The organism is Colwellia sp. BRX8-7 (assembly GCF_014077275.1).
Lineage (GTDB): Bacteria > Pseudomonadota > Gammaproteobacteria > Enterobacterales > Alteromonadaceae > Colwellia_A.
The window spans coordinates 115343-173013 of record NZ_JACGVP010000008.1 but is presented as its reverse complement, the minus strand read 5'-3'; the positions used below and the strand labels follow the sequence as shown (position 1 = coordinate 173013).

Here is a 57671-nt window from a genome sequence, read left to right as displayed (position 1 = left end):
TGCCGGTATTTACTTTAGAAGCACAAGAAGGACGAATGTTTGCTCCACTCGCTTTTACTAAAACCTATGCTATGGCGGCTTCTGCGGCGTTAGCTATTACCTTAGTTCCGGTACTTATGGGCTATTTTATTCGCGGTAAAGTGTTAGCAGAGCATAAAAATCCGGTTAATAGATTTCTGACCTTTATTTATATGCCAGCCTTGAAGAAGGTTTTACATTTTCCAAAAATCACTTTAGTTGCGGCATTAGCTGTGTTGGCTATTGGCATATATCCATTGGATAAAATTGGTAGCGAATTTATTCCACCACTTGATGAAGGTGACTTGATGTATATGCCGACAACCTATCCAGGGATTTCTATTGGTCAAGCTCGTCAACTTCTTCAACAAACCGACAAATTGATTAAAACCGTCCCCGAAGTACAAACCGTGTTTGGTAAAGTTGGTCGAGCTGAAACCGCAACAGATCCTGCGCCACTGACTATGATAGAGACTTTTATTCAGTTAAAACCTCATGACCAATGGCGAGAGGGCGTAACCACAGAGAGCTTAAAGAAAGAACTTGATGCGTTAGTCAAACTACCCGGAGTAACCAACGCTTGGGTTATGCCTATTAAAACGCGTATTGATATGTTGGCAACCGGTATTAAGACACCGGTAGGCATAAAAATAGCGGGGCCACAACTGGACGTTATTCAAGAAATAGGTCAGCAAATAGAAGTCATTTTAGCCGATGTTCCCGGCACAGCGTCCGTTTATTCAGAGCGAGTTGCCGGTGGCCGTTATATTAAAATAGATATCCAGCGAGAAAAAGCTGCTCGTTATGGCCTAAATATCGCAGAAATTCAACAAGTGGTGGCAACGGCTATTGGTGGAATGAATGTTACTAAAACGGTAGAAGGTTTAGAGCGATATCCCGTTAATTTACGCTATCCACAAGATTATCGTGATTCGCCTGAACAATTATCTTCACTGCCCATAGTGACGCCAAACGGACAACGTATTTCGTTAGGTGATGTTGCCAATATCATCGTAGAAAATGGACCTCCGGGCATTAAATCTGAAAATGCCCGACTCAATGGCTGGGCTTTTGTTGATATTGATGGCGTTGATGTCGGAACCTACGTTGAAGCGGCGCAACAAGTGATTGCTGATAAATTAATCTTGCCTGCTGGCTACTCTATTACTTGGGCTGGACAATATGAATATATGCAACGTGCTAAAGCTAAGCTGACTTATGTGGTGCCATTAACTTTATTTATTATTATTATTTTACTCTATCTGAATTTTAGGAACGTTATTGAAGTGGCGATGATTATGGGAACTTTACCCTTTGCGATGGTAGGAAGCATTTGGTTAATGTACTTAGAAGGCTTTAACTTCTCAGTTGCTGTTGGCGTTGGTTTTATTGCGTTAGCCGGTGTTGCTGTAGAGATTGGGGTTATTATGTTGGTGTACCTCAATCAGGCTTACCAATCTATGCTAAGTGAACACCGCTTAGAAGGTATCATCACTAAAAAAGAAGATGTACTACAGGCTGTTTTACATGGCGCTGGGATGCGTGTTCGTCCTGTTATGATGACTGCTGCTGCTATTATTGTTGGTTTACTCCCTATTTTATATGGCACAGGCACGGGCTCTGAAGTGATGAGTCGTATTGCCGCACCTATGGTTGGCGGTATGTTGAGCGCGGTTATTTTAACATTACTGGTTTTACCAACGCTGTTTTATTTATGGCGGTCGTCATCGATAAAATAGTGGCGATAAAAATAGATTAGCAATCACCCTAATATTCATCGAGGTTATGGCGTTTTAAAATAGCGCACGTACTTTTAAGTCTCTTTGATGGTAGGGTAGTTGGGTAAAGTTTTATAAAGCATTGTGTACAAACTAATGAGGGAAAACTATGAACGAAAATGACAAAATAAAAGCATCCGATTTATTTGTGCAAGCATTAGAAGCCGAAGGGGTCGATCATATCTTTGCTGTTCCCGGCGAAGAAAACCTCGATATGCTCGAGTCCCTTCGCAAGTCGTCGATAAAATTAGTGTTAACTCGCCATGAACAAGGCGCAGGATTTATGGCGGCAACTTATGGACGCTTGACTAATAAAGCGGGCGTTTGTTTGGCAACATTAGGCCCAGGAGCAACAAATTTAGCTACACCTGCGGCCTATGCTCACTTAGGTGGCATGCCCTTAATTATGATCACCGGACAAAAACCAATTAAGAAATCTAAGCAGGGCCAGTTCCAAATTATTGATGTAGTTGGCTTGTTTGACCCCATTTGCAAAATGTCTAAACAAATTGTCCATGGCAATACGATTCCGTCATTAGTGCGTGAAGCTTTCCGTCTCAGTGAAGAAGAGCGCCCCGGTGCTGTATTATTAGAGTTGCCTGAAGACATTGCTGCTGAAGATTGTACGGCAGGGATTATGACACCCCATAAACGTCATTATGCAGGTCCTAATGAGGTGGCACTCGAGGAAGCGGTTACGTTAATAAAGGCCGCTAAAATGCCGTTAATACTTATTGGAGCGGGCGCGAATCGTCAAAATGTTCGAGAGGCAATGTGTGACCTTGTTCACACAACACGTATTCCCTTTTTTGACACTCAAATGGGAAAAGGCGTTGTTGATGAACGCTCAAGTCTCTTTTTAGGCACTGCAGCGTTATCATCGGGTGATTATTTACATTGTGCGATTGAACGTGCAGATTTAATTATTAATATTGGACATGATGTTATTGAAAAACCGCCGTTTTTTATGGAGCAAGGGGGTAAAAAAGTTATTCATGTTAACTATAAATCTGCGAAAGTTGATCAAGTATATTTTCCTCAATCAGAAATTATTGGTGATCTCGCGGCGTCTGTGACTGCTTTAAAAGATAAGTTAGCAGGAGAAGTAAAGTTTGATAGAAGTTATTTTGATAAGGTAAAACTCGCCATAGATGAGCATCTTGAAGAAGGAGCTGACGATAATCGCTTTCCTATTATTCCTCAGCGCTTTGTTGCAGACATTCGAAAAGTCATGGGTGAAAAAGATATCATCGCCTTAGATAACGGTATGTACAAACTTTGGTTTGCCCGTAATTATAAAGCATATCAACCTAATACGGTATTACTCGATAATGCCCTCGCTACAATGGGCGCTGGTTTGCCATCAGGTATGATGGCAGCAATGTTAAACCCTGACCGACGTGTGATGGCAATATGCGGGGATGGCGGTTTTATGATGAATTCACAAGAATTAGAAACAGCAATTCGTTTAGGCTTGAACCTAGTGATCACCGTGTTAAATGATAACTCTTATGGAATGATCCGTTGGAAGCAAGCCAGCTCTGGCTTTGCAGATTGGGGCTTGGAATTTAATAACCCTGATTTTGTTAAATACGCAGAAAGTTACGGGGCAACCGGGCACAGAGTTACCTCTGCTGAAGATATCATTGCTACCTATGAAAAAGCATTCTCAGCGGGAGGTGTTCATCTAGTTGAACTTCCCGTTGATTACTCTGAGAATCAAAGGGTATTGATTGATGAATTGGCAGCAAAGGTTTGTTTAATATAAACCTTTTATTATAATATCGCTTGTCAGCAAGCATTTTTTAACTTAATAAAGAGCAGATTATGGCCGACTTAGACAAAAATAGTACCGCTGAAACACTCGATGTGGTTAACCCTTATGACCAAACTTATGTAGGATCAGTTCCAACGGTAACGTGGGATAAAATTGATGAATATTTAGAGACTGCCCAGCAACTCTTCAAAGATCGTAAGCAATGGCTACCTGCCTTTAAGCGGATAAGTATTCTTAAAAAAGCGGCGGTGCTAATCTCACAACGAGCTGATGAATTAGCGTTACTCATCGCAAGTGAAGGCGGAAAGCCGCTGGTCGATGCTCGTGTAGAAGTTACTCGAGCTATCGATGGTGTAGAGCTTTGCGCAAAAGAAATATCGGCATTAACAGGTAAGCAAATACCGATGGATTTAACTGAAGCTGGAGCGGGGCGAATTGCTTTCACCAGCAAAGAGCCTATCGGAGTTGTGGTTGCTGTTTCAGCCTTTAATCACCCATTAAATTTAATTGTTCATCAAGTGGCTCCTGCGATAGCTGCAGGTTGTCCGGTGTTAGTTAAACCGGCTCGAGATACACCATTATCTTGTCAGGCATTCGTTGATATTATGCACGAAGCGGGATTACCACCTCAGTGGTGTCGCTTTATTACGTGCGAGACATCAACGTCTGAAAGAATGATCACCGACCCTCGCGTCGCCTTTTTTAGTTTTATTGGATCAGCCAAAATTGGTTGGATGTTACGTTCTAAATTAGCGCCAGGAACACGCTGTGCATTAGAGCATGGTGGCGTTGCCCCGGTTATTATCGAAGAAAGTGCCGATATTGCAGCAATGATCCCGAGCTTGCTTAAAGGTGGTTTTTATCATTCAGGGCAAGTATGTGTTTCTGTACAACGTATTTTTGCGCCTCGAAATAAAGCTCAAGCCATTGCAAAAATGCTAGCTGATGGCGCTGAAAAGCTCGTTGTCGGTAACGCTATTGATGAAACAACCGAATGTGGGCCATTAATTCGTCCCAAAGAAGTCGATCGTGTTGAAGAGTGGGTTAATGAAGCCGTGGCTGGTGGCGCAACACTTGTTACCGGCGGTAAACGCTTGGGTGATACTACTTATGCGCCAACAGTACTGCTTGAACCGCCAGTCGATGCAAAAGTTTCTAACATGGAAGTTTTTGGTCCAGTCATTTGTGTTTATGGCTATGATGACATTGACCAGGCTATTGATCAGGCTAATTCACTAGACTATGCTTTTCAGGCATCGGTGTTTACCAAAAATCTTGATGTTGCGATGAAGGCGATACAGGAATTAGACGCTACAGCTGTAATGGTCAACGACCATACTGCATTTAGGGTTGATTGGATGCCTTTCGCTGGGCGAAAAAGTTCAGGATATAATACCGGAGGCATAGCTTACACTATGCATGATATGTCTCAGGATAAGATGGCCGTTATTAAGCTCTAATACAGTGAGCTTTAATATAGTGAAATAAATAGTCTTTATAAAATAAAAGCGTCTTTAGTTGTTACCAAAGACGCTTTTTTATTCGCTCTATACGCACTTTCATTCGGCGCCTAGTCATCAAATACCTTACATCGATAAATCTTCACGTAATATGTAAATGTTATAAGAAATTTCATCAAAGTGTGATGACCATCTTTGCAGTACTTTTTTAGCTTTTTTTGGGCTATCTAAATGTTTAGCTAGTAATTTACTAAACTTAATATCTGGTGGCGCCATAGCTCCATAAGTCATGTAAGGAATAGCCAGACTCATTTCAAGTGTGCCATTGACTCTGTCATACCATAACCAATTATATGGCCAATTTTCTTTTTTAGCCGCATCACTGATTATTTTCTTATCTTTTTCTAAAGCTTCGCTGTGTCCTAACTTCAGCTGATAGGTATTAACACCGATATATTTATAAGTAACATCTGCTGGCCAATGACTGTTGTTTAGATCATTTTCAGCGCGGTGGTGTTCATAATGAGAAATATATTTGCTGACATTTTTACGCCAGTTTTCAGAGGCTTTCGCTTGAATGTTCCACTGACGGTAATCATCAAGCTCTGACCAAGTATTGCAACAAGACCGAACGATGTAAGCATCCATATTTGCCCCCATATCAGCTTGATAAACAGACCAGCTTCGTGGGTCTTTCATTAATTTTCGATAGGCAATGTGGTCTATAAACGCTTGTTCAAAATTAGCTATTTGTCCTGGTTTTGGTACAAATAACCACACATTAGCAATGTTTTTTACTGATTTTTCTTCTGCACTTACCGGTACTGACACCCAACCTAACATTAAGAACAAGGTTAATAGTACAAAATAAAATAATATTACTTTTAGATTTTTAGTCATGTTGGCTTCCTTTATATGATTGTTCATCCATGACAACCGCCAACAACTAAATGGAATATGGAAGAGTAATAATAATACAAAGTAGTCGTATTATTATTTGAGTTGGTTCATCAAAAGTGTAGGTGAAAAATTAAATAAAAGCCATTTATTGAGGCATGTTCATGCAATAATTTTGTGCTTTAACCGTTTGAGTTACTGTTACTTGGCTTGTCGGTAAAGCCAGAAAATTTTCTGCTATTTATTACCTCACCGTTTTATCCAAGCAAGCGTTAGGGATGCTTAATAAAAACTCATTTTATTATAATAAGTTAGCTATAAAGGCTATGGTAAAACTGTCGAATAAATATTGCCCTTTATTAAAACGCAAGGATATAATAAACAGAAATATAATAATAAAAGGATGTTCTGTGTATCCCCAAACAAAAAAAATACTGACCTTAGTTTTCATGTTTTTCAGTTACTGTTCCATGGCTATCGCGTTGGAAAATAACAATATAGAAAACAAACTAGCGGTAAAAAACCTCGATATTAATACACTCTTTGAGGAAGACGATTACCGTGATGTTAGTTTATCTCCTGATGGTAAACATCTTGCTTTGATCCAAGATCAAAAAGGGACGCCTGTTCTTATCATCGTTGCTGTTGATACGATGAAAGCGATTAATCAAATTTCCTTTGCCAATAAAGACAGTGTCGGTCAATACCGATGGGCAAATAATGAAAGATTACTGGTTTTTCTTGCCAGTAAAAAAAGAAATCAAGAGAGGAAGGGCTACTATGGTGAAATTTATAGCATCAATATAGATGAAGATGAAGGTGACTTTATTTTTGGTGTCCGTTCACTTGTTCGTCGAGGAAAAATAAAAAAAGGCACTAAAGACCACGATTACGAAAAACATTTGGCGCATCCTGAAATAATCAGCATGTTAAAGGATGACCCCGAACATATCATTATTTCAACGTCACAATATAATGATAAAGGTATGTGGGTTTTTAAGTTAAATATATATGAGGGTCAAATAGAAACGTTAGCAAAAATTGAAGACAGCAAGGCAAACCATCAAACGACTCAGCTAGATTACTTCGATGAAAGCCAAGAGTTATGGCTTAGCAGCAACACGGAAGATGATGATATTACTATCGCGCGTTATGATTTTGATGATGAGTCTTGGTTGTACTATAAACCTAAAAATGCAAGCGCTAGCTTATCTATTATCAGTACTTATAAAGATCAAAAGCAACTAGTGGTAAGTGATTATTGTGGTAACGATACTATTTCTATTTGTTTATTTAATCCAAAAACTGAGCAATTATCGACGTTATATACCGTGGATGGTTATGATACCAAATGGCTTTACTTAGATAATCAAGGTAGACCTTTTGCCGTCTCTTACTTTGACGAGTACCCGCAATATAAAATTTTAGATAAAAAGCATCCTATGGCTGAAAAACTTTCGGACTTCTTAGGACAATTTGCCGGTTATCACATTAACGTTAGCTGGGATAAGACATTTGAGACCAAAGCCTTAATCTCTCTTTCGAGCGACATTCAACCGACCTTATGGTATTTATTTGACCGTGAAACAAATAAGTTGAGTTACGTTGCACATAGCAAGAAGGGTATTGATACTAAAAAATTACATCCGCAATACTCGTTTAAATTTAACGCGAGAGATAACACCCCCATCCAAGGATATATAACCTTACCAACAAAAACGACTACTGCCGCAGTACCTGCTGTTGTTTTAGTTCACGGTGGCCCACATGCTCGAGATTATTGGGGATTTAATCCAGAAGTTCAATTATTAGCTTCGAGAGGCTATGCAGTTGTTCAGGTTAACTATCGTGGTTCAACAGGTTTAGGTTGGAAATTTGAAGCCGCAGGTTTTGGCCAATGGGGAGATAAAATTCAGTATGACATTTTAGATGGCATCAATTATTTGGTCGACAAAAAATACATAGATAAAAGCCGTCTCTGCATCATGGGCGCAAGTTTTGGCGGTTATAGTGCTATTCAAAGCAGCATTATTGAACCTGATCTGTTTAAGTGTACTATTGCTCGGTCAGGGGTTTATGACTTGCCATTATTGGTTGATCACGAAGAGCCTGAGGTAGCGAAAGTATTAATTAAAAGAGTCGGTCTAGAAAACATCCAAAAAGCCCATTCACCGATTCATAAGATTAATTTATTAAAAGCACCCGTTTTATTAGTACATGGCACCAAGGATGACAGAACACCTTTAGAGCAAGCAGAAGTATTACTTAAGCAATTAAAGAAGCATAACAAGTCGTACGAATGGTTTGAAATTGAAAATGAAGGGCATAATTTTTATAAGTCTGACAACCGAATTATATATCATGAAAAAGTGCTTCAATTTCTAAACAAACATAATCCGGTTACTTTATAATAGCTGCTCCCTTGTGCACAATGGTATAAGGGAGATTTACTGGCTAATTGCAGCCAAGATATTACCTAAGTCAGTAATCTAGTGTTTTTAAGTGGGATTTTTTTTGAACATCAATTTTATAAAAATTATTGCGAGTACTATTTTTGCCCTTTTAGCGTTTGCGGCAAACTCTGTGCTATGTAGGTTAGCATTAGGTGATAATGCCATTGACGCAAGCAGTTTTACGATTATACGGCTTCTTTCGGGCATTATTATATTAATTATTGTGCTGCAACTAACACGTAAATCAAATGAAATAAAACCTAAATCTAAAGGCAGTTGGTTGGCGGCAGGTATGCTCTTTATTTATGCTATCGCTTTTTCATTTGGCTATATCTCATTAGATACAGGAACAGGCGCACTGATTTTATTTGGCGCAGTACAAATAACGATGATTATGGCGAGTGTAATTTCAGGTAATAAACTTCATTTTACTGAATGGGTAGGACTCATTATTGCATTTTCTGGCTTTGTTTATTTAATCGTGCCGAGCCTAGTAACACCATCATTTAAAGGCTTTATACTTATGGCTGTTTCAGGTGTTGCTTGGGGACTTTATACCCTTGCTGGCAGAACATCTAAAAATCCACTTAGTGATACCGCCTATAATTTTATGAGAACATCTCCTTTTATTTTAATACTGATAATTTTTGGACTTAATGATGCTCATATAACACCAATGGGGATATTACTTGCGGTATTGTCTGGTGGTATAGCTTCAGGCATAGGCTATTTTGTTTGGTATATAGCGCTGCGGGGACTCTCTGTTACACAAGCCGCTGTTGTGCAGTTGTTTGTACCTGTTATTGCTGCTGCAGGCGGAATAGTGTTTGCCAATGAACTGATTACATTACGTTTGGTTGAGTCATCCGCTTTAGTGCTTGGTGGCATTTTAACGGTGATCTTAGGTCGATACTATTTTGTTCAGTTAGCAGCAAAGAAGCCACCCTTCACTTAATGCATGTTTTTAATCAGCACTCAGCTGACTATTATTGAAAAGTTAGCGTCTTAGCTTAACATTAATGCACATCGCCATTGATAATCGTTTAACCGCCTCATTCATACAACCGATAATCCCAAGGGTTAAGTGGGATTGATCCACATCACTGTACAGCATCGCACGAAAGCTCAATAGTACCGAAATAGCCCAATAGTACAGTTATAGGGTTCGATCGTATGCGACATTCTTAAACTAAGTGACTACAATAATAGTAATTTTGTACTATTTTACCTTTTTGGTGATAGCGGTCCCGTCGAAAACAGCGCTAATTCTGATGGCGAACGCTTAGCTTAGTTTAATATTTTCCCTTAATGAGGAAAAATAAACCTAAGGTGCTAACCTATGAAGGTAGTAATAAATATTATTGCTCAAACTTTTGATTTTTTAGGCATAAGTTAACTATAAATAAACGCATCATTATATAATTATCAATAAGTTGTTCAAAGTTTATCTTAAGGTAGAAGTTTGCGCTGTTGAAAATAATTCAATCTGTTAATACAGAGATAATCAGAAATAAAAATCAGCTACTTTAATAAGTGGTGTACTTAATAAATAGATGAGTTGATAATTTTTTAGCTCAGTTTTGGAGAGAAAGTTATGATTGCATTCAAGTTAAATGGGAAAAATGTTTCCTCTACTGCAGAGGAAGACACGCCTTTATTATGGGTTATCCGTGATGAATTTGGTTTTAAAGGCACAAAATTTGGCTGTGGTATTGGAATGTGTGGTGCTTGTACTGTACATATCGATGGTGCGGCGATCAGAACCTGCTCTTTTCCATTAATAGCCGCCGCAAATAAAAATATCACCACGATTGAAGGTTTAGACAACAATCATCCATTGCAGCAAACCTGGATCGATGAACAAGTACCTCAGTGCGGCTACTGTCAATCTGGACAAATTATGCAGGCCGCAACTTTGCTAGCCAGTAATACTTCGCCAAGTGACCAAGAAATTGTTGATCATATGAGCGGCAATTTATGTCGTTGTATGGCCTATATCCGTATTCAAAGCGCCATTAAAAGTGCTGCAGATGTTATGTCAGCCGATGTACAAACGTTTGATCCACGCTCTTCAACCCAACAATCATAAAGGCGTATGACAATGCAAAATATTAAAGATGCAAAAAACAATGTCAGCTTATCTCGCCGTCGTTTTTTAGTTGGTACGGTCAGTAGTACATTATTAATGGCTTTCGCCCCCCTAGCTAGCGCCGCCAATATCGGGCAAAGCCCACAAGAAACTCTGAAAAATAAATTATTTTCGCCAACTGTATGGTTTGAAATTAACCCACAGGGCGATGTGAACATTAATATTGCTAAGGCAGAAATGGGGCAGCATATTGGTACGGCACTCGCACGTGTTGTGGCGGATGAGTTAGGCGCAGATTGGTCTAAAGTCTCTATTACTCATGTAGACACTGATCCTAAATGGGGTTATATGGTCACGGGCGGTTCTTGGTCAGTATTTCAAACGTTTAAGCCACTTTCTCAGGCTGGGGCAGCCGGTCGTATTGCGCTAATAGAAGCCGCGGCAAAAATATTGAATTGCCCAGCAGAGCAATGTCGTGTTGAAAATGGTGCAGTAATTTATCAAGAACAATCGTTAAGTTTTGGTGAAATTGTCACTCAGGGCACCTTTAATCGTGTCTTTACACCAAAAGAAATTGATGCCTTACCCTTAAAACCAGCCAGTAAAAGAACATTAGTCGGCAAGCCTAGTTTAGCCCTCGATATTCCCGATAAAACCAATGGCTCGGCGGTTTATGGTATTGATGTTGAGTTGGAAGGGATGGTTTATGCTCGACCTATTGTTCCACCAACACGTTATGGCACTAAGGTCACCAATGTTGATGATAGTGCGGCTAAAAAGGTTAAAGGTTATCTTGGCTATCATATTTTGCAAGACCCAAGTGAAAACATTCAGGGCTGGGTGAGTGTCGAGGCTGATACTTATTACGGCGCGATTAAAGCCGGCGATGCGTTAAAAGTAAGCTATCAAGCGGGTAAAACAGCCAAAGTTAGCGAGCAAGATATTATTAAAGAAGGTGAGCGTTTAGTTGCTGATGAAAACGAAGGTGGGTTGTTTATTAATGACGGCGACTTTTCAGCGGCGAGTGCCAAAGCAGATAAATCTATTAATGCTGTTTACCGCACGCATACCGCGTTACATTTTGCTTTAGAGCCAGTTAACGCAACGGTAGAAGAAAAAAATGGTATGTGGCACGTTTATACCGGTAATCAATGGCAGTCGTTAACTTTGCCAGCGATCGCTAAAGCGCTACAAGTTTCAGATGAAAATGTTGTTATGCATCAGCAATACTTAGGCGGTGGCTTTGGTCGTCGTTTATTTGGCGATTATGCGATTCCAGCTGTATTAACGGCTAAAGCCATTGGCAAACCGGTAAAAATGGTCTTTACCCGAGAAGATGACTCTAGATTTGACCAACCAAGATCGCCTTCGGTTGTTTCGTTTCAAGCGTTATTTGATCAAAAAAATAAATTTACTGGCATGCAACACGCACTTGCTGCGGGTTGGCCAACCTTATCAATGGCGCCAGGGTTTATGCCTGAAAGTCTAGATAAAAAAATTCGTGTCGATATGTTTTCCACCAGTGGTGCAGATCATTGGTACAGCATGGAAAACCATCGTGTGCGCGTGGCTAACAATAGCCTAGCACAACAAACAATGTTGCCTGGTTGGTTAAGATCCGTAGGGCAGGGTTGGATTGTTTGGGGATTAGAATCATTTATTGATGAAATAGCGCATCAAAGTAAAATGGATCCTATTGATTTTCGTTTATCCATGCTTGATGGTTTAGGAAAGCAAGCGGGTAAAGCACCAGAAAGTGTTGGTGGTGCTAAGCGTTTAGCTCACGTATTAACTAGACTAAAAGAAAAGACCGCCAATGTTAAGTTAGGAAAAAACGAAGCGATTGGTGTTGCGATAAGTGCGGGACAAGAACGTTCCATGCCGGCTTGGATGGCTTGTGCCGCTCAAGTACATGTCGAACCTAGCTCTGGCAAAATCACGGTTAAGAAATTGACTATGATTGCTGATGCCGGCGTTATTATTCATCCTGATGGCGCTTTAGCTCAAGTACAAGGGTCAATGCTATGGGGAACAAGCTTAGCATTACACGAACAAAGCCCGATAGAAAATGGTCAAGTAAGTAATCTTAACTTAAATACCTACACTCCATTAAGAATGAATGATGTGCCTGAGCTTGATATCGAATTTGTTGAAAGCGAAGAGTTTCCTGTTGGCTTAGGTGAGCCTGGTGTTGTTTCAATAGCGCCCGCTATCGCCAATGCTATTTTTCAGATAACAGGAGTTAGAGTACGAGATTTACCTATTAAGTCAGCGGCGTTAGTAAGTACATAAAATATTATTAGTTTTTTGTATCGCTAATATGGCCAATAAGAAAGATGGCTATAGGTAATAATAACAAAGCCTTTTGTGTCGATAATACGTCACTAAAGGCTTTTTATATAAGTCAGTAAAAGATAAGGTAGTACTTAATTGTCTTATTAAATTGGCTAACTAAAAAATGAATATTATAGCCGAGAAGTTCATTGGCCTTTAATGGCCTGATTAATATTAATAGGGAGAAAAAAATGTTTAGTCATATAATGATTGGCGCAAATGATGTCGCACAATCAAAGGTTTTTTATGATGCCATTCTTGGTGCCATGGGCCACGAGCCTGGTGTAATTGACGCCAAAGGTCGTTGTTTTTATTTTACCAAAAACGGAGTTTTTGCACTAAGTAAGCCGATAGATGGTAAGCCTGCTAGTCATGGTAATGGCTCTACTATTGGTTTCGCAGCTGATAGTACCGCTATTGCTGATGCATGGCACGCAGCGGGTGTTGCTAATGGTGGTCGTGCGTGTGAAGACCTTCCGGGTGTAAGAGATGGAACGATAGGTAAGATTTATCTCGCTTATTTACGTGATCCCTCAGATAACAAAATTTGTGCGCTTCATCGAATCGTTTAAAGATAATTGTTAATTTTTACTACCATAATAATTTACAAAATAAGGGCAAAACAGCTTGCAGCATTTCCGAAGTAGTGTCTTTTAGACATCTTACAGTCAGTATTTTTTGCCTTTAATTTAGTGTTTTTTGGAGAACTATCTTGGCGACTAAGCAAGAAGTAACAGACTTTATGAGAACAGAGTTTCCACAGGCCAAGTGCATTGTTGAAGCTGTTGGAGAACAATCAGCAACAATAAGGCATACCGTAGGTTTTGATGAATTAAGGCCAGGTGGAACTGTATCTGGCCCCGTGTTAATGACCGTTGCCGATTGTGCTCTATATGTGGCTATTCTTGGTGAAATAGGCATCGTTTCTCTTGCTGTGACCACCAGCCTAACCATTAACTTTCTGAGAAAACCCTCTTCAAGCAAAGATATTATTGGTAAATGTACCTTACTAAAAATAGGGAAGTCACTCATTGTTGGAGAGGTATCTTTATACTCCGAAGGTGATGTAAACCCTTTAGCACATGTTGTTGGAACTTATTCAATACCTAAAGCAAGATAAATTAAATAAGTCTATAAAGAAGCAGGGATAATTATCGTTCGAGCCTCATTTTGTATTACACTATTATCAACAATGACGTGTTACTTGACCTTCTGTTATGTCTTTAGGAACTTATGAAAAAAAATTCTATCCCACAGTTTATCGGTGTCATCATTAGTTTTGTTGCTATTTGGTTAGTTAATGATTTCTTTTTGGTTGATCAATGCTTAGATAATGGTGGTAGCTTCAATTACAGCAAAGGTGAATGTGTATTAGTTAATGGTGAAATACAAGCATCTGATTTAGGGAAGTACTTAATCGCCATCTATTTTTTTATGGGCTTATTAATTGCGTTGTCGGTCTCAATACTCATTCAAAAAATATGTAAAACTGAGCAAGAATAAACACTATCGACTGCTAATTTAATCGGCTATTAATTACTCTACCATTGGCGTTGGTACTATACATGCTGAGCTGAACGCTAAAATAAAGGTAACATATTATTCGATTACAAGTCGCTACGTTAAGTGGCGTATTTATCGAATATCGAATCTATATATTCACTGTTTTTTCGCTATAGCGTTAATGTTTTCATCAAATGAATGTCTTCTTGATAAAAAGCAGTCTAAAATCCTAGCCCATCAGTTTTTCTTGCAAAATTATGGCTAAATAATTACTGCTATTATTAATTGCAACGATATAGTAAGCCATTAAATTGTTATAGCCTTAGTGAAATGTACCGTTTTGCATTTAACCCTAACATGAGTTGTTAACAAGATTTTTCCGCAAAAGTGAAGTTAAAATCAGGTCAAATAAACAGGAACTTATAAAGTTGAACAACGAAGAAATTAATTGGACCATTTGTCAGCAGTGCCAAGGCCTTGGTCAAAAAAATAAAAGACCACGCAAAAAAATGCGACTTCAGTATCAGCGTCAGTTGGATGAATTTGAACAAAAACAAAGCGAAGGTACACCTCCAGTTCGTCCTAAGGGACATTTATTTGATTGTTTAAATTGCAATGGAACTGGCCTTGTTCAGGCGACAAATATTACCATCGCAGATAAAGAAAACTACCCGCACATTGCTATTATTGGCGGCGGTATCGGCGGTGTTGCACTAGCAGTTGCTTGTTTGCACCGCGGTATTCCTTTTACACTTTATGAAAGAGACAGTGGCTTTGATACTCGCTCTCAGGGTTACGGACTGACATTACAACAAGCCAGTAGAGCGATAGCAGGGCTTGGCATTTCTGTGTTAACCCAAGGCGTTATTTCAACTAGGCATGTTGTTCATACCACCACGGGTAAAGTTATTGGTGAATGGGGGATCAGAAAGTGGCACCCCTCTGCGGTGAAATCGTCGGTTAAACGCACCAATGTTCATATCGCTCGCCAATCTTTGCGTTTAGCTTTACTTAAGCAACTCGTCGGTGACAACCAAGTAAAATGGTGTCACCAATTAGTAGATTATAAGGAGTCGCTGGCGGGAGGTGTTGATTTGAGTTTTCAGGTCGAAGGTGAATTGAAAAGCGCCAAGGCCGATCTTGTTGTTGGCGCTGATGGTATTCGCAGTTCAGTGCGAAAATTGCTGATAGCTGATGATAAAACACCTCTACGTTACTTAGACTGTATTGTTATTTTGGGTATTTGTCCTTTGGCGGCACTCGAAGGACTTAAAAGTTCACTGCTGGACTCAGCGACTGTTTTTCAAACGGCGAATGGTAATGAACGTATTTATATGATGCCTTATGCGTCTGACTCTGTGATGTGGCAGCTGAGTTTTCCGATGCCTGAAGCGGAAGCTAAGGCATTAAGCGCTAAAGGTCCTCAGGCATTAAAAGACGAAGCGTGTCGAAGAACTCAGTGGCATGACCCTATACCGCAAGTTTTAGCTGCTACCTTGGTGGCTCAAGTTTCTGGTTATCCCGTGTATGACCGGCCATTACTCGAAGCAGAATTATTGCAGCAAGGGCAACAATCGACGCTCATTGGTGATGCGGCTCACCCGATGAGCCCATTCAAAGGACAGGGAGCAAATCAAGCGCTTCTCGATGCGTTGTCGCTTGCACGAGGCATATCGATAGGATGTCGGCCATTATCTCAATGGCGAGATGCTGGCATAAGGGAAAGTGTACTCAATGAGTTTGAAGCAGAAATGCTAGCGCGCAGTGCCTCTAAAGTGAAAGATTCTGCAGAAGCGGCAAAGTTTCTACATACCGACACTGTACTTCATGAAGGTGATGAACCCAGGGGCCGTTGCCTTCAAAGAGATGGCTTGTAAGTAAACCTTGACTGAGCAGGCTTGTTTTTTCCGTTATATTTATAGAGAGTTTTTATGATCTGTTGGCCATGTGTTTTAAAGTTAGAAGGCGAAGATGAGCTTACATATTTAGCCTCTGCGCTAGATTTTATTTCAGAATGTCAGGATTTAATTCTTAGCGATGAGGATTATGTTATAGATTCTATGGGTGTTTGCTATTTAATAGAATGTGTATCACAACAACGAGTGCTAGTTAAAACAGGGCGAACAGTCATTATAGCGGAAGTTTTAGATTTGATCCGTGCTCATGAGTTTAGTAAGGCGGAGCTTTGTCTCACTAAAATATATTTTTTAACAGTAGCAGATGCTATTAATTCACTACGCTATTAAATCAAAGTGAACAGCTAATGAGTGGTACAACTGCAGAAAGCCTATCTATTAGGGTTAATTAGCGATTATGTTTTATATAAAACATAATAAATGCCTATCATTACGCGCTATCATTTATTTAATAGCATCATCATTTTGTTAATTAACTCATGATATCAAACACGTAAAATTATTTTATAAATACGCCTTTTATAAAACTTTATACACAGCCATAACTTTATTTCTTTTCTCTCATTAATGTCTACGCATAAATTGCTTTAGCGATATTTAGCAACTATATTTATTGTATGTTTACGTTATATTAACTTTCAATTTACTTTTTTGTATGGGTAATGTACAGATCTTAATATCCATACAACAAGTAAACAAAAAGTTATGCGAATATTTCATTATTTGAAATTGGAAGACTTAAGCATTTACAGCTTTAAATAAAATGAAATAATCTTTTAACCAGCGTTCGAAAAAGTAGATTAGTTTGGGTGTACCTGGTTAATTTATTGGCTGTCTTTTAACTTTTATTTATAAGTTATTAAAATAAGTAACTGAATATTATTGTAATTATTAATAGATAAGGGATTTCTATGAGATATTTAACGATAGCATTAATTTTACCTATAATGGCATTTGCTAAACAAATTTCATTCAATGAAGCAATGACTACGGAAATTACTTCAGCAATTGTTAGCCAAAACTTACCAACAACGTACAAGTCATCAACAAAAATGTCTGCTTTAGCTCCTCCTAGCGGTGGTGATCCCGGAGACGAACCTGGTGGTGGAGATGCTTATGGTATTGCCAATGAAGATATCTTAGCGCGTATGTCTGTAAAAGATTCTGTTACGCCTTATACAACCGACTTACTCGGCGAGCATATTGACCTTAACTCTGGCACGATTGGATTTAGCCATACTGATTTGGTGGCTAAAGGGATTGGCCCCGACATTGTCATAGCTCGAAAGTTCTATCCTGAAGCTGCCGGTTTAACTGCTTATAATTCAGCTTTTTTTGATGATTGGTTACTTGAAATTCCCGCGATTCATACCACACTACTTTTTAATGGTTCTCGGTATTCAGGTTCATGGGGAATAGGCAAAGAATGCTCTGGTTCCTTAAACCCTGGCGGAATTTCTGATCATGGTAACGTGTTTGAATCTCATGAATACTGGAACGGTGACTCTCTTATTTTACCGGGTCGGCAAGAGAAGTTAGTTGAAAAAAACGGTAGAAAAACAAAATCTAATTGGAAGTTCGATTGTTTTACTCGTTCAGGTGGCAATGGCGAAGGCTTTATCGGTCACTCACCCGATGGGCTTAAGTACACTTTCGACAAAATGAGATTAATATCCTCTAAGGGTATTTATCGAGATTATAAAGTTACTTCTCGGTATCAAGCCTTTATGTTGGCTTCAAAAGTAGAAGATCGTTTCGGTAATTGGATTCAGTATAATTATTCTGGTAACAAGCTAACTTCAATAACGTCCAGTGATGGCAGAACAGTTTTTATGACTTATGGAACGGGATCCCATCTAAATCATATTACTAAAGTTTCTTATAACGGACGTCATTGGACATATTCATATGGGAGTACTGAAGGGCTAGATTCTGTTACCCGACCTGATGGTAAAAGCTGGGTTTTTGATTTAAGCCCATATAGAAATGCTAAACCAACTGTTGGTACCAGGAACGGTGACAAAATGGATGATTGTGCATACACCATAAATTATACACCAAAAAATAGTACTGCAAGTATCACACACCCTGATGGTGTAACTGGCACATTTCAATTTGAAGGAAAAGTTCAAGGAAGAAGTAACACGCTTGTAACCACTACCAGTAATAACGGCCCCTATATACAGCCACAATGTTACGCAACCATGTCTATTATTGAAAAAGTGTTAGACGGACCGGGAATGTCCAAGATGACATGGAATTATGATTACTCTGAAAACACAGGTTTTGCCGCTAATGAAAATATCCAAAGTAGTATGTTATTAAAGGGTACATTACCGAGCAATATCAATAATAAAGATTATAAATGGACACAAGTAATAGCTCCAGATAACAGTCGAACAAAATATTATCATAACCGTGATTACTCCAGTTACTTAGACGGTAGCTTAGTCGCTGTAGAAGAATTTGATACAAACGGCGCTATGCTACTCCAAACAAAGAAAACATTTACTCGTCAAAATATTGGTAATGTGGGATTTGAGTTAAGCAGTGGTGTTGCTCATTCAAACAGAGCGTTAATTGCTTCTGAAGTAAAAGAATACTATAGAGTAGGTGGTAAAGATGTTTTTACTCACCTAACCACCTCATATGATATTTATGGTAACCCAACGCAGGCACACCAATACAATGATGCTAATGGTAACAAACATAAATATATTCAAACCACCTATAATAATGATCCAACATACTGGCTAATTGGTCGGCCATATCAAACAAAGGTCTTTAACGGTACTATTTATGAAGAAGTAGCAAAAACGACTTATCACTCCGCTGCGGGGATCTACAAGTCACAACTCGCTAACCAATACTCTTTTGGTCGTTGGCATACCAATTACACCTATTTATCAAATGGATTACCTAATAAAATAACAAGAAATGCCAATAATCAGTGGGTAAAATATTCAAATTATTATCGTGGAATTCCTAGAACTATTCAGACGCCTAAGAGCCGCAGTACAGTTTCTCAATATGGTTATCGAATAGTCAATGCCAATGCTCAGGTTACTCGAGTAACGGATTTTGAAGGTAACTGTGAAAACTACAGCTATAACACTTTAGGGCGGTTAACCTTAATAGACCCTTGTGACGAAGAATGGTCAAATACCAATATTTCATATTCACAGTCATCAGGTGGTATTGGCGTTCCAGGAACAGTTTCAGATATGACGGTTCAAACGGTTAGTCAAGGTGATTACCGTAAACAGACTTTTTATGATGGACTGTTGAGGCCGTTGGCCGTAAAAGAGTGGGATAACGGCGATAGTAGTAATACAACAAGGTATGTAAGAACAAACTTTAACTACTTAAATAAACCAACTTTTCAAAGTCAGCAGACAAGTTCTGCGTCTACTTATTATGGTGTTAATTACAGCTATGATGGATTAGGGCGTCCAAAGGCGGTTAATAACAATGCCATTTCAGGTCAAATATCTTATCGATATTTGGTTAATGACAAAGTAGAAGTTAATGATAATAAGGGCAATGTTACCACAACCACTTATTTGTCGTATGCATCCCCAAGTCAATCAATGCCTATTTTAATTAGCTCACCCGCTGATGTTAGTACAAGTATGGCCTACAATATCTACGGTAATGTTAGCAGTGTTAGCCAAGGCGGAGAGCATGAATACCGCGTTTATGATGATTATCAAAAGCTTTGTAAAGTTGTTAGAGAGGATGTTGGCCCGAGAGCTTATTCATTTGATAGTGTCGGACAGTTAAGCTGGAAAGCTTATGGAACGTCAATTAGCACTAGCACCACCTCGTGCGATAGTTTAGTAAGTAGTTCAAATAAAACGAATTACTTCTATGGGTACAGAGGAAATACTATTTCTGAGACATATGAGGATGATAGAGCAAACAAAAGCTTTTATTATGATAGAAATGGTCAGTTAATTACCCTTAATACGGGCAGTGTTGCTAGTCATTATTCATACAATAGTCTAGGGGGATTGGCCTCTGAAAGCTTATCTATAGACGGGAATACCTTCACCTTAACTTATCAAACGGATAATTTAGGTAATAAAAGTTCAATCACTTATCCCAGCGGGCAAGTGATGAATGTCAAGCATAATGCGTTAAGTCAACAATTGCGAGTGGGTAATTACGCAACAAATGCTAAGTATCATGCATTAGGTGCTATTAAGTCTCATAATTATGGCAATGGGTTTATGTATTCTGCTACGCTAAACAGTGCTGGCTTACTTGCTTCAACCTATGATGCAAGAAGTGGCACTTATGCGATAAAACAAGCCATGACCTACGACTCAAATAATAATTTGACGTTCTGGGATGACCAAAAAAACAATGCCTATGACTTAAAAGCAACCTATGACGGGCTTGATAGGTTAAACCTGATCACCGATAGTTACTCGGGTACAGGAGATGTTAATTACGACACCAAAGGTAATATTACCTACTATAAAATAGGTTCTAAATCGATTGGGTATGCTTATGACAGCTTAAACCGTTTAAATTACACCACAGGAAGTAAATCATATAACTTTCTTTACGACAGTAGAGGGAATGTCACTTCAAATGGTCATGATAGCTTTTCGTATAATGTTGCCGGTCAAATGAACGAAGCAAGTGGCAATACTTATGTTTATGATGGCCATAACCGAAGAGTGAAAACAAACGATGGTTCAGGCTTAAGTTATTCGATGTACAGCTTATCTGGTCAGCTAATGTTTAGAAAAGTTGGTGGTGTTAACAAAGATTACTACCGTTTAGGTGGTAAATTAGTCGCTACAAAAAATGCTAGTGTAGAATTCATTCATACTAACTATTTAGGCAGCCCCGCTGCATTTAGTAACTTAGCGGGAGTGATTATAAAAACTCTACACTATCAACCTTTTGGTGAAACGATTGGAACACAAAGTGACGATGTAGGTTATACCGGACATAAGTTCGATACTGATATTGGCCTAAGTTATATGCAGGCACGATACTATGATCCAGTGATTGGGCGGTTTTACAGTAATGATCCTGTTGGCTATACGGCTTCTAACCCTGTGATGTCGTTCAACCGCTATTTGTATGTGAATAATAATCCTTATAAATATACTGATCCGAATGGTGAATTTCTTAATTTTGTTGTGAGTTTTGTAGTTAATGTTGCTGTTGAATCAGCTATTCAATATGCCACAACTGGTACGGTGGATGTCGGTTCTGCAATAGGAGACGCAGCGATTGGAATGGTAAATCCTGCAAAGGCATTACAAAGAATTAAGAAGGTCGCGGGGTTAGTTAAGTCTTCCGGTAAAGCATGTTGTTTTGTTGCAGGCACTCAAGTTCTTACTGAAGGCGGTTACAAGAATATTGAAGATATTAAGCTTGGGGAAAAACTTTGGGCTAAAAATGTCGAAACTGGTGAACAAGATTGGAAACCTATTACAAAAATCTTTAATGAACCGGATCGTGGTATCTATGAGATTAACCTCAAAGGAAACGATGGTTTTGAGCAGAAAATAGAAGCTACAGATGATCACCCATTTTTCGTTGTTGGTGCGGGTTGGAAAACAACTATTGAACTGAAAGTTGGTGACCAAATCGAGACTGATGGGAATGTTCCAATGCAGGTAGTAAGTGTGATTGATGAGAAGCGCGAAGCTTTAACATACAACTTCACCGTAGCTGATTTCCATACCTATTATGTAACTAAGAAAAACGTCCTTGTACATAATTGTGGTATAGAAATGAAAGGAGACAAGCATGGTAATAGGACGACAGATGGAACTATGGATGATGTAGCAGATCAAGTGGCTGATATTCAATCAGCAGCTGAAAGGGCTTGTGCGACGTGTAAGTTAAAGGAAAGTATAGCCGGTCGTACTCATGCAATGAAAAAGGAGCCTCGTAAAAATACTCTTGATTATGTGAAGCACAAGAAACATAGAGCCAATGAAGAAAAATTATTGAAAAAAATAGAGTGACATTAAACTATTTTATTGACACTCTGACTTAAAATAACCTCTCAATTAAGCTTGACAAAAGAACAAGGTTGAGAGGTTGTTTTATAGTCAATACTGTATCTGTTTTAGGGAATGAGGTTTTATGCAAGAACTTGAAAAATATATTAAAAATCGTAATGATATTTTTAAAAAGCTACTATATGATTTTTTGGCTGGAAAGTATGATATTGAAGCCTATATTGAAGGCATAGAAGACCCTGAATTAGACAATAAACTTGACGATTGTGCAGATGCAAGTATAGAGTTGCACAATCATCTACCTACAATAGAAGATTTAATTCCTCTTTTAACCTCCCAGTCTGAAACTTGTAATATAACCGCGTTATTTATAGCAGCTCAAGAGACTACTAAATTGTATCCTATATTTGATTATATTTTTGATCATTTAACATCACCATATGTAGACAACCGTAAGGAAGCTTGCCGTTGTTTTGGCATATCAACTACCAAGCCTGAGCATTTTATTGCACTTTTTGAATGCTTAGATGACCCGGAAGAGCGTGTTCGAGATAGCGCTATTACAGCAATGATGGAAATAAATAATCATCAAGCATGTAAGATTTTTGATTATGTAAAAGATAATGTCGCATTATCTGAAATAAAAAGAGGGGTATCTTTATTTGCGGGAGACCATAAAAACATGGTGAATTTCGATGTGCTAAAAGAAGTTATGCTAACGGAGTCGAGAAAAGTTAAATTATTTGCTTATGGATTAGCTGTTTGTAAGTTCGCCAATAGACCATGTTATAAAGAACACCTAGCTGAGTTAGTTTCTTTATCTTCAGAGCCTCACATTGTTGAACATTACGAGATCAATAATGTGAGGCATGACTAGTTATCAAATAAAAATGAACCAATAGGTCAGATTGTTTGATTTGAAATCAATCCTATAACTAAGCCCCGCAAGGGGCTTTATTTTTGGCTGCTTTTGAAGCCAAAGGGATTGAAAGATAACCTCTCAACTTGCCGACTAGAAGGATTGCACTCGCGGGCTTTTGGTTGTTTTCAAAGAAAATGTTATTGTCTTTGCATTAAAGTATGAACAAAGGAAGTTATGAAAAATTTAATTGAGCTTAAGTTAGGTGACGATAATGAAGTTGGTTATGTATATTTGCCCGAACACCCTCGAAACACTGATTCTAAATGTGTAAATAAAACGGTGGATATTCGGGACTTGATTAACGATTATAAAGGCCCAGATCTACTTTTTGACTTCGATGAAAGTGATACTTTGATTGGTATTGAAATACTTGGATAGGCAAGTATTTATAATGTTGGAAGGCTTTTAAATATGACCCACTTTGCTGAAGCTGATTATTGAAAGGAGTGCGACTTCATCAAGTGGAGTAAAAGCATCTTTTCTAATTCAAGCACATCCATAAGTGATGTTAGAGTGTTGTGTGAATTAGGGCTACCAGAATGGGCTGCCCCGAATATTAATTTTGATATGTATGACATACATAATGGTATATTGAAAATTGGTGAGGATAGAGACGATAGGGATATGCTTTTAAACCTAAACTCACTGAATATATCGATATCAGACAATCAGCTATTAGTTAATACTTCCCCTCACAAGTTGAGAGAATCATTAAAGTTATACGCCATCATGGTTGAAAATGCTATCGCGAGTGATGAAGAAGCGTTTGTTGAGAATCGTGTTTCTCAGCAATTAGTGGACGAACTAAAAGATGGGTTGAAAAAACTTGATCCCGAATGCTTAAGTGGTAAATCTTTTTGGATTGACGAAATCAAACGATTGAAAAAACAAGCTTGTTAATATGAAGAACCACAGAATAATTGATTTGTTGAACATTCAACCATCGGAAATCATATCAGGTGATGAAGCGACTAAAATTGCTCAAAACTGGCTTGCAGCATTTTGCCCAACTAAGCGTTCGTTTAAGGGAATCAAAAGGTTTAAAACTTATATGTGGGACCTAATGGATTGCGATTTAGAAAAAGAAGATGCATTTGTTGAGTACGATAGACTAGAAGCGCCAAAGTACATAATTATGGAAGACTGTTTTGGACAGGACAAAAAAGAAGTATATGTTGTCGAAAAGAAGCCTAGTAACAACTATAAATTAAAAGATTTTCACGTTTACCCTAAAAACTTAGCATGGTCGATGGCATTTACTCATGAAGATGGGTGGGTTGGACCTAAGCTAGCTAAACATAGGGATTTCGATAAACTAAACACGAAAAACAAAAGAGCAATTGAAGCTATAAGTCGTGCCTATGATTAAGAAATATAAAGCAGCATTCATTATTCCTTCTGGTGCCGCAAAAGAGTTGACAGATATTGGCTGGATTTTTGATACAGACTGTTTTGTAACCGAATCAATCGTTTCAAAATTGTTGTTTTTGTTTCCGTTTTTAAAAGTAGATCAGAATGAAAAGTCAGTTTATAGAAGTGAAGAGCTTATTATTGATGTTCTATATGAAGAGGGAAATATAGAACAGATTTATATCCGTGATTATTCTCCTTTTAAAAAGTTTATTTCTCAACTTTCAAACGGAGTCGGTGATTTTGATGGTGCAGAGCTATTCATTCCATAACTAGGTTGTTATCGGTACTAAATAATCAGAATCAACTAAAGGATTCATGCAGTGGGAATTGGTAGACGAAAGTTTTTAAAGTTATTTGGTGCTGTCATCGCGACTGCCGCAACTAATCCACTTCAAGCTGTAATCATCAACGATGATTTATATATCAACAGAACACTCGGTCTTGCTTATAAAAAGCCTTTAGGCTGGCACTTTTTATCACTAGAATCTTTTGCTGACATTAAAGAAAAGCAACAATTATTGGACAGTGATACAACTGAAATATTGAAAACTGGTGATGATCCCATTGCGATTATAAGTCAGTATCCTGAGTCGTCAGGAATTACATTTTCACCCTCAATTACAATATATGTTGAAAACTTTGAGCTGTTAGAAGGCGAAAATTTGCAGCAGCTTGTATCTACACTTTCTGAAACTTACTCAAAAGCTTTAGTGGATTACCAATTTATAGAATCTCCAAAAGCTATTTTGGTATCTGACTGTGAAGCGGCAGAGTACGTATCGACTTTTATTCATCAACAGGAAGGCAAAGAAGCGTTATGTCGGCATAAGTCAATTGTTATTGTTCGTGATAGTCAAATGTATACTGTTAATGTGTTTGATTACCCAGAGTTAGGTCGAACAATTGATGAAGAGTATCTTGAATTCAAAGACGCTTTTAAATTGGTTTAAGTTAATCGGTTTTTCTTATTTCGCTTCACAAAGGGCTTTATTTTTGGCTGCTTTTGAAGCGAATCATGGACCTTTTATTATTTGAAATAAAATAACAGATACCCACCCAAATATTAATCATAAGGAGAAAGGCGTTTGGTCCATTAATATCAACTATTTTGGTCCAAGAATTTATCAAACATTGGTTCAAGCATTAATCTATTTGCTCCAAAGAAACGGGATTTTACAGGTGTATATTCCCGTGAAATGGAACGTTAAGTGTTAAGTTCAAGGAACACTTTGATTACTTTGTTGGACCAGCAAAGAATACCTTTTAGGACCAGTTAAAATAAACGCCTACAAGTTTGAAAAATTAAGACTCGATAGATAAATAATGAAATGTATCAGATGGAAACTTTATAGGACTTCTTCCCCTGTGGCGCATTCTCGAAAAATTATCACAAAATTTATCAAGAGGCGTCATATCAATTGCTTCCTTCGCTGTTATCGATTCGAGTCCTTTTAAAATTATTTTTTGGTCAGGATTGCGATAGAGTAAATAAAGAAATAAGGGAGCATCATTGAAGTCTTCAATCATGTTTGCCGTTTTCGCTAGCTGTAAAATAGATGCTTCATTGCAAATTATCGGCTCAATTTCAGCAGAAGTTAGATTCCAAAATCCCAAGCCTATCTTTGTTAAGTTAAATGCGTCATGTTGAATGATATTTGTTCTAATAAAATGCCATATTTCTTCGTGATAAGCCCTAAATGAGGGGTGCTGAAAAGTACTAAGCATTAACCGAAAAGCGGCACGATGAATATGACAATCATCAAAGAGATGAAAACTATATTGTTGATCTCGTAAAAGTGTAAATAGCGCGGCAAGTGCGTTGTACGATCCGAGCTGTTCAATTTTATTAACCTTCGTATTACCAGGGTGATTTTTAAAGCGAGAAAAACCGTTTGAATAACTGCGGGCTTTTAAGATAGTTTTTTGGATACGATAAGGTAGTGCGTCATAAACATTTTTTATGTCTTCTTTGTTAAATGTTTCACTGAGTGCGTGCCATAGTTGCGTGTGATAAAGCTCTTTTAGTTCAAACACAACTAAACGTTTCTGACGTTTTGTTATTGAGAGCTTGCCTGTCAATAAGGCTTGTTTAATCATGTTAAATGAACTGTCAGTGAGCTTTACCTCTCCATTAACAATTCGACGCCATTTAGTTCCTTGTTTATTCCGATGGTCTATAAACGAGGATAATGCGGGCCCAGTCATCTCAATACCTACTACGCTACAAAAATAATGCAGAATGATTTTATTTTTCAAAAAAGCAATAGATCCACATTTTGTTGTATCCATGAAATAAGCCCCTGTCTCAAAATAAGCAAAGTAGGAATGCAAATAAAATTCCTGCATTTAAGTATATGAATGAAATGAAAATATGAAAGAAACAAAGGGAAAATAAAGTCCTTTTTTAGCACTTTTGGTCTTCATTTTTTACACTACACTTTGTTGTACATGTAACTTAAAAGAGCCTAATACCGTATGACAGAAACAAGCGAATTGGTTGAAGAACTAGCAAATAGCCTTGAACAGGATTTACTTCAGACATTCGGTCCGATGATTTACGGGCAGGTATTGTATAAGTCATTAGGCTACACCAGCGCAGATGCTTTTCGCCAAGCTGTGAGTCGACAATCCGTCCCCGTTGATACATTTCCCATTGAAGGACGACGCGGCAAATTTGCATTAACACGAGATATTGCAAAATGGATAGCAATACAAAAAGTAGAAAATACTCAACCAGTAAAAAAGGAGGTAGACGACATGTAGAATAAATTCAAATTAGTAGCATTTTTTACGGCGTAGAAACGACAAAAACCCAAAGGGTGTGACCGATGGGTTTCTGAAAAGTTATCGAATATGATCTCTCGATGACTTAAATATCGTTTACTGACCGGTATCTGTCAAGTTTTTCAACTTTTTTGAAAGGCATTGCCGGCCTGCGCCTTTATTTTTAACTAATAAAGGTAACGATTATGATGACTATCAATCAAATTCGCTCAGGAATACGAGCCAAATATTTTTTGCCGTTTTCGACTATTCGCGAACAAGGGCACCTCGCAGGTGCTTCACACCAATCAATGATGCGGTTGAACAAGCGATGTAAACAAAATGAACTTGATTATTCAGTCGCTGAAACGCTAAGCGACAGTGATTTACTCAATAGGCTTTATCATTTGCCTAAGTCAGTTAATAGCAATAAACGACAACCCGATGTTGAACATATTGTGAGCGCGTTAACTAAACCAAGAGGAAAACGAAAAACACGTACTGTTTTGTTCCTTGAATATGTCGCTCAACACCCTGAAACGGCATTAAGTAGAACGCATTTTTTTAGGTGTGTTCGTAAAATGTTGAAACGCTCCAAGCTAACGATGCGACAACTGCATGTCGCAGGTGAAGTTGTTTATATTGATTATGCTGGCACAAAAGTCTTTTATCTAGCATCAGGTAAAAAAGTCTGGGTTAAAGTATTTGTTGCTGTATTGGGGGCATCTAAAAAAATCTTTGCATGGACGACATATGGCGAAAAAACACAGCATTGGATAGATGGCATGACGCGCATGTTTGACTCTTTTGGTGGTGTAACTGAGGTTGTCAGTATGGACAATGCCAAAGCACTGGTAACAACGCCAGGATTGATAGCTAACCTCAATAGTAATATTGTTGCTTTTGGTCATCATTTTAACGCAATAATGGATACTTGTAGGGTTATTCATCCACAAGACAAAAGTCATGCTGAGCTAGGAGTGAAATTTGTTACTCAGCGTATTTTAGTGCCCATGATTCAAAATCATTGTTTTTTTAGTTTAGATGAAATTAATCACTTTCTTACACAAGAAGTTGAGCAACTTAATAATACGCCATTTCAGGGCATGGATATTTCAAGAAATGATTTATTCGAACGTAATGAAAAGTCCTCATTAAAAGCACTTCCATCAAAGCCGTTCAGTATGGTCGTCGATATTCTCAAACAAAAAGTGCCACCGAACTATCATGTGAAATATCTAAAGAGTGAGTATTCAGTGCCATATCAACTTCGAGGTGAAGTCGTTGATATCATTATTGACCAAACAGTGCTGCGAGTTATTCATGATAATAATGAAGTGGCTAAACATAGTTTAAAAGGATCATTGGAATGCTCAACGATATCTGAGCACATGCCTGCAGAGCACCTTGCTGATAAGAAAAGTAACAGTAAGGAAGCAAATTTATTATGGGCGAAAGATATTGGCAGTGCAGTTGAGGAAACTGTCAGTGATTGGTATTCGAACTCGTCAAATCCTTCATCTCGATCGATTGGTAAACGTTGTCAGGCGTTGAGAGCTATGTGCAAAAAGCATGGTGCTGAGGTGCTATGTAAAGCATGTGATTATGCGCATAAACATGGCATGTCGACACCTGATGATATTCGCCTGATTATTAGTGCAAATGAGCATGAAGAAGGCTTTGAAAATTTACCCGTTTACAATGTGGCGCATCAAAATGTACGTGGAAAGTCATATTTTGGAGGCAATTATGATGCTTAAGGAAAAAGTCTTAGCGTGTCTTTTGGACTTAAAACTAAAGGGTGTGAGTGAGGCGCTAATCGCACAATTGGCATCTACTGATTACGATGATATGGATTTTTTGTCGCGCATTGATGACTTATTTGTCCATGAATCACTTTATTGTAAAAATCGTAAACTAGCTAACTTGCAAAAACTGGCTAAGTTACGCTGGCCAAATGCGTCAGTCAGTGGCATTGATTATGCTCTCCATCCTTCGCTTAAACACGCTAAAATAAAAGAGTTAGCACAGTTGAATTGGGTATCCAATGCGCATCATATAGTCATCACAGGGGCAACTGGAACGGGTAAGACCTATATTGCCTGTGCACTAGCCAAACAAGCAATCACCGAAGCAATACCCGTTTTATACTTTCGCTTTAGTGAACTGATTTTAAACTTAATCATCGCGTCTAAGCAGGACAAAATGAAACTACTTCGCCGAAAACTGCTAAAAACCCCATTAATTATCATTGATGACTGGGGTATATCACCACTAAGCTCTGTTGAGCGTCACCTCTTATTTGAACTCATTGAAGGTAGAGACAAAAATGGCTCAATGATCATTACCTCACAATATCCAATTAAAGCTTGGTACGACGCATTTCAAGATCCCACTATTGCAGATGCAACGTTGGATAGAATTGTTCACCAAACGCACGAAATCACATTAAAAGGAGAGTCTATCCGCAAGGCAATGGGCATGACGGAGGTGTTAAATGAACATTCAACTTGATAAGAATTATTTGAATGTTCTTGGCCAAATCAACCTTGATGATTTACATATCAAGCAAGCCTTTGATTACTACCGACAGCGATATCAACAAAGTGGATTAGCTCAACAATTCGTTAAAAGCAGTTGTAGTATTGATAATCAATGTGGTGATAGTACAGTGATTGGTTATTGTGACCGAACAATGGGGAAAAATATCCCTAAATGCCGTACTCCTGAAGGTGCAGCAATTCGCGGCAGTCTTCAACGTTGTGGCCTAGTTCGAGCAAGTGGTCATGAGTTATTTCGTGGCTGTATCGTTTTTCCAACGTTGAATGACGATGGAAATGTTATATCAGCCGTTGGTTATCGTTTTGGTCGTATTCGAGGTGGTAGCAAAGCGATAGTTTATTGGCATAAGCCTGAGCTAAAAGCCTTTGTTGATGTAGGCATGGCGTTTGCAAAAGAGTTAATACATGCAAAAGCCTACCACTAAGCGCATATGGCGATGCGTTAAGTACTATCTTGAGCTTTGCCTTGCTAAAGGGCAAGGCTCAGATACTGTGCGAAATAAACGTGGTGGCCTTAAGAAATTTTATCTTTGGTCTTTAGAGCGTAACGTTACGCGAACAGACCAAATTGATTTGGATCTGATGGATGATTATGCCGCCTACTTAAATTCATATCGTAAAGCGCTTGATAATGAACCATTAAGCTCTGCTCAAAAGCGAAACTTACTCACGTACGTTAAAATTTTTATCAAATACATGTTCATCAAAAAGTTATTACCGACAAATACATTGGATGGAATTGAATTACCAAGCAAGGGCGAACAAATACCTAAAGCACTTTACACAGTTGAGGAAGTTGAAGTTATTCTAGAGCAACCGTTATTGTTTGGAATTAAAGGGTTACGAGACAGATCAATACTCGAGTTTTTTTTCGTAACTGGTATTCGTCGTGGAGAGCTAGCAAAACTCAATATTGATGATATAGATTTCAATACAGGATTGGTACGAGTCCACGGTAAGGGTAATAAGGAACGCTTGGTCCCAATTAGTCCAAGAGGTCGAGAATGGCTGGCTTTTTATATAGGTAAAGTTCGCCCGATGTTTGCTTTTATTGGTTCGGGTAAAGCACTATTTTTAGCCAATAATGGTAAACGTTATATGCCAGGTAAATTATCTGATATGGCTTCTCAGTATGTGAAACTGGCAGGATTCGACCGCACAGGTGCTTGTCATTTATTTCGTCATAACACTGCAACCACCATGTTAGATAATGGTGCTGATTTAAGACATGTACAGGAAATGCTTGGTCATGCGAGTATTCTTACGACTCAGCTTTATACCCATGTTAGCCGTAAAAAGCTTACCCAAGTTTATAATGATACTCATCCATCTGCTCAAGGTTGTAGTGGGTTGTTTTAATTATAGAAATATACACATAAAAAACATGTATGAAAATTATAACATTTACAACTTTCTTTTGATTTGCAACATTGAATGCATTACGCATAAGTTGTATTGTAAAAATAACGTAATTCTACCCCCCCTTTATAACTTGTACTTGGCTAAGTTGATTGAATCAACAAGGATGTAAAATGATAAATTCACTTAATGTAGGGGGAGTTGCAACCTATGGAACAGCCCCTCAAAAAATAGACCCATTGGCACAGTTCAATTTTTTCTTTGGGGCAAACGGTGCAGGAAAGACTACTATTTCACGCCTAATAGAAGATAGTTCTAAATACCCTAGTTGCTCTATTAACTGGCTAGGTACTTCAATTCAGACCTTTGTATATAATCGCGATTTCGTTGAAAGAAACTTTAACCCTCAAGATGATTTACCTGGAGTTTTTACTTTAGGCGAAGCTGACCAAGCAATTATTGATCAAATCTCTAATGAGAAAGTAGCTCTAGATAAGATCAAACAAGAAATAAAAGCTAAAGATTTTATTTTAAATGGTGATGAAAATATATTGGGAAAAGTAACTGAACTTGAGCAATTAGATAATGAGTTCATTGTTAAATGTTGGGTAACAAAAGATAAGTATGACGAGTTGTTTCAAGATGCTTTTCAAGGGGTCAGAAATAGTAAAGCCAAATTTAAAGATCGTGTTGTTTTTGAAAAAACAAATAATAAAGCAATCTTAAAAAATAAAGAAGATTTAATCGACAAAGCTGCAACATTATTTGGAAATATTCCTGAGCGAAAGAATACTATCGTTAATTTAACTCAACCTGAGCACCTCGCTAGAATTGAAAAAGATGAAATATTATTTACAAAAATATTAGGTAAAAGTGATGTAGATATCGCTGCCATGATAGATAAGTTAGGAAATAGTGATTGGGTTCGTCATGGGACTCAATATTTAGAAAATTCCAACGGAAACTGCCCGTTTTGCCAACAAACTATTCTTTCAGGATTTGAACAAAGTTTGAATGACTACTTTGATGAATCCTATATTAAAAACATGGATGTCCTTCAGTCAATTATATCATCTTATTCGGCTTCATCTAATAATCTCAACTATCAAATTGAACAACTTTTAGAACTAGGTAATGAAAATATAGATAATGAGTTATTAAAGGCCAAGCATGAAACTTTTCAGGCCCTATTAAGCGAAAATACTCTATCATTGAGGTCTAAGCTAAACGAGCCGGGAAAATCTATAACTCTAAAAGATACAAGCAGTATTGTTCAAGATATTCAAACTATTATCAATAATGCGAATACATCGATAAATGAATATAATTTAATAGTATTAAATTTTAAAAAAGAAAAAGAGCAACTTATCACAGAAATATGGAAATTCATCTTAGAAATAGATCTAAAGCAAGATCTTGATTCATACATGAAGAAGTCGGTTGGTGTTCAAAAAGCAATAAGTGGTTTAAATTCGGGGATCCTTAATAGTAAGAAAAATCAAGTTATTAAAGAGAGTCTTATTAAGGACTTAGAAAAAGACACAACATCAATCCAGCCGACAATTAATGCCATAAACAACCTATTAAAGTCGTTTGGTTTTAGTAGTTTTTCAATTGGACAATCAATAAAAGATCGCTGCTACTCAATAATAAGGTCAGACGGCTCCTGTGCAAAGGAAACTTTAAGCGAAGGAGAGAAAACATTTATTTCATTTCTGTACTTTTATCACTTACTAAAAGGTAGTTTTAGTGAGGTCGGTATTACAACAGACAGAATAGCGGTGATTGATGATCCTGTGTCTAGCCTTGATAGCGATATTTTATTTATAGTTAGCACATTAATAAAGGGTTTGATGGATGATTCAAGAGCTGATAACACATTACTAAAACAGTTATTTATCCTCACTCATAACACTTATTTTTTCAAAGAAGTAACCTTTAACCAAAAGCGTTCTAGTCAAAAGCTGAATGAAGAAACATTTTGGGTTATTCGTAAAGTTGATGGTATCTCGAAAATAACAGAGCATGATAATAACCCTATAAAATCCTCGTATGAGTTACTCTGGCAAGAAATAAAAGAACCCGCTCGTTGTTCACTAACAATCCAAAATACAATGAGAAAAATTCTTGAAAATTATTTTACTTTTTTAGGTAATATTAAGAAAGATGACATGATTGACTTATTTGATGGGGAAGAACGGTTGGTGTGCCAATCTTTATTTTCATGGGTTAATGATGGCTCTCATCATGCATTAGATGACCTGTATGTAACACAAGATGCGAATATGATTCAAACATACTTAAATGTTTTTAAGAATATTTTTGAAGAGTCAGAACATGGATCACATTATAAGATGATGATGGGTGAAGCGGCTTAAATAATAAGTTTTAATTTACATCACATAAAGATAATAGTGTGGATCGTAGTTCGTACTAATTTATATGCAGGCACGATACTATGATCCAGTTATCGGGCGGTTTTATAGTAATGATCCTGTTGGTTTTCGTGATATTCATAGTTTTAACCGTTATGCTTATGCGAATAATAACCCTTATAAGTATACTGATCCGACTGGTGAGTTTTCTCTCTTGCTTTCACCAAAATTTACACCAAGGTTAACTCCATTGGCAAGAGGAGTCAGACAGGGGATTAAAACTGGGCCGCCTAAAACTAATAACGTACAACAGCAAACTCAAAAGATTGCTAATCAAATGCGTGATACAGTAAAAAATAGTAAGCCTGAAGTGAAACAATCTTCTCTGAAAGAGGCCCCTAAAGCTGCAAAAGATACCAAATGGGGGTCGATAAAAGAACTAGTCAAACAAGTCATTAAGCATGGTGAAGATTTTGCAGGGGGGAACGGTGGAGTAAATACAGCAACCCCCGATCCTTCCTCTTCAGGTGTAATGAGCAATGATACTAAGAGTTTCATTGGAGAAGCTCAAATTTTAATGGCAACACCAACGCCTCCGCCAGAAACCCGAAAACCTGAAGCAATCTAGGGATTTTATGTTTATTATTAAGTATATATTAGTTATTTCTTATTTAATGTTAGTTTATCATTTGTCAAAAAGTGAACGTAGTTTCAACAATTGGCTCTTTGATTATATAGAGCCAAAGAAAAAATTTAGCCCACTAAAAAACTGTGGGGTACAGTGGTTACTATTATCTTTTGAAGACTCCGGAGATAAAGAATCTTTAAAGACATGTTTAGGAGCCTTTGAAAATGAAATTTCTAACAATCCAAGACTTAAAAAGATCAGTACTCGTGTTCATAAAAAATTGTAGATACTATTTTATTTTAATCCAAAGCTCCTTATGGAGTGCCACAATAATTGGTCATTTCACAAGGGGCTTTATTTTTGGCTGCTTTTGAAGCCAAAGGGATTAAATTCATAGCCAAGTATTTATGAGGATTTTATTTTTTTGATTAATTCCGTACAAATTTTACTATAGTATAATTGAATTATCGTTTTTGATTGCAAAAGGTTCATGATGAAAAAAAGCTGTTTCATACTCACCTGAACGAGCATATTTTATTGCTATCAAAGATGAGCCGACATATATGTATCTCTTTTTTGAGTATCATCACAATGGTGTAAAATGTTGGCGGTTAACAAGTAAAATAGAGCGAATAAAGTTACTTACTCAATGTACAACTATCACCACTCAAAACTCACAATACGTTTTGGCGATAACACACTTTATTTTTAAAAACCTTTCAATGGATAAATTTCTCTATTGTAAAAATGGGATTACCCCTGATGAAGTAACTATGATTACCGCTTTGAAAAAAGTCACGATTACTTCTTCGAATCGCTCCCTCAAATAAACAGTGAAATGCTTTTAAATTAGCTCAGCAAATTTTTAGCTCTGGTAACTTTCCAGCGGAAACGTGGAACATTTATTTTGGAACAATGGAAGCTCATTATTGGACTGATGGTAGTTTAATAGCGGAATATACAATCATCATCAAAAGTAGGCAGTGCATTAAATCTGGGGGTAGAAGCTTCTAAAAAGCTTATAGATGCGCTCTAAGAGTTAATTATAAGGTTAATTATCATGATGGATAACAATACAAATAGTTCATATAAGTATTATTTTGCGAAATACAATAATTTTTTGATAATGCTTTATGCTATGAATTTCTCTTTAATAGTTGGCTGTTTATATGCTTATTTATTTAAAGATATGACTATTATAAAATTAATGAATATTCTCGGATTAGGAGTTCCTCTTCTTACGCTATGCTGCATGATTTCTTTCTTAATTAAAGATATTTTTCTAATTAAAAAAGATAAAGCGATGTGCCAAGCTTTAAACACAGAATACGATGATTTTTTATTGGGATATAAATCAGATACGAGGGACCAAATCAGAGAAAAATATAATATAGGTATAGCTAAAAATGGTAAATGCGATTTATTAATTGAAGAGCTTTCAATGAATAAAAAGTAAAAATGATAGATGAAAGAAATAAAAGGAGTTGGTGACACTTGAGAGCTATTCTCATTTTACCTTATGCTATATTTTGAATCCAAAGCCCTTGAAGAAGTAACCCCATAAATTTGGTTACTTCTTCAAGGGCTTTATCTAATACCTATAGGGATATGAAAAAATAAAAGGGATCGGTGACACTGGAGAATAGATATCATTTAATTGTTGATTCCTCTTTTATTCAATAAAAAAATGCAAAAAGCCAAAGCAGTTAATTTCTTAGCCGCTTCTTACATAGTTACTTTAAACCAAGTGTTACGATGTTCGTATTGTAAGCGAGAAGTAAAAAAATTGCAGTTATAACAAGTGCAGTTGAAGGTGTTAGAAAAGTAATGACGGAGGCTTTAAAATAAGATGATAAAACTTAAACACTTAATTTATGTAAAAGAAATTAAATTATCACGGAAAAATTTTCCATGGACATTCTATGGACTCATTGGGCTGAATTTAAGTGTAATCGTTACTTCCATTGTAGTTGGGTTAGGAAAGAAAAAGGAACTTTTTGAAATTATTAGTGCTATGCCGTATGGTTTTTTAATTGTGACTTGTGTCAGTTTAGCAATATTTCCTTTTGTAGATATTTGGGAGAATATTGCTGACAGAGTTATGTGCTTGAATCTCGATTTAGATTATCAAACTGAGTTTTTAGATCGTTATGATATCAACACGCAAGAAAAAATTCGAGATGCATATATTAAAGGGCAAAAAGATAAAATTTCTGATACAAAAATTAAAGAAATAATTAATCAAATAAATCTAGTCTACGATAGTAAAGAATAGAAAACACTCACCCAAAATGGTTGTTTTTTGAATCCAAAAAATTAACTAAGCCATCCATAATAACTTTTGGTGAACAATTGGAACACAAAGTGACGATGTAGGTTATACCGGACATAAGTTCGATACAGATATTGGCTTAAGTTATATGCAAGCACGATACTATGATCCAGTTATAGGGCGTTTCTACTCTAATGATCCGGTTGGGTTTACAGGTGAAGTTGATACTTTTAACCGTTATTCATATGTAGCGAATAATCCTTATAAATATACAGATCCAGCAGGTGAAGCTAAGGTTTATACATGGAATGCAGGAAAAAAAGCTAATGGCGAAAACAGCATCGCTGGTCATGCAGCAACGATGACAAATAATGGAACCTATGTTAGTAAATTCCCAACAAATGGAAATGGTAGTCCAGCAGAGTTTCATACATACGAACAAGATGTAGCTATATATGGTAGGGAACCCGATGTAATAATTGATGTGAAGCTTCCAGATGAAGGTGCAGCAAATGATTTTGCTAAGAATTTGATTTCTGACTCTGATCAAGAATGGTCAATTAATAATAATTGTGTGGATGCCGCTGTTAGTGTAATAAATGCAGGAGGAGAAGATGTTTTTGCTGGGGGGATTCAATCACCAAATTCTGTTGACTTTAATTTAAAAGGTGATGCTAAAACAAAAGATAACATTACAGTTATTAAGGACGAATAAATGAATAAAAAAATGATAATAATTTTGATTGAATTAATACTATGGATTCCGATTATCATAGCTATATTTCACTTCCCAACTATAGTAACGCTATTCAATAAAATACTGTTATTGTTCGGGGTTAATACTCAAGATACCCATTTATCTTTGGGTAGTTACATACTTCTAGCGTATTTCATTATTGGACCAATTATGCAAATAATGATTTTCAAGTATGCAATAACGAACCTAAATATTAAGAAACCAACAAGATTAATATTTACGACTGTAGTTATTCTAAGTTCGGTTTTAGCAGCAGGTTTATATATAAATGGAAAAATATTATTGAGTTAACCTTCAATAAAATGGGTCGGTGACACTTGAGAACTATTCTCATTTGATCTTATGCTATATTTTGAATACAAAGCCCTTTGTGAAGTAACCCCATAAATTTGGTTACTTCTTCAAAGGCTTTATCTAATACCTTTAGGGATACGTAAGTAGGTTTAGGTTCAATATGATAATAAAATGTTGCTAACAACTAAATGAATAAAATGAAACTTACTACGATTATCAGACGCTGCATTATTTTAGCGTCATTTATTATTACGAATTCATTTAAAAAAATCAGATAAGTGATGCTCAAGTCTATCAGTTAATGGATAAGTCAGGTGTCACCACTTATTAGGCCACCCATAATAACTTATGCTGTTTTGTTTTAATAAACTAGACTTAAGTTACCTTTATTAAGTCGAGTGATTTTTATACCTAAGCCTAGTTCACAAAAAATTAGTTTATTGGATACTCCTTTTTATCACATTTTCAGTCGCACGATACGCAAGGCTTTTTTTTTGGTTTGATAACGAAAAGGGGGCATAACTTGTATTTATAGATAGTTTTTAATGGAATTTAGCGACTTACTTCTAATGGTAAAGTCACTAAAGATTTTTAAACATATAGTTTAATAAACCTGGAGAACAACATGAAAAAATTTACTACGTTTATAGCTCGCTGCATTATTTTAGTGTCGACTATCATCACAACATCGTATGCCAATGATCAGATAACAGATAAACAAATATATCAGTTAATGGATAAATCAGGGATAACCCAGTCAATTGAAGGACTACCGCTACAATTGCAAGCGATGGGACAACAAATGGCTTTAACGGCTAAAAATCCAGTTGAACATGAAAAATTTATGCAAGTGTTTGTATCGTCATTAAATCCTGATGTGATGCTAAACAAAATGACTGAAAACATAAGGAAGAATGTCTCATTAGCTGAACTACAGCCGATTCTTAAGTGGTTGGATAGTGATCTTGCTTCTCGCGTTGTAAGTGCTGAGCTTCAATCTACCGATCCAAAGTTTCAGCAAAACTTAATGCTTTATATGGCTGAGTTGCAATCAAGCCCGCCATCTCCTGAGAGAACAAAAGTAATTATTCATTATGTTGAGTCATCAGAAATTGTAGAACAAGGGATGAATTTGATGATGGCGATGTTAGAAAATATGTTTGAAGCGTTGAAAATCACCCAACCAGAAAATGTTGAGCTTGCCACGCAACTCGATGCTCAATTAGAACAAATGGCGGTCAATATAAAGCCTTCAATGGAACAGCAAATGGTTTTAACGTCATATTTTATTTATCGTGACATCAGTAATGAAGATCTAAATGAATATAGTAATTTTTATAAGCAAGCTACCGGGAAAAAGTATTTGTCGCTGATGGTCGGTGCTATTGGCGATGGAATGAATGATTGGGGTACATCACTTATTCATCAAATATCAAAAGACAAAAGCTAGAGTTCTAAGGTTGTGGGTATTTATTTACCCATATTAGCCTCGAAAGGTACTTTAAATAAAGGTACGGAAACGAAGTTCCTTATAGCTATTGATAACAAGACTTCGTTACTGCTATTAATAAAAAGTCTGTTTAACGACGTTAAACAGACTTCAAAAAACCTACGGTGATAATTAGACAAGTGCTGCGAATTATCCTGCCACTATCATCAGTTTTACGCTATAAAACTGTTAATTATTTACTAACTTTTGCATTAAATAAGTATGTTGCAGTGCGATTCGCTTGGCGGTTTCTTTAAGGTTGGCAGCAGCAGAGTGCCCACCATCAATGTTTTCATAGTATAAAAATTTATGCCCTTGATCTTCCATGCGTTTCGCTACTTTTCGAGCATGTCCCGGATGAACACGATCATCTTTTGTCGATGTTATAAAGAAGACTTCTGGATAATCTACAGCAGGGTCAATATTATGATAAGGCGAAATGCTCCGTAAAAACTTACCTTCAATTTCGTTTTCAGGGTCGCCATATTCGCCCATCCATGAGGCACCTGCTAATAGGGTATGATAGCGCATCATATCAAGCAGGGGCACAGCACATATTACCGCATTGAATAAATCAGGACGTTGGGTAAACATCACCCCCATTAACAAGCCTCCATTTGAGCCACCTTCGATACCTAAATGCTCAGGAGACGTTATTTTTTTGGTGATTAAATCTTGAGCGACAGCAATAAAATCATCATAAATACGTTGGCGATTGGTTTTTAAACCAGCCTGATGCCATTTAGGTCCATATTCGCCACCGCCTCTAATGTTGGCTAAGACATAGACACCGCCTCTTTCTAACCACAACTTTCCACGAGTAGCCGAATAACTAGGGTTTAGAGAAACTTCAAAGCCGCCATAGCCATACAAAAGGGTTGGGTTTTTACCATCTAACTTTGTATTCTTGTGTCGAACCACAAAGTAGGGAACTTGAGTACCGTCGGTTGAAGAAACAAAAAATTGTTCACTGACCATGCTTTCAGCATCAAACCAGCTAGGTAAAGATTTCGCTTTAGCTTTTTCGCCTGTTGCGGTGTTATACGTATAAAGTGTGTCAGGATTAAGAAAGCTCTCTGCTGAAATAAAAGCAATTTCTTCTTTACTGTTGGTACTGCCAATTGAGACGGAACCATTAGCTGGAAAGTCTAATTTTTTAGAGGTCCATTTATTGTCATGCCAATCGAATTGATGAGCAGAGCCGGTTACATCATGGTAGATGCTCATCAGTACTTTAGATTTTGTGACGCCAAAGTTACCAATTGAAGACTTTTCATCAGGACTAAAAACAAGGTTAACAAGGTCAATTTTGCCATCATTCATAAAATCATCAATGTTAAAGCTGACTAAGTCGCCTAGTTTGAATTCACGCCAGTTTTCGTTTAATTTGACAATCATTTGCCCTTTAAACTCACCACTTAAATTTGATTTTTTAGGTATTGGTAATTTGATTTTTTCACTGATGCTGCCATCACTTTTACGCGGAAACCAATAATACTCGGTGTCATAAAAGGTTAATGCACGGGTAGTAATAATTTCGCGGCGGCCATCACTTAGCTCTGTTATACCCCCCCAATAGCCAACATCTGTTTGCTCGCCACGGTCAATTTCAACGGCACTCGATAAAGCAGTACCGCGTTGCCATATTTTAGAAACCATAGGGTAACCAGATGTTGTCATGGTGTTTTCACCAAAATCAACCCCGATAATTAAGGTGTTTTTGTCTAGCCAATCTATACTGCCTTTGCTTTCTTGGGTGATAAAACCATCGGTTACAAAAGTTTGAGTTTTGGTATTAAACTCACGTTGAATAACGGCATCTTTACCGCCATCAGAAAGGCTGACCATGCAAATTTCATAATCAGGTGAAAGGCAGTTATTGCCTTTGTAGACCCAGTTTTTATTTTCACTTTTTGACAGAGCGTCAAAGTCTAAAACAGTTTGCCAAACCGGAGTGTCTGAAAGGTAACTACTGAGGGTCGATTTTCTCCATATCCCCCTTTCATGTTGCTCATCTTGCCAAAAATTATGCACTTCTCCATTTCGATAAGACGCGTATGGAATTTTGTCTTTACTGTTAACAATCTCCAACACTTCGCTATTCATTTTTTCAAATAGAGGGTCTGCCATTAGGCGGTCGAGGGTGCGGGTATTCCAGCTTTTTACTTCAGTTAATGCTTTGTCACCTAAAACTTCCTCAAGATATAAATGATCTTGATCAGTTTTTCCTAAGGTGTCATAGGTAATAGTTTTATCAAGGTTTTCCACTTTCATTACGGGGGCCTTATTAGGTTCTTTATCATTTTGGCAAGCGGTGAGTGAAAGTGCTGCGCATAAAAATAGGGTTTTCTTGGGGTGATTCAATACAGACATAGTTCCCTTCTATTAAGATTTTGCTGAATATGCATCAATATAAACAGAGTTCGGCATTACATTCAAGTCGCAGCTGAAATAATTGATTTTGCTTGGTTTAGTCTTTATATAGCTTGTTGCGATCTTTTATTGTTTATACCGTAATTAATAACAGATAGACTGCGGTCATTAATTACTTAACGATAGAATTTATGGGCTATTTATTTGCAGTTACCCTGCTATGGGCATTTTCATTTAGTTTAATTGGCGTTTATTTGGCAGGGCAGGTTGATGCATGGTTTAGCGTGCTTATGCGTATAACGCTTGCTACCTTAGTCTTTATACCTTTTTTGAAATTAACAGAAACACCAAAGCCCTTAGCGCTAAAGCTTATGATGATAGGCGCTGTGCAACTTGGCGTTATGTATAGCTTTTATTATCATTCCTTTTTATATTTATCTGTACCGGAAGTCTTATTGTTTACGGTAATGACGCCTATCTATATTACGCTATTAAATGATGCCATTGAAAAACACTTTAACCCTAAATTTTTTCTAACTGCCGTTATCGCCGTCGGTGGCGCTGTAGCTATCCGTTATGAAAGTATTAACAGCAACTTTTGGACAGGCTTTCTGCTCGTACAAGCCGCCAACATCTGTTTTACAACCGGACAAGTTACGTACAAACGCTTAATGGCTAATAGCAAGTTAGATGATAAAACTGTCTTTGGTTGGTTTTTTATTGGTGCATTAATCGTTGCTGTTGTTTGCTATGCCTTATTCGGCAATTCAGATAAATTACCCAATACAGCAACGCAATGGGGTGTCCTTATTTACCTAGGCATTATAGCGTCGGGTTTAGGCTACTTTGGCTGGAATAAAGGTGCTACCTTAGTCAATGTCGGTGCATTAGCCGTGATGAATAATTTACTTATTCCAGCAGGTATTATTGTGAACGTACTTATTTGGAACAGAGATGCCGAACTAGTGAAGTTAAGCATTGGCGCGGGCATTATTTTAGCCGCATTATTATTTAACCATATAAATAATAGAGAATAGTATTTATAAAGGCTCTACTTATTGTTAGTTTCAACGTACGACTTTATTCAAAAGGGCAATGACTAAATTTAGTTGTCTGAAATAATGAACAGCGCTTTATAACGTGCTTACGGTTTCTCTTTTATTGATAAAAGATGATAAAAAAATCAGTCATTATTTTACGATAATAGACGACAATTGTTAGCCACTTGTTGTGATGTTAAATAAGGAATATATGCAAAACTTTTCATGGGTCTACGACCAAGCCGACATTGATTGGCAGCAGTTATCAAGGTTATATCGTATTGCGCCTTTAGGTAATAAAGCCAAAGACGACCTTAATATTGTTTTTTCAAACAGTAAGTTTAAGTGCTTTATTTATGAAAAACAAAAACTTATTGGTGCAGGGAGAGCTTTAGCTGACGGACTTGATTGTTCATATATATGTGATGTTGCTATTCATCCTGAATATCAGGGGATGGGGTTAGGGCGTAAAATGATTAATCAATTAGTTGAGTTATCTTTCGGACATAAAAAAATAATATTATATGCTAATCCGGGTAAAGAAGGTTTTTATAAAAAGCTTGGCTTTAAACAAATGAATACGGCAATGGCTATTTTTAGTAATGAACAGCAGGCAATCGATGTGGGCTTATTAAGTTCAACATAAGGCCAATCTATAAAGACCAAAGCAACGAAGAAAATTTTCTATGTTGCCTAAGCCTAAGCCTAAGCCATAGCCAAGCAAAAATACTTAGTTGATGGGATCGAGAGTAGAGGTTAAACAAGTCATAAAAGCTTTACTCGCTTTAGAAAGGTAATGATCTTTTTTCCATGCCAAACTCAATTTAAAGGCGAGTTTTGGTTCAAACGGAATTGATGTTATCTGCTGTTCATTTTGCAAAATACGCGATAAACAGGTGGTGATACCGACTTCATTGCGAACCAATGATTTTTGCAGTTCAATAAGATTCGTTTCCATACGTATGTCTAATGATAAGTTATGCGCTTTTGCATAGTGGCTAACCACTTCACGTAAAAAATAACCTTGATGAAACAACACCAGCGGCTCTTGACAAAATTGTGCCAATGATAAAGTTTCTTCTTTTGCTAGCGGGTGTGAAATCGCCATAGCAGCAACAATTTCCTCATCAATAAGTTCGGTATAACGCAGTTGTTGATTCTCTAAATCACCGCGGATCAAGGCTAAGTCGAGTTCGCCATTCATTAACATTTTCTCGAGTGCCGCTGTGCCTTGGTCAATCAAGTGTATTTTTATTTTTGGATACTTTTGCTTAAATGCCGTTAATACTTTCGGAAAATAATATGAGCCCATCATCGCGGAAACACCAAAGCGAATGGTACCTCGTTCTAAATCTTTCAGTTCTTCTAACTCTAATTCAACTTGTTTTGCTTGGCTTAATAATTGTGTTGCCAGTTTATAGAGCACTTCACCTTCAGCGGTTAATAAGGAGTTTTTATCGGTACGATTAATTAGCTTCAAACCAACCTCTTGTTCTAGCTTTTGAATAGCTATACTCAATGCTGGCTGAGCAATACCTATTTTATGTGCAGCCCGAGTAAAATTGCCTAATAAGGCTAATTGACAAAAATATGCTAAACGCTTTAAATTCATATTAAGCCTACCGATAAGTAAAAGTTATGATAAATATAATAACTATATATTATATTTATTTTTATTTTGAGGATAGAGTTAACATATAAATATAAACTTTAGCGCATAACCGCCTACTAATGGAGTTACCTGATGAGCGACAAATTAACGCCTTTCAACTGGCAAGACCCGATGTTCCTTGATAATCAATTAACCGAAGAAGAGCGTATGATACGCGATACCGCTTATGATTATTGCCAAGAAAAATTGATGCCCAGAGTACTCGAAGCAAATCGACATGAACATTTTGACCGAGAAATAATGCGTGAATTAGGTCAATTGGGTTTACTAGGGGCTACTTTGCCTGCTAAGTATGGTGGCAGTGAAGTTAATTATGTTAGCTATGGCTTAATCGCTCGTGAAGTAGAACGCGTTGACAGTGGCTATCGTAGCGCGATGAGTGTGCAATCATCACTCGTTATGCATCCTATCTATGCCTATGGTACACAAGAGCAGCGGATGAAATATTTACCTAAACTTGCTTCCGGCGAATGGGTGGGTTGTTTCGGGTTAACTGAGCCTAATTCAGGTAGTGATCCTACTTCAATGAGCACGCACGCCAAGAAAGTTGAGGGTGGCTATGCTTTAACGGGCAGTAAAATGTGGATCACCAATTCGCCTATCGCTGATGTGTTTGTTGTTTGGGCAAAGTTTGAAGGAATAATTCGCGGCTTTGTGCTTGAAAAAGGTATGACAGGGTTAACAGCACCAAAAATCGAGGGCAAATTTTCTTTACGTGCTTCAATCACTGGCGAAATTGTTATGGATAACGTTTTTGTACCCGATGAAAATATGTTCCCAGAGATTAAAGGCTTAGCAGGGCCTTTTGGTTGTTTAAATAAAGCGCGCTATGGCATCGCTTGGGGCTCTTTAGGGGCTGCAGAGTTCTGTTTTAATGCCGCAAGACTTTACACGATAGACCGTGAGCAATTTGGTCGCCCCTTGGCTGCTAACCAATTAATTCAAAAGAAACTTGCCGATATGCAAACTGAGATAAGTCTTGGTCTACAAGGTTGCTTACAAATGGGACGGTTAATGGATGCGGATCAATGTCCGGTTGAATTAATTTCACTATTGAAACGTAATAATTGTGGTAAATCGCTTGATATTGCTCGTGTTGCACGTGATATGCACGGTGGCAATGGCATCAGTGATGAGTATGGGGTTATTCGCCATATGATGAATCTTGAAGCGGTTAATACCTATGAAGGTACCCATGATGTGCATGCCCTTATTTTAGGCCGAGCCATTACCGGTTTACAAGCTTTTTGCTAATGACAGATACTTTTACAAACGCAAACCCTCCATCGGCATTAGCGGGTATCAAGGTAGTCGATTTAAGCCGGATACTTGCGGGGCCTTGGGCCTCGCAAATGCTCGCTGATCTGGGGGCTGAGGTGATAAAAGTTGAACGGCCAAAAGTAGGTGATGACACCCGCTTTTGGGGGCCTCCTTTTGTAAAACCCCAAACAGCCAGTCAACCGCCACAAGCGGCGTACTTTCATTGTGCTAATCGCAACAAGAAATCTATTGCCATTGATATTCAATGTCAGCAAGGTCAACAGATCATTAAAGATTTAGTGGCGCAGTCAGACGTTTTTATTGAAAACTTTAAAGTCGGTGATTTAGCTAAATATGGTTTAGATTATGCTGAGTTGAAAAAAATTAATCCTAATTTGGTGTATTGTTCAATTACTGGCTATGGGCAAACGGGTCCTTATGCTCACAAACCCGGTTACGATGCCATGATACAAGGCGAGGGTGGCCTGATGAGTATTACCGGTGAACAGCAAGGCAGTCCAATGAAGGTTGGGGTTGCAGTCGTGGATATTATGACCGGGCTATATAGCTGTAACGCTATTTTAGCCGCTCTTATGGCTAGGCATCACACCAAGTGTGGTCAATATATTGATATGGCTTTACTTGATGTTCAAACAGCAATGCTGGCTAATCAAGCGATGAATTACTTAACCACTAATGAAAACCCACCTCGATTAGGTAATGCACACCCAAACATCGTGCCCTATCAAACGTTTACCACCCAAGACGGTGACTTAATTTTAGCCATCGGCAATGACAGCCAATTTTCAAGGTTTTGTCATTTGTGTCAGCTAAACGAGTTTGCAGCAGACGACCGCTATAGCACGAATGCTCAACGGGTTCTTCATCGAGACGATGTGGTGTCGACATTGGCTAAAAAAATTAAGACACAAACAACGCAGTGGTGGATAGCGCAACTTGAATTGATATCAGTACCTTGTGGGCCGGTAAATACCCTAGAGCAAGTATTTGACCATCCTCAAATAAAACACCGAGCTATGGTTAAGCAACTGCCAAACGATGATGGCGATTTAATCGATGTTGTGGCATCACCCATTAATCTGTCGGCGACACCTCTGCAATACCATAGTGCAGCACCCGAGTTAGGACAGCATACCTACTTTGTTTTAAAGGATATGCTTAACTATGATGATGCCATTATCTCAAGTGCTTTTGAGCAAGGTGTTGTTGCTTAGTCGTAAGAACCAGCAAAGCTTAGCGGTTATCTCACTTATTTCTCTTTAACGGAGCTGGTCGGATAACCAAAGAGTACCTTCAGTTTTGCTTTCATGCCTTTACTGGTCAACATACTGCTTATTAAATAACGCCATTGATGAAAGGTAATTGTCAGTGGATTATTACTGTGCAGTTGTCCAACAATACCGTATTTACAAGGTTTTTCTGATTCTTCTTCGGCAAAGGTGCCAAATAATTTATCCCAAATAATCAGTACCCCAGCAAAATTTTTATCCAGGTAACCTGCATTTATTGCATGGTGAACCCTGTGATGCGATGGGGTATTAAATACTTTTTCGAACCACCCTAACTTATTCACAACTTGAGTGTGAACAAAAAATTGATAAGCTAAATTAAGTGCCACTACAGTAAATACGGTAATGGGGTCAAAACCTAGTAATATCATTGGCAACCAAAATAGCCACATACCGGCAAGCGGATACATTAAGCTCTGTCTAAAGGCGGTAGTAAAGTTCATTTTGGTCGAACTATGATGAACCACATGCGCGGCCCATAACCAATGAATATGGTGAGATGCCTTATGAAACCAATAATACAAGAAGTCTTGCAAGATAAAGGCGCCAAAAATACTGATAGGGGTTAGCGCTATATCAAATAGTCGATAATCATAAAGCCAATAAAAAAAGGGCATTAAAATCAGTAAGGCGACAGCATCTGCACCTTGATGCATCAGAGCCAGTGCCGTGTTGGCGAAGCTGTCTTTGATATCGTAATAACGGCGATATTTAATAAATTCTAACGTAACAAAAATAATAAAGACTGGGCTTAGCGCCAGTAAAATAATTTCTATGGACATACCATGTCACCTTTAAAGTGTAACGCTAATTTTTTAAGTGCTTGCACTAAATCTTTTCTAATAAAAAAAGCCAGTATAAAGCTAGGTAACCACCAGGGGGCTTTGCAGCTAATATGGTAGGTAACTTCAGTGGTTGCTGGGATGCTACTATCTTTAGCCAAAGTATTTTCATTAAAATAAATGTCGCCGCGATGCTCTGCAACGGGTTTATTACCCATTATTTGATAACTTATGTGGTGATGGTCAGCGCTAATAATACGCTCAGAAAACTTAATGCCACTGATTTTTACTTGCCTAATAGCGCCTTTACCACCTTTTAGTTCATCTTTATTTTGTGGTTGAATCAGGCTAAAAGTTGCATCAAAAAAACGACTTAATTGATGATGCTCTAGCAAGGTCTCGCAAATTTGTTGCGGCGTTGCATTGATATTCTGTTTTAAGGTTATTGAGATCATAGTTACAACGCACCACTCTTGATAATTACCACTAGTATAAAAAAAACTTCCGTGGCAGACTTGCTCATAGATGACCATTTTTTAGCTTTAGGTGACAAATGACTACGTTGGCCGATCATTATTATACAAGTTGCCTTGATTACCTTGAAACGCTTGGTTTAGAGAGTCAAAGCGTTTTGTCAGCGATACACTTTGATGAATACGCTAATAAGCAAGCACAACAGTTAGCGCCTCGCATTAGTTTAGGCAGTTATAATGCACTGCTTGATTATGCGCAACAGACTCTAAATGAGCCAATTTTTGGATTTAAATTAGGTCAGCAGATCAGAGCCGCCGATTTTGGTGTGCTGGGTTATCTCATCGAATCGAGTAATAATTTAGCAAGCGCAATTTCATCGCTGTTAATTTATGACCGTTTGGTCGCTGATATCGGCAAGGCTGAATTTGAACAACAAGAAGATATTGCTATTATTCGATGGTTGCCAGACGCAAGCTGCAGCCCGCAGGCTATTTTACGTAATATGACGGCTTGGGTCAGTGTTATTCGCCAATTGCTTAACTCCCAGCTTTCACCTAGTTATATTTTTTTTACTGAGTCTTGGCCTGATATTGAAATAAAGAGACTCGCTGATTGGTTTAACTGCCCGATTAAAACTAATGCACAATATAATCAAATTATCTTTCCTAGTAGCTATTTAGCACTGCCTTTTAAAACTGATAACGCCGCTATTAATTTAGCACTTAAACAAGTATCGGCGCAGCAATTGTCAGGTTTTAAAAGCCAACAGTGCTTAGCCGAGAAAATAAGCCATCTCCTAATGGCTAAAAATGATTTGGACGATTGCAATTTAATACGCACAGCAAGTGCTTTAAACATGACAGTTCGAACGGTGCAACGTCAGTTAAAACAACAACAGACCTCGTTTGCTTATTTACTTGAAAGCGAACGCAAAAGGCGGTTACAAGGCTATATGGGTAAATATCCCTTAGGTACTATCGCCTTAAAACTTGGTTTTAACGATCAAAGTTCTTTTAATCGCGCATTTAAACGTTGGTATGGTTGCAGCCCTCTGTATTACTTAAAATATAAATTAATTAAAACATAAGCTTATTCTTCTGGGGACCACTAGATAAACCCCAGCAGGTAATGATATTTGTGAGCATTCTTATCAGTTAAAAGTTAGCCGTAAAATAAAAAAACGGCTTTGAATTAAATCAAAGCCGTTCGATTTTTATACAAAACTGTTATTAAGCAGTTTTACCGATTGGTATTAGAATTTGTAGTTAATACCTACCTTCATCTGCCAACCAGATGAGCCTAATACTGTTCGATCGTAACTGCGAGTATCAGAGCCATTATAAACTTTATCTATTTTATATTTACCATCACCATCTAAACCAGCAAAATCATAAATAGCTTGTTGTGGATAGCCCATTCGCTTTTCAACACCCCAGTCATCATTTAACATGTTAGCAAAATTGTTGACCATCAAGAATACTTCACCTTTATGACCTTCTGCAAAACCTGGGATCTGTTGCTTAATGCTTAGATCCATCGTTGTTACCCAAGGTTGTGTGCCAGTATTACGGTCAAGAATTTCACCTCGTTCGCTAATACCTGCTCGGTCTAAAAGCGCTTCTAACTCGTTCCATTTCATTCCCGAATCGGTCCAATTTACATTTGGATCATCAGCACCTGTTGGAATGTACGCTAAGTAAGCCGAGTTTGAATAAAAGTCGCGAGTATCACCTAAGTCTTCATCTTGATAGTTACCTGTTACCCAGCTAAATGGACGGCCTGAACGACGTTCAAAGAATAAGTTGATATTGGTTTTATAACCGGCAAAAAACTCAGTTTCATAGCCTAAGTTAATTTTTAGGTTATGCTCAACTTCATAATTACCACGAGCAACGAAATCAAGATTACGGCTTTTAACAACATTATTTTTGTAGTTACTTTGTGCGCGTGATGATGAGCCTGCGTGATTTTCTTCGATATCTTGATGAGCGTAAGACATAGTCATACTTAAGCCATTGTCCCAACGCTTTGCTAACGCTGTTGAGAAGATAATAGAGCGACCATTGCCTTGCGCGTTAGTCATTTGAATATCAAAGTTATCCTTTACATCACCGGTGTAACGGCTTTCATAGATTAGACGTTCACCATCAGCAGCGGTAATAGGATAAAGTAATGCGGTATTTTTCCAAACAGCTTCATTTTCTTTAACATGGTACATCAACTCTGTTGACCAGTTAAAGTTTTCGCCTAAGCCATCAATGTCAAAAGTGTAATCTGCGGCAATGCGGCTACGCCAACTTGAAGGGAGTTTGAAATTCGGGTCAGTATAGTTTGTACTACCAGCGCCTTTTTCAAGTGAGCTGATTATTTCGCTAGGAACATTGAAGTCAATCTCAACAAGTCTATCTTTATAATAATCTTCAACCACTTTACTTGATGCAGCAACCAGCGTAATACCGTCATTTTGAAATGGGTTGTTATACCAAACATTTGGGATACCACCTTGAAAACGACCAATACCCGCAGAAAGTGTTAGTTTTTCAGAGAATCTCCATTCAATATTAACCCGTGGTAAAATAATATCTAAACCGTCAAGATTTTCCTGGTTAGTGTAACCGTAAGTTTCTTGAAATTTGCTATTAAGTGTTGGTTTGTCGCTTGATGATAATCGTTCATAACGAACACCTGCAGTAACATTGATATCGTCTGTTAGGTCGAAGTTGTCTTCAATATAAAAGGATAGTTGGCTACGTGAAACATCGTAAGCAAGGTCTTGAGTATCGCCGGTATAGGAATTTTGATAAGTAAATTCGCCATATCTAGCTAAATCACGTGCGGCAAAATCTTTAAAGCTTGCAAACTCCCAAGACCCTAGTGAATTAGCCCCAAATAAGTTGTATAAGTTTAAATCTTCATATTGGAGACCAAAATTAATTTCATGGTCATCCATCAAGTAAGTCGCATCTAACGACAATGTCAGGTTTTGAGTGGCTGATTCATTGGCATGACGGAACTGGTCTTGTCCAAAAACAAACTGTGGACCACGGTATTCTGTAATAGCGGTTATTTCACCGATATCACTATTAGTATTGCTATCTGTTGCAACATCTTTGTAGCTTATGCCCATTTCAGTACTGAAGTCATTAGTCCAGTCTGAATAAATTTTAGTGGCGAAGTTATTAAATGTAGTTGCATAAGTATAGCGGTTTGATGCCATGCTAACGGTTGTACCACCGGTACCGGCATTTCGCTCATCTTGATCATCTTGCCATTGGTAGGTGAAATCAAGTCGGTGATCATCATTGATGTTCCAGCTTAATTTAGCTAATAACGTTTCATTGGTGTCTTCTTGATCGCCACCTAAAGAATCAGTGCGGCCATAAACATCACCTAAAATTGTATTGAAGTCATCAAATTGCTCTTGAGAAATATCGTATTCATGGGTAGCGCCGCTGCCTTGGAAACCATAATCCATGGCCAACTCACTAGACCAGTTACTATAGTTAACAAAGAAAAATAGTTTGTCTTCTATAATAGGGCCGCCAACGTTAAAACCAAAACGTGATTGTGTTTTAATAGGGGCAACCGTTTTAGTAACAAATGTTTGATGGTCATCATCATCTAATATATTACGTACTCTGGGGTTCTTTTTATCAACGTCTGAATCAGTATAATAAACTTCAGTTGCTATATCGATTGTTTGAACATCACCAGCCATATCCGGTGTTGAAGTTTCAGCAAAGCCTGAAAATTTAAATTCATTAGATCCTGATTTAGTAACTGCATTAATGGTACCACCACCAAAGTTACCTTTTTGTGCTGAAAATGGTGACACATCGACTGATATTTGCGCAATAGCATCTAACGATATTGGTGGTTGCTCTGTTGGGTAGCCACCATAGTTAAGTCCAAAGTCATCATTCTGGCCAATACCATCAACGGTTAAACTGTTTGAACGTGGGTTACCACCAGCAATAATTAACTCGCCGTTACCATTAATACTTGCTAATGGGTTTAAACGGGCAATGTCTTTAATATCGCGGTTAAAACTTGGCGTATTCTGAATAAGCTCTGCTCCAAAAATACTGCTTGAACCACCTGATTTTTGAAGAAAACTTGAGCCTGTTACTTGAATACGTTCAATATTATCTGCTTGTAGTTGTTGGCTAATACGATGAGTATCACCAAGATTAAGAAAAATATTATCTAAAGTGGTATCACTATATGTGTCTGAATCAATAATAACAGTATAAGGACCACCAACACGTAAACCTTTAGCGGTAAAGGTACCTGTGGCATTTGTCATAAACTCACGGCTAGTTTTTGAAGGCTCATGAATAACGGTGATTTTAACATTACTAGCGGCTTCGCCCGTAGGGCTTAGAATTTTACCTCGCATTGAAGACGAGGTATCTGCAGCCATTGCAGAAGTCGATAAGCCAACAGCGATCACAATCGCACTGGCTATTTTTGACAGTCTTAGTTTGTTCATTTTATATTTGTTCCCTAAGTTTTTAAAAAGAACCAACGTTATTCTGTAACATTTTCATTGAAATATCAGTGATCCGTTAGTTCAAATAATCTCTATAAAATAATCAACGTTTCAAATAATTATTTTTACTCTTAAGCTTTATTTAGCAATATTTTTCAATATCGAGCAGCATTTTTCTTCTATAGAGTCATCATTAAAATAATACTATCTTGTCATATGTGTCAAGTTTTTCTTGACCAATTGGACAAGAAAATAATATTTTAAATAATAGTATCATAAACAATGAAACCTAAAGTAGGAGTAACCCTCTTGCCACGTAAAAAATTAACTAATGCTATGTTTCCTTTGGGCAAGGAGAAGATGACCCAACGCATTAACCGATAGAACAACTAACCCATTTACCTACTACACCTAACCTGACAACTTGGCGTCCTTGTGATGCCACTGAATCTACTGTTGTTTGGAAAATGGCGTTTAAAAATCACCAGTGCATTAATTTTTTCACGTCAAAATTTATCAGCCATACCCCGCAGTGAATCACAGTTAGCAAATATTGAAAAAAGGTGCCTGCGTATTAACCACTTGTAAAGGGGCACCAGAGGTTATCTTAATTGTGACAGGCTATGAAGTTGAACTTACTTTCAATGCTGGCAAAGTACTGACCGCGCAAGGACAAAAAGTACAAGTTGTTTCTATGCCATCAACCAATATATTTGATGAGCAAAGTAGCGATTATAAAGAATAAGTACTGCCAGTCGCTTTGACTAAACCTGTTGGAATTGAAGCCGCCATAGCAATTTTTTGAGAAAGTATGTCGGTTTAAGTGGCGGCGTTGTTGGTCTTAGTCGTTTTGAGAGTCAGCTCTGGGTAAAGTATTAATGGCGTACTTTATCTTTACTGTTGATGAGGTTGTTAAAAAAGTTAACGTTTGGTAATAATAATTTAAAAGTAATGCCACAGCCATTAGATAATAATTTATGCTGTGGTATTAATATACAATCTGCACTATTACTTTTTGTTATTTGTTGACTACTTGGTTAAGATTATTTATCTTGGTGTCGTGTCAAATTTGCACTGTATTTGTGTACGTTTTATTCGGGTTTTATTACGGAGTTGCAAGCATTATGGATAATATAGGGAGTGTTACCATTATTTAATAAAAACATAAGGTATATAAATGAACTATAAAAATAATATTGCTGCTTTATTACTCTGTGCTACCAGCCACTATGCTGTTGCAGACGTTAATAATGGAAGCTTTGAAACATGGTTAGCAGGCTCCCCCTCGGGTTGGACGACGATTGATTCTGGTATTAGCGTGAATAAAAATACCACTGTTTTTCAAGAAGGTTTGAGTTCAGCTGAAATTACCGTTAATACCGGTACACAAGGTTCTACCGACATTCAACAACTGGTTAGTGTTGTTGCAGGGCAAACTTACGAATTTTCTGTTTGGGTTTACCATACAGAAGGTAGTATTAAAGCGCGTTTATATATCGATGGCTATCAGGGCTACTCGAATGAAAGTCTAGTTAATCAATGGCAACAAGTTACCCATAGTTATACCGCAAGCGCAACGTCAGATATTGCTGTTGGCTTACGTTTTTACGACATTGCCGGTTTTGATGGTTCTGAAATTGTCTATGTTGACTATTTTCAACCTACTCAAGCATCGGGCGGTGGGACAGGTAGTTGCAGTACCAATAATGTGACTTTTAGTTTAACCACAGATAATTACGGTTACGAAACTAGTTGGACATTAACCAACACGAGTAATCAAGAAGTTGCTAGTGGTAATAACTACGAAAGTTCGACCAGCTATAATGAAAGTTATTGTTTAGCCGATGATGATTATACTTTTACCATTAATGATACTTATGGTGATGGTATTTGCTGTACTTACGGCAATGGCTCTTATGAATTTTCTCTTGCCGGAACTGCATTAATTAACGGTGGTGACTTCAACAGTAGTGAAACCAAAACCTTTACTTTAGGTAACACAGGCGGAATTCCGGGTGGAGGAGGCAGTGGCTCAGGCACTTATTCTGGTACCTATTATGACGGCATTAGCTCGACATCAGGTTACCCGTTAAAAACAGAGCTTTATAATTTAATCAAAGATCATGCAAATCAGGGCTATTCAGCGCTATGGACCTTCTATGAAAACCATTCTTTGGATGTTTATTTTGAAAATGATGGCTCTATATTAGATATATATTCTGAAAATCCGCTGGTGAGTGACAATTATAATTTTATTAAAGTCACCGATCAGTGTGGTAATTATAGCGGTGAAGGCGGTTGTTATAATCGAGAACATACTTTCCCAAAAAGCTGGTTTGGCGGCAAAGTAGAGCCAATGAACTCTGATGTTCATCACATCTATGCAACCGACGGCTTTGTTAATTCGAAACGCGGTGGTTACCCTTACGGTGAAGTTGCCACAGCATCTTTTACTTCAACTAATAACAGTAAATTAGGCTCAGCAACCACGACTTTAGGTTATAGCGGTACTGTGTTTGAACCCATTGATGAATTTAAAGGTGATTTAGCCCGCGCACAATTTTACATGGCGACGCGTTATGAAAACTTGATTGGCGGCTGGCAGAATAATTCAGTGTATGGTGATGCTATTTTAGATGGTAGTAGTAATCAAGTTTTTGAATTATGGCAATTAGAAATGTTATTACGTTGGCATACCAATGACCCGGTCAGTCAAAAAGAAATAGATCGAAATGAAGCGGCACTTGGTCATCAAGGCAACCGTAATCCTTTTGTTGACCACCCTGAATATGTTGACAGTATCTGGGGTAACTAATTAAGGGAACTTCTCTTATTCATAGCTTTTAAAGTATTAGCTAACAAAGTAACGTTAAGGCATTTCATTTTTAAAAGTGAAATGCCTTTTTTATGTTCAGGATGGCCTCTCTCAGACGTCCTGTCTTTCAAGTCATTAGTGCATCCCTGTACGTCAACGGTATGTCACGGTCACATGGATGTGAAGGAGAGACGATGTTCAGGATGGCCTCTCTCAGACGTCATGTCTTTCAAGGCATTAGTGCATCCATGTACGTCAACGGTATGTCACGGTCACATGGATGTGAAAGAGAGACGATGTTAAGGATGGTCTCTCTCAGACATCCTGTCTTTCAAGGCATTAGTGCGTAATATTGAACGTCTACGTTAATATCTATCAGTGTAAATTTTTTACTTACTGATACCACAACCTTTAAGAATTATCTGGGTAAGGGTTTTAGCCACTTGTTCAAAGTCTTCATTACTTAACTTATCTTTACCCATGGCTGCGTTAACTTGTGGGGCAAAATCAGCATAATGTTGCGTGGCTCCCCAAATAGTAAAGAGTAAATAAAGTGGATCAATTGGGTCCATTTTACCTTGCTTAATCCAGCCTTCAATAGTCGCTTTAACCTCATCTATCCAAGTTTTAAAACTGGTTTTTAAGTATTCCTGCAAGCGAGGAGCACCGTGGATAAATTCACCAGCAAATATCCGAGATGCTTCAGGATTGGTTTTTGAATACATCACCTTAGCAAGAATATAATCACCTAAGACTTTAGCAGGTTCTTCAGTCGAGGTAATAATGGATGAATCCCATAAGCTAAGAATTTCTAATAATATATCAGAGTAAATAGCTTCTTTATTTTTATAATAATAATGAACATTTGCTCGTGGGATACCGGCGCGTTCAGCAATGCCTTTTATTGATGCCCCTTTAAAACCATGCTCTAAGAAATCTTGCTCGGCAGCTTTTAAAATGATCAATTGATTCTTTTTTCTGACCCGCCCAGTTGATGACGTGTTTGGTTGTTGATTCTTTATTATTGGCATATTAATCAATCATCTTTGCAGCATTTATTACCAGGGTGGCAAATATAAGCTATTTCAACAATAAAGTTAATAGTCAATTTAGGGTTTAATTTTAGCAGAATTATGATTTTACTTGACACTGGTGTCAGGTTATTTCTATTATGTGAAAATAAATAGCTATAAAATAATTAAAACATCTCTGAACTATTAGGAAAATTTATTATGCCAACACCACATATCTCAGCTAATGTCGGAGATTTTGCCGAAACGGTTATCATGCCGGGTGATCCTTTACGTGCAAAATTCATCGCAGACAACTACCTAACCAATGTTAAACAGGTCACCGAAGTTAGAAATATGTTTGGTTACACGGGCGAATACAAAGGTAAACGTATTTCAGTGATGGGCTCAGGTATGGGGATCCCTTCGATGTCTATTTATGCGACTGAGCTTTACCGAGATTATGGCGTTGAAAATATTATTCGTGTTGGTAGCTGTGGTTCAATTCGTGACGATATACAACTTGAAGATATCGTTATTGCTATGGGTGCCAGCACCGACTCTAATGTTAATCGTCAACGATTGAATAATTATGATTTTGCGGCTATAGCTAACTATGAGTTACTCGAAAAAGTGGTTAGCACCGCGAAGCGTTTAGGCAAAACGCCGAAAGTAGGTAATGTTTTTTCAGCTGATTTGTTTTATGTACCAGAATTTGAAGTATTCGCGAAGTTAGAACAATATGGCATTCTTGCGGTAGAAATGGAAGCGGCTGGTCTTTATGGCGTTGCCGCTGAATTAGGTAAAAAAGCGCTATGCCTGCTAACAGTAAGTGATCATATTAAAACGGGCGAAAAAATGTCAGCAGAAGATCGTCAGTTAAAATTTGGCGAAATGATTGAAGTTACTCTAGAAAGTATTCTTTAGTTTTAGTACGCATATTTGTATAGGTAATTAACCATATGTCAGAAAATAAAATTCAATTTTTGTTAAATAACGAACGTAAAGTTATCGAAAATTGTGATCCTAATATGACGGTACTCAACTATTTAAGAGAAGAGTTGAGTCGAAAAGGGACGAAAGAAGGTTGTGCTTCAGGAGACTGTGGTGCCTGTACAGCAGTGCTTGCTGAAGTGGTTCAATCAGCAAAAAGTCAAACAATAACCGAACATCTTAGCTATCAATCGATTAATACCTGCATTACTTTTTTATCTGCACTTCATGGCAAACAGCTTGTTACAGTAGAAGATTTACAGCAAGGAAATAAATTACATAGTGTTCAACAAGCTATGGTCGATTGCCATGGCTCACAATGTGGCTTTTGTACTCCTGGTTTTGTGATGTCACTTTTTTCATTAAAGAAAAATTTAGCGCAAGCCAAGTCTACTGATG

Annotated in this window: 48 protein-coding genes (2 of these 48 running past the window's edge); 40 read left to right on the top strand and 8 right to left on the bottom strand. The window is 37.6% G+C overall.

Annotation, left to right across the window (positions count from 1 at the left end; translation table 11 throughout):
• From H4J57_RS09935 to H4J57_RS09925, 3 genes are all read left to right on the top strand, one after another.
• Positions 1 to 1757, top strand: partial view of an efflux RND transporter permease subunit gene (locus tag H4J57_RS09935; protein WP_182215918.1) — the 3' portion only. Its footprint begins 1363 nt before the window's first position; only the last 1757 of its 3120 coding nucleotides appear in the window; its start codon lies off the left edge, out of view; its stop codon occupies positions 1755 to 1757.
• A 166-nt stretch (positions 1758 to 1923) separates the two neighbouring features.
• Positions 1924 to 3564 carry an acetolactate synthase large subunit gene (locus H4J57_RS09930; protein WP_404842491.1) on the top strand — a complete coding sequence of 547 codons (1641 nt, stop codon included), beginning with the start codon at positions 1924 to 1926 and terminating at the stop codon, positions 3562 to 3564.
• Positions 3565 to 3623: 59 nt separating this feature from the next.
• On the top strand, positions 3624 to 5033 hold the full coding sequence (locus H4J57_RS09925) for an aldehyde dehydrogenase family protein (RefSeq protein ID WP_182242678.1): 1410 nt from the start codon (positions 3624 to 3626) through the stop codon (positions 5031 to 5033).
• A gap of 126 nt (positions 5034 to 5159) precedes the next feature.
• Here H4J57_RS09925 and H4J57_RS09920 read toward each other — a convergent pair whose 3' ends face one another.
• Positions 5160 to 5933, bottom strand: coding sequence for a hypothetical protein (locus tag H4J57_RS09920; RefSeq protein ID WP_070376772.1), 774 nt, complete (start codon positions 5931 to 5933; stop codon positions 5160 to 5162).
• Positions 5934 to 6340: 407 nt separating this feature from the next.
• Here H4J57_RS09920 and H4J57_RS20290 point away from each other — a divergent pair, with 407 nt between their 5' ends.
• The 16 genes from H4J57_RS20290 to H4J57_RS09840 all read left to right on the top strand — a co-directional run bounded on the left by H4J57_RS20290 (position 6341) and on the right by H4J57_RS09840 (position 25503).
• On the top strand, positions 6341 to 8341 hold the full coding sequence (locus H4J57_RS20290) for a prolyl oligopeptidase family serine peptidase (RefSeq protein ID WP_182242676.1): 2001 nt from the start codon (positions 6341 to 6343) through the stop codon (positions 8339 to 8341).
• Positions 8342 to 8444: 103 nt separating this feature from the next.
• On the top strand, positions 8445 to 9338 hold the full coding sequence (locus tag H4J57_RS09910) for a DMT family transporter (protein WP_182242674.1): 894 nt from the start codon (positions 8445 to 8447) through the stop codon (positions 9336 to 9338).
• Positions 9339 to 9977: 639 nt separating this feature from the next.
• Positions 9978 to 10472 carry a (2Fe-2S)-binding protein gene (locus H4J57_RS09905; protein WP_070376774.1) on the top strand — a complete coding sequence of 165 codons (495 nt, stop codon included), beginning with the start codon at positions 9978 to 9980 and terminating at the stop codon, positions 10470 to 10472.
• Positions 10473 to 10478: 6 nt separating this feature from the next.
• Positions 10479 to 12764, top strand: coding sequence for a xanthine dehydrogenase family protein molybdopterin-binding subunit (locus tag H4J57_RS09900; protein WP_182242672.1), 2286 nt, complete (start codon positions 10479 to 10481; stop codon positions 12762 to 12764).
• Between the two features lie 233 nt (positions 12765 to 12997).
• Entirely contained in the window at positions 12998 to 13378 is a 381-nt protein-coding gene (locus H4J57_RS09895; RefSeq protein ID WP_182215932.1) for a VOC family protein, read from the top strand.
• 137 nt (positions 13379 to 13515) lie between these two features.
• A complete protein-coding gene (locus tag H4J57_RS09890; RefSeq protein ID WP_182242727.1) occupies positions 13516 to 13926 on the top strand; it encodes a PaaI family thioesterase in 411 nt (136 codons plus the stop codon).
• A gap of 113 nt (positions 13927 to 14039) precedes the next feature.
• Complete coding sequence (locus H4J57_RS09885) at positions 14040 to 14309, top strand: hypothetical protein (protein WP_182242670.1); 270 nt, start codon at positions 14040 to 14042, stop codon at positions 14307 to 14309.
• A gap of 428 nt (positions 14310 to 14737) precedes the next feature.
• A complete protein-coding gene (locus tag H4J57_RS09880) occupies positions 14738 to 16186 on the top strand; it encodes an NAD(P)/FAD-dependent oxidoreductase (protein ID WP_220470295.1) in 1449 nt (482 codons plus the stop codon).
• 54 nt (positions 16187 to 16240) lie between these two features.
• Positions 16241 to 16555, top strand: a complete 315-nt coding sequence (locus H4J57_RS09875) for a DUF4144 family protein (RefSeq protein WP_182215936.1) — start codon at positions 16241 to 16243, stop codon at positions 16553 to 16555.
• Between the two features lie 581 nt (positions 16556 to 17136).
• Positions 17137 to 22221, top strand: a complete 5085-nt coding sequence (locus H4J57_RS09870; RefSeq protein WP_182242668.1) for a polymorphic toxin-type HINT domain-containing protein — start codon at positions 17137 to 17139, stop codon at positions 22219 to 22221.
• A 121-nt stretch (positions 22222 to 22342) separates the two neighbouring features.
• On the top strand, positions 22343 to 23095 hold the full coding sequence (locus H4J57_RS09865) for a hypothetical protein (RefSeq protein ID WP_182242666.1): 753 nt from the start codon (positions 22343 to 22345) through the stop codon (positions 23093 to 23095).
• Positions 23096 to 23314: 219 nt separating this feature from the next.
• On the top strand, positions 23315 to 23518 hold the full coding sequence (locus H4J57_RS09860; protein WP_182242664.1) for a DUF2283 domain-containing protein: 204 nt from the start codon (positions 23315 to 23317) through the stop codon (positions 23516 to 23518).
• 135 nt (positions 23519 to 23653) lie between these two features.
• Positions 23654 to 24040: a hypothetical protein gene (locus H4J57_RS09855; protein WP_182242662.1), complete on the top strand. Its 387-nt coding sequence runs from the start codon at positions 23654 to 23656 to the stop codon at positions 24038 to 24040.
• A 1-nt stretch (position 24041) separates the two neighbouring features.
• On the top strand, positions 24042 to 24509 hold the full coding sequence (locus H4J57_RS09850) for a hypothetical protein (protein ID WP_182242660.1): 468 nt from the start codon (positions 24042 to 24044) through the stop codon (positions 24507 to 24509).
• Complete coding sequence (locus H4J57_RS09845; protein ID WP_182242659.1) at positions 24502 to 24822, top strand: hypothetical protein; 321 nt, start codon at positions 24502 to 24504, stop codon at positions 24820 to 24822. Before H4J57_RS09850 ends, H4J57_RS09845 begins: the two co-directional genes overlap by 8 nt.
• Positions 24823 to 24873: 51 nt before the next feature.
• Positions 24874 to 25503: a hypothetical protein gene (locus tag H4J57_RS09840; RefSeq protein WP_182242657.1), complete on the top strand. Its 630-nt coding sequence runs from the start codon at positions 24874 to 24876 to the stop codon at positions 25501 to 25503.
• Positions 25504 to 25855: 352 nt separating this feature from the next.
• Here the strand turns inward: H4J57_RS09840 and H4J57_RS09835 are convergent, their stop codons facing one another.
• On the bottom strand, positions 25856 to 26842 hold the full coding sequence (locus H4J57_RS09835; RefSeq protein WP_182242656.1) for a hypothetical protein: 987 nt from the start codon (positions 26840 to 26842) through the stop codon (positions 25856 to 25858).
• A gap of 186 nt (positions 26843 to 27028) precedes the next feature.
• Between H4J57_RS09835 and H4J57_RS09830 the strand changes: the two genes are divergently transcribed.
• The 12 genes from H4J57_RS09830 (at position 27029) to H4J57_RS09775 (ending at position 39012) form a co-directional block, all read left to right on the top strand.
• Positions 27029 to 27316, top strand: a complete 288-nt coding sequence (locus tag H4J57_RS09830; RefSeq protein ID WP_182242655.1) for a hypothetical protein — start codon at positions 27029 to 27031, stop codon at positions 27314 to 27316.
• Between the two features lie 206 nt (positions 27317 to 27522).
• A complete protein-coding gene (gene istA, locus H4J57_RS09825; RefSeq protein WP_182242654.1) occupies positions 27523 to 29076 on the top strand; it encodes an IS21 family transposase in 1554 nt (517 codons plus the stop codon).
• Positions 29066 to 29830 (top strand): IS21-like element helper ATPase IstB, encoded by a 765-nt coding sequence (gene istB, locus H4J57_RS09820; RefSeq protein WP_182242653.1) that lies wholly within the window; start codon positions 29066 to 29068, stop codon positions 29828 to 29830. The genes istA and istB overlap by 11 nt, the downstream gene beginning before the upstream one ends.
• The gene (locus tag H4J57_RS09815; protein WP_182242652.1) at positions 29814 to 30302 is read left to right on the top strand and encodes a hypothetical protein; all 489 of its coding nucleotides are present in this window, start codon (positions 29814 to 29816) and stop codon (positions 30300 to 30302) included. The genes istB and H4J57_RS09815 overlap by 17 nt, the downstream gene beginning before the upstream one ends.
• Positions 30283 to 31236 carry a tyrosine-type recombinase/integrase gene (locus H4J57_RS09810; protein ID WP_182242651.1) on the top strand — a complete coding sequence of 318 codons (954 nt, stop codon included), beginning with the start codon at positions 30283 to 30285 and terminating at the stop codon, positions 31234 to 31236. Before H4J57_RS09815 ends, H4J57_RS09810 begins: the two co-directional genes overlap by 20 nt.
• 173 nt (positions 31237 to 31409) lie before the next feature.
• On the top strand, positions 31410 to 33614 hold the full coding sequence (locus H4J57_RS09805) for an AAA family ATPase (RefSeq protein WP_182242650.1): 2205 nt from the start codon (positions 31410 to 31412) through the stop codon (positions 33612 to 33614).
• A gap of 64 nt (positions 33615 to 33678) precedes the next feature.
• Positions 33679 to 34239, top strand: coding sequence for an RHS repeat-associated core domain-containing protein (locus tag H4J57_RS20050; protein ID WP_259366835.1), 561 nt, complete (start codon positions 33679 to 33681; stop codon positions 34237 to 34239).
• 7 nt (positions 34240 to 34246) lie between these two features.
• Positions 34247 to 34525 (top strand): hypothetical protein, encoded by a 279-nt coding sequence (locus H4J57_RS09795; RefSeq protein ID WP_182242649.1) that lies wholly within the window; start codon positions 34247 to 34249, stop codon positions 34523 to 34525.
• A gap of 774 nt (positions 34526 to 35299) precedes the next feature.
• On the top strand, positions 35300 to 35695 hold the full coding sequence (locus H4J57_RS09790) for a hypothetical protein (RefSeq protein WP_182242648.1): 396 nt from the start codon (positions 35300 to 35302) through the stop codon (positions 35693 to 35695).
• Positions 35696 to 36088: 393 nt separating this feature from the next.
• Positions 36089 to 36514, top strand: coding sequence for a hypothetical protein (locus H4J57_RS09785; RefSeq protein WP_182242647.1), 426 nt, complete (start codon positions 36089 to 36091; stop codon positions 36512 to 36514).
• Between the two features lie 76 nt (positions 36515 to 36590).
• Positions 36591 to 37226, top strand: coding sequence for an RHS repeat-associated core domain-containing protein (locus H4J57_RS09780; protein WP_182242723.1), 636 nt, complete (start codon positions 36591 to 36593; stop codon positions 37224 to 37226).
• A 961-nt stretch (positions 37227 to 38187) separates the two neighbouring features.
• The gene (locus H4J57_RS09775) at positions 38188 to 39012 is read left to right on the top strand and encodes a hypothetical protein (RefSeq protein ID WP_182222439.1); all 825 of its coding nucleotides are present in this window, start codon (positions 38188 to 38190) and stop codon (positions 39010 to 39012) included.
• A gap of 228 nt (positions 39013 to 39240) precedes the next feature.
• Here H4J57_RS09775 and H4J57_RS09770 read toward each other — a convergent pair whose 3' ends face one another.
• Complete coding sequence (locus tag H4J57_RS09770) at positions 39241 to 41424, bottom strand: prolyl oligopeptidase family protein (protein WP_182242646.1); 2184 nt, start codon at positions 41422 to 41424, stop codon at positions 39241 to 39243.
• A 191-nt stretch (positions 41425 to 41615) separates the two neighbouring features.
• Here H4J57_RS09770 and H4J57_RS09765 point away from each other — a divergent pair, with 191 nt between their 5' ends.
• Positions 41616 to 42461 carry a carboxylate/amino acid/amine transporter gene (locus tag H4J57_RS09765; RefSeq protein WP_182242645.1) on the top strand — a complete coding sequence of 282 codons (846 nt, stop codon included), beginning with the start codon at positions 41616 to 41618 and terminating at the stop codon, positions 42459 to 42461.
• 214 nt (positions 42462 to 42675) lie between these two features.
• Positions 42676 to 43110 (top strand): GNAT family N-acetyltransferase, encoded by a 435-nt coding sequence (locus H4J57_RS09760; RefSeq protein ID WP_182242644.1) that lies wholly within the window; start codon positions 42676 to 42678, stop codon positions 43108 to 43110.
• Positions 43111 to 43194: 84 nt separating this feature from the next.
• On the opposite strand, the gene H4J57_RS09755 is transcribed toward H4J57_RS09760, so the two are convergent.
• The gene (locus tag H4J57_RS09755; RefSeq protein ID WP_182215951.1) at positions 43195 to 44076 is read right to left on the bottom strand and encodes a LysR family transcriptional regulator; all 882 of its coding nucleotides are present in this window, start codon (positions 44074 to 44076) and stop codon (positions 43195 to 43197) included.
• A 132-nt stretch (positions 44077 to 44208) separates the two neighbouring features.
• On the opposite strand from H4J57_RS09755, the gene H4J57_RS09750 reads away from it, so the two are divergent.
• The gene (locus tag H4J57_RS09750) at positions 44209 to 45390 is read left to right on the top strand and encodes an acyl-CoA dehydrogenase (protein WP_182242643.1); all 1182 of its coding nucleotides are present in this window, start codon (positions 44209 to 44211) and stop codon (positions 45388 to 45390) included.
• Entirely contained in the window at positions 45390 to 46631 is a 1242-nt protein-coding gene (locus H4J57_RS09745; protein ID WP_182215955.1) for a CaiB/BaiF CoA-transferase family protein, read from the top strand. The genes H4J57_RS09750 and H4J57_RS09745 overlap by 1 nt, the downstream gene beginning before the upstream one ends.
• 35 nt (positions 46632 to 46666) lie before the next feature.
• Here H4J57_RS09745 and H4J57_RS09740 read toward each other — a convergent pair whose 3' ends face one another.
• Both H4J57_RS09740 and H4J57_RS09735 read right to left on the bottom strand, forming a co-directional pair.
• Positions 46667 to 47488, bottom strand: coding sequence for a sterol desaturase family protein (locus H4J57_RS09740; protein WP_182242642.1), 822 nt, complete (start codon positions 47486 to 47488; stop codon positions 46667 to 46669).
• The gene (locus tag H4J57_RS09735) at positions 47479 to 47943 is read right to left on the bottom strand and encodes an SRPBCC family protein (RefSeq protein ID WP_182242641.1); all 465 of its coding nucleotides are present in this window, start codon (positions 47941 to 47943) and stop codon (positions 47479 to 47481) included. Before H4J57_RS09735 ends, H4J57_RS09740 begins: the two co-directional genes overlap by 10 nt.
• Before the next feature lie 98 nt (positions 47944 to 48041).
• Between H4J57_RS09735 and H4J57_RS09730 the strand changes: the two genes are divergently transcribed.
• Complete coding sequence (locus H4J57_RS09730) at positions 48042 to 49049, top strand: AraC family transcriptional regulator (protein WP_182222433.1); 1008 nt, start codon at positions 48042 to 48044, stop codon at positions 49047 to 49049.
• A 165-nt stretch (positions 49050 to 49214) separates the two neighbouring features.
• Here the strand turns inward: H4J57_RS09730 and H4J57_RS09725 are convergent, their stop codons facing one another.
• Entirely contained in the window at positions 49215 to 52454 is a 3240-nt protein-coding gene (locus H4J57_RS09725) for a TonB-dependent receptor (protein WP_182242640.1), read from the bottom strand.
• 553 nt (positions 52455 to 53007) lie between these two features.
• Here H4J57_RS09725 and H4J57_RS20045 point away from each other — a divergent pair.
• Positions 53008 to 53199, top strand: a complete 192-nt coding sequence (locus H4J57_RS20045; protein WP_259366834.1) for a transketolase-like TK C-terminal-containing protein — start codon at positions 53008 to 53010, stop codon at positions 53197 to 53199.
• 432 nt (positions 53200 to 53631) lie between these two features.
• On the top strand, positions 53632 to 55269 hold the full coding sequence (locus H4J57_RS09715) for an endonuclease (RefSeq protein ID WP_182215966.1): 1638 nt from the start codon (positions 53632 to 53634) through the stop codon (positions 55267 to 55269).
• Between the two features lie 389 nt (positions 55270 to 55658).
• Here the strand turns inward: H4J57_RS09715 and H4J57_RS09710 are convergent, their stop codons facing one another.
• Positions 55659 to 56234 (bottom strand): TetR/AcrR family transcriptional regulator, encoded by a 576-nt coding sequence (locus H4J57_RS09710; protein ID WP_259366833.1) that lies wholly within the window; start codon positions 56232 to 56234, stop codon positions 55659 to 55661.
• Between the two features lie 267 nt (positions 56235 to 56501).
• On the opposite strand from H4J57_RS09710, the gene deoD reads away from it, so the two are divergent.
• Positions 56502 to 57206 (top strand): purine-nucleoside phosphorylase, encoded by a 705-nt coding sequence (deoD, locus tag H4J57_RS09705; protein WP_182215970.1) that lies wholly within the window; start codon positions 56502 to 56504, stop codon positions 57204 to 57206.
• 35 nt (positions 57207 to 57241) lie between these two features.
• Positions 57242 to 57671, top strand: partial view of a xanthine dehydrogenase small subunit gene (xdhA, locus tag H4J57_RS09700; protein ID WP_182242638.1) — the beginning only. The gene runs 1124 nt beyond the window's last position; 430 of the gene's 1554 nt are visible here — the first part of the coding sequence; the start codon lies at positions 57242 to 57244; the stop codon falls past the right edge of the window.

Bases quoted from the DNA above. Each gene is read 5' to 3' on its own strand.
- H4J57_RS09925 (WP_182242678.1), top strand. From the start codon at position 3,624: ATGGCCGACTTAGACAAAAATAGTACCGCTGAAACACTCGATGTGGTT.
- H4J57_RS09920 (WP_070376772.1), bottom strand. From the start codon at position 5,933: ATGACTAAAAATCTAAAAGTAATATTATTTTATTTTGTACTATTAACC.
- H4J57_RS09905 (WP_070376774.1), top strand. From the start codon at position 9,978: ATGATTGCATTCAAGTTAAATGGGAAAAATGTTTCCTCTACTGCAGAG.
- H4J57_RS09900 (WP_182242672.1), top strand. From the start codon at position 10,479: ATGACAATGCAAAATATTAAAGATGCAAAAAACAATGTCAGCTTATCT.
- H4J57_RS09895 (WP_182215932.1), top strand. From the start codon at position 12,998: ATGTTTAGTCATATAATGATTGGCGCAAATGATGTCGCACAATCAAAG.
- H4J57_RS09885 (WP_182242670.1), top strand. From the start codon at position 14,040: ATGAAAAAAAATTCTATCCCACAGTTTATCGGTGTCATCATTAGTTTT.
- H4J57_RS09875 (WP_182215936.1), top strand. From the start codon at position 16,241: ATGATCTGTTGGCCATGTGTTTTAAAGTTAGAAGGCGAAGATGAGCTT.
- H4J57_RS09870 (WP_182242668.1), top strand. From the start codon at position 17,137: ATGAGATATTTAACGATAGCATTAATTTTACCTATAATGGCATTTGCT.
- H4J57_RS09865 (WP_182242666.1), top strand. From the start codon at position 22,343: ATGCAAGAACTTGAAAAATATATTAAAAATCGTAATGATATTTTTAAA.
- H4J57_RS09860 (WP_182242664.1), top strand. From the start codon at position 23,315: ATGAAAAATTTAATTGAGCTTAAGTTAGGTGACGATAATGAAGTTGGT.
- H4J57_RS09850 (WP_182242660.1), top strand. From the start codon at position 24,042: ATGAAGAACCACAGAATAATTGATTTGTTGAACATTCAACCATCGGAA.
- H4J57_RS09845 (WP_182242659.1), top strand. From the start codon at position 24,502: ATGATTAAGAAATATAAAGCAGCATTCATTATTCCTTCTGGTGCCGCA.
- H4J57_RS09835 (WP_182242656.1), bottom strand. From the start codon at position 26,842: ATGGATACAACAAAATGTGGATCTATTGCTTTTTTGAAAAATAAAATC.
- H4J57_RS09830 (WP_182242655.1), top strand. From the start codon at position 27,029: ATGACAGAAACAAGCGAATTGGTTGAAGAACTAGCAAATAGCCTTGAA.
- istA (WP_182242654.1), top strand. From the start codon at position 27,523: ATGATGACTATCAATCAAATTCGCTCAGGAATACGAGCCAAATATTTT.
- istB (WP_182242653.1), top strand. From the start codon at position 29,066: ATGATGCTTAAGGAAAAAGTCTTAGCGTGTCTTTTGGACTTAAAACTA.
- H4J57_RS09815 (WP_182242652.1), top strand. From the start codon at position 29,814: ATGAACATTCAACTTGATAAGAATTATTTGAATGTTCTTGGCCAAATC.
- H4J57_RS09810 (WP_182242651.1), top strand. From the start codon at position 30,283: ATGCAAAAGCCTACCACTAAGCGCATATGGCGATGCGTTAAGTACTAT.
- H4J57_RS09805 (WP_182242650.1), top strand. From the start codon at position 31,410: ATGATAAATTCACTTAATGTAGGGGGAGTTGCAACCTATGGAACAGCC.
- H4J57_RS20050 (WP_259366835.1), top strand. From the start codon at position 33,679: ATGCAGGCACGATACTATGATCCAGTTATCGGGCGGTTTTATAGTAAT.
- H4J57_RS09795 (WP_182242649.1), top strand. From the start codon at position 34,247: ATGTTTATTATTAAGTATATATTAGTTATTTCTTATTTAATGTTAGTT.
- H4J57_RS09790 (WP_182242648.1), top strand. From the start codon at position 35,300: ATGATGGATAACAATACAAATAGTTCATATAAGTATTATTTTGCGAAA.
- H4J57_RS09785 (WP_182242647.1), top strand. From the start codon at position 36,089: ATGATAAAACTTAAACACTTAATTTATGTAAAAGAAATTAAATTATCA.
- H4J57_RS09775 (WP_182222439.1), top strand. From the start codon at position 38,188: ATGAAAAAATTTACTACGTTTATAGCTCGCTGCATTATTTTAGTGTCG.
- H4J57_RS09770 (WP_182242646.1), bottom strand. From the start codon at position 41,424: ATGTCTGTATTGAATCACCCCAAGAAAACCCTATTTTTATGCGCAGCA.
- H4J57_RS09765 (WP_182242645.1), top strand. From the start codon at position 41,616: ATGGGCTATTTATTTGCAGTTACCCTGCTATGGGCATTTTCATTTAGT.
- H4J57_RS09760 (WP_182242644.1), top strand. From the start codon at position 42,676: ATGCAAAACTTTTCATGGGTCTACGACCAAGCCGACATTGATTGGCAG.
- H4J57_RS09755 (WP_182215951.1), bottom strand. From the start codon at position 44,076: ATGAATTTAAAGCGTTTAGCATATTTTTGTCAATTAGCCTTATTAGGC.
- H4J57_RS09750 (WP_182242643.1), top strand. From the start codon at position 44,209: ATGAGCGACAAATTAACGCCTTTCAACTGGCAAGACCCGATGTTCCTT.
- H4J57_RS09745 (WP_182215955.1), top strand. From the start codon at position 45,390: ATGACAGATACTTTTACAAACGCAAACCCTCCATCGGCATTAGCGGGT.
- H4J57_RS09740 (WP_182242642.1), bottom strand. From the start codon at position 47,488: ATGTCCATAGAAATTATTTTACTGGCGCTAAGCCCAGTCTTTATTATT.
- H4J57_RS09735 (WP_182242641.1), bottom strand. From the start codon at position 47,943: ATGATCTCAATAACCTTAAAACAGAATATCAATGCAACGCCGCAACAA.
- H4J57_RS09730 (WP_182222433.1), top strand. From the start codon at position 48,042: ATGACTACGTTGGCCGATCATTATTATACAAGTTGCCTTGATTACCTT.
- H4J57_RS09725 (WP_182242640.1), bottom strand. From the start codon at position 52,454: ATGAACAAACTAAGACTGTCAAAAATAGCCAGTGCGATTGTGATCGCT.
- H4J57_RS09715 (WP_182215966.1), top strand. From the start codon at position 53,632: ATGAACTATAAAAATAATATTGCTGCTTTATTACTCTGTGCTACCAGC.
- deoD (WP_182215970.1), top strand. From the start codon at position 56,502: ATGCCAACACCACATATCTCAGCTAATGTCGGAGATTTTGCCGAAACG.